Origin of the sequence: Streptomyces sp. NBC_01334 (genome assembly GCF_035983595.1) — a bacterium.
Lineage (GTDB): Bacteria > Actinomycetota > Actinomycetes > Streptomycetales > Streptomycetaceae > Streptomyces > Streptomyces coriariae.
The window spans coordinates 173,014-229,572 of record NZ_CP130719.1; the positions used below are offsets into that span (position 1 = coordinate 173,014).

A 56,559-nucleotide genomic window follows, 5' to 3' on the forward strand; every position below is an offset into this window, starting at 1 on the left:
CAACCAGCCTGGACCCAACACCCCACACTCGTCAGGAGATCCGAGAAACAGCGCCTAGGTCGAAGCCAGCCGCCAGGTACTGAGTGACCATGCCGTCCTTGGCGCAGCACGCAGCTGCGACCAAGCGAGGGTCGTCCGACTTGCTGCTCAGATCGACTTCACGAGGCGTGAATGCCGCGGGCCTAGAGGACGCGTCCGGCCAGCAGGTAGCGAGCGTGCCCGTGCGGGTCAGGGTTCTTGGGGTGGCGCGCAGGGGCTGTGAGCGTGCCGTGTTCAGGCCTGGCCGGTGGGGGAGTGGTCAGCAACTCGTCGAAGTAGCCGGGTCCTGGCCAGATGGTGCCCAGGACCAGAATGGGCGCGCGGGTTGTGTCTGCCAGGAGAGTGCGCAGCGCGGCGGCTAGCTGCTCACCGTGATCGGGGTGCAGCAGGTAGTGGTGGGCTTCGTTGAGCCAGACGACGGTCCTGGGTCCGACTCTGTCGCGTTCGGCGAGAGCCGCCCGGGGGCGCCCGGGATCGATGGGGTGCCACAGCCGCCAGTCGTCTGGCAGGGCATGCGCGGCTCCATAGCAGGCTCGAGTCTTGCCCAAGGATGAGGAGCCGACCGGCATCACCAGGTGGCTGGTGCCGCGGGCTGCCTCGGTTATGAGGCGCCACAGCTCGAGGTCGTGGTCACATTCGACGTAGCTGGGCCGCCCCCTGATGCTTCGCCAGGTGATCTCGTGGTGGACCTCGAGGTCATGGGGGTCGATCTCTTTGACAGGCCGTCCGAGGGGTTCGGCGGGCTGAACTTGCCGCCACAGGGCGGCGACTTCTTGTCCAGCCTCCTGGCCGTCGCCACCGGCCATGCGGGTCAGCACGGTCACCACTGAGACCGTGTCCGATTGTTTTGCGGGAACGGCGGTATCGCCGATTAGGTGACTCTCATCGGCAGCCGCCAAGGTTCGACCGAGTCGCGGAGAACGGGCGTGGCCCTGATCTTCGTTGGACAGGGCCATCTCGCCGCTGCGAGTGCCGAATAGATACCCCGAACTGCGCTGGCGAGATGAGCCTAGATCACCTGGCCGACACTGATCACAAACGAAGCTTGCGTAACAATCGGCACATAAGCGACTCGCAGAATGGGGCCTCCAGCGGCCGATCTCCGAGTAGGCAATACGATCGGACCTCGGACCTTACGATAGGCCGCCAGAAGCCCATACAGGCTCTTCAGGTCCGTTCACGGCGCCCTTAATTGCCACATCCGTTCCGGAAACAGCTCGGCCGGGGGCTCCAGCTCCGACGAACTTCCAGCCGTCCCACTGCGCGGCGGATCGCGCTGCACCTACGAGTCGGGGCTCCAGGGCTCCGGGTACCGCCGGGCGGCGAACTGCGCGGAACTGAACTACAACGGGTACTCCTCGGGGGAGTGGGTGACCAGGGCGTGGCCCGTGTCCGACTTCGAACTCGGCGGCCGGGCCGGAGAGCTGCAGGGGAGGCGTGGTCAGGATTCCGTGGGACCAGCGATTTGAGTCAGGAAGGGATCAGCGGCGAGGCGTTGACGCGCCTGGTAGAGGTGGACCCGGACTGTACTGGGGCTGATACGCATCTGCTGCGCAATGTGGGCTGTGGGGGTGCCGAGCGCCCACAGCCAGGTGACCTGCCGCATGCGGCAGGGAAGCCGGTTGATTGCGTCGGCCAGGCCACTGTTGCGGTGGCTCTCGATGGTGATGTCTTCGGAGCTTCGCTCGTTTTCGTTGCTGCCTAGAAACTCGCCGGTCGTCACCTCAAGTCTGAAGCGTGCTGAGGCGAAGTGGTCGGCCACAAGATTGCGGGCGATGGTGACCAGCCAGGCGCCGAAGTCCCGGCCTCGCCAAGTGAACGTATGCAAGCGCGCGAACGCACGAAGGAAGACTTCACTGCACAGGTCCTCGGCGGTCGCTCTACTTCCGACCCGGTAGTAGACGTACCGGTACACCGTGTCGCTGCAGGCAGAGTAGAGCTGCGCGAAGGCTGCGCTGTCGCCATCCTGGGCACCCTCCACGCACTGCACGATGCCCTGGATCCCGTACGCAGGTTCCCCGCCCAGAGGGCGGGGAACCTGCGATGCTGATGCTGGCATTACCCCTCAGCTGCCGGGGCGCCGGGGCGGTTCAGAGCAATCCACAAGGTGGCCGCAGCCTGGATGAGAGCTGCGGCGCTGGCCGTGACCGCCGGGGCCGGCGTGGCAAGGCACACTGGCACCGCCAACAAGATGATGACCACGAGCACAATCACTTGGACGCGACGTGGACGGGGCATGCGCCAGAGCGGCCGCCTGAACTGGCTGCCGGACGGATGCAGAGAGTGCTGCATGACGTGAACTCCTCTGCCTGAGAGGGCCTTTCACCGTGCTCCGGCCAAGGACTGCGGCGGAAAGCCCCGCGAGACTGACACCTTGTAGTGTGGGACTAGTCACATACTTCGTCCAAGGTCCCGGGACAGTGGACAAGTTCACACGTGCTGGACTAAACGCCGTCGGTGGGGCCATCGTTGAACACTTCGCCAGCACACCCACCGCGGGGCGCTGCGGTTCAGACGGGTGCGGAATACTTCCGCGCCTGAGAGAGGCCCGCCGTCTCGCTCCGGCCAAGAGACTAGGACGGCGGGCCTTCGCAACGAGGGCGTCGGCTCGCAAGGTGACGGCGGACGTGATTGCCACCCAGGGGCTGGAAGTTACTCAGGTGGTGATGAGCGAGGGGTTGCCCCTGGCCGAGGGGGCAAGCCTGAAGCGGCCGACCGCGTCGCCGCTCGAGGCCATCGCCAAAGGCCTGGCCACTCCGTCGATTCCTCAGCAGGAGAAGCGAACCTGCCGGGCAAGCACGGCACCACGAGCTATCTCACCCGGCTTACAGACAAGACCAAGATCACGCAGAACCAGAGCACGGCCTGCCCCACCAGCCTCCCGCGTCCACTGTTGGCATCCTGTGATGAGTACCCCTTCGCCTCAACGTGGCAGGGCGCCGACACGGGCGGCAGCTACAGCCAGCGCATGATCGATGCGAAGCAGAACACGGGCGGCGGCCGGGCTTTGAGCCTCTTCTACCTGTACAACCGCATCATCGAGAATGACCGGTTCCTGGTATGGATCAAATAGCCGTAACTCCGACTAAGGACTGCGGATGAGCGACGAGGTCGAACGGGGCAACGGACGTGTCCCAGTGCAGTACCACCAGTTCAACATCAGCGACGAGGAGGGACCCACCGCCCCAGATCTGGAGTACGAGCACAACGGGCTCGCTCAGGTCACCGACGGTGTCACCGTGGTCCACACCGGCATCCACACCGGCGACGTGGACGTCACCGTCACCTTCCACGAAACCGCCCCCGCACCCGGCAACGACGACTGGCAGGAGATCGTGGAGCTCTCCGCACACTCCGCATCCGGCGATCTCATGGTCCGCGGCCTGATGGACGACCTGGACGAAGAACTTCCCGTCCTGTCGTTCAACGGCCCTGGCGACTACCGGCTGCGCATTCACGCCCGCGGCCGAGACACCGCAGTCGACCTCGCCCCTGATGAGGTCACTGAGTGGTACCTCATCCAAGCGTACCGGCACCTACCGCACCCGTCACCGTGCTCCGCCACAGCGACAGCTACGGCGCCTCGGTACGCTCTCGCTGAGCACTTCACCCCTCTGCCCACCCACCGCCACCTGGGCGGACAGAGCCATCTGCACCGCAGGTAGGAAAGACCGCCGTGGCAAACAGCGCAGGTAGCTCCATACCTGGCAGGCCGTCCAGAAGCTGGTGAAGGTCCACGGGTCGCAGGGCGAGGTGCCCAGGAGGCTGGGCAAGACTCCGCCGTGGGAGTCGCAGCATCTGGCGCTCCTGGAGCTCACTCCCGAGCTCCAGGAGCAGGTGAAGGCCAGCGAATTGAAGGTGGAACCCGCCCGCCGTATCGGCCGGCTGCCCAAGGGGCAGCCAGCGGGTGAGGCGCAGAAGGCCATCGCCGCCGCCAAGACCCCGCGCCAATCGATCACGGTTCAGCGGCCGTCCCCGCGTAGCCCGGCGGTGCCGAACTCGCCCTTGTTACGGCTTGAGGGCGGTAGGTCCTGTGCCAGTGAACGCTCGATTCCTGGACAGTAGTTGAGGTACAGGAAATCCCGGTGAGATTGATCTGCACACCGGCGATCCGCGATGGTGAGCCGCCGGCATCGGTCTGGCCGCCTCCACGGCCGGCACCCGCACGGACAAGCCGCTGCTGACCTTCAAGCAGATCGCCGTGGTGGTCGCGTGGACCGTGGACGTATGGGTGACGCAGCCACGGCGCCGACTACGACGCTCCTCACAGGGCCAGTGCGGTTCGTGCCAGTCCGCGCAGCCAGGCGTGGGCGTGATCGGTGTCGTAGCGCTGATGCCATGACAGGTATATCGGTGCCGACGGCAGTTCGAGCGGGAGGGGGAGCACGACCAGGCCGAGGTCGGCGACCGCTGACCGCGTGGTGGCTTCGGGGACGCTGATCAGGATGTCGGAGCCGCGCGCGAACTCCAGAGCGGCCCCTTCCGTGGGCGCGGTCGCCACCACACGGCGGGTGAGGCCAAGCCGGGCGAGGGCGTCGTCGATGGCGTTGGTGAGGTTTCCACGTCGCGAGACGGTGACGTGTTCAGCGTCGGCGTACTGCTGTGCGGTAAGGGTCCTGACGCGGGTGAGGGGGTGCCCCTGCCTCGCGACGACGACGAGGCGGGTCTCGCCCACGTTCTCGGCACGGATGTCCGGTGCGCTCGGGCGGTTGGAGTTCGCCTCCAGGTCGACCTCGCCGCGCCGCAGTTCGGGGGTGTCGATGCTCGATTCCGCGACGAAGCGCAGCCGCACGCCCGGCGCCTGTCCGCGCACGGCCGCGAGCAGTGCGGGGCCGCTCAAGGCGACGAGGGAATCGTGCCAGCGGAGTGTGAACGTGCGCTCGAGCGTTGCCAGATCGAGTTCACGGCTCGGTGCCAGCACCCCCTGGACCTGGTGCAGCAGCTCGTGCACCTGTTCCCGGACGGCGATCGCATACGGCGTCGGGGTCATCGTGCGGCCGGTGCGCACGAGGATCTGATCCCCGGTCGTGCGCCGGATCCGGCCCAGACTCCGGCTCATCGCGGGGGCGGTGACATGCAGGCGCGCCGCCGCCCCGGCCACACTGCCCTCCTCCAGCAGCGCGTCGAGCGCGGCGAGCAGGTTCAAATCCAATTGCATATGAGTAATCCTAGCCGTGCCTGACATGCATTTGAAGTTAATCGCTGGGCTGCCTACCGTTGAGGCGAAAGCGCAAGAAGTAACGCGCAGTTCGGCCCTCGACCGGCCTCAGCACCCCTCCTCAGACGGGAATACCGCCATGTCCGAAACGCTCCAGACCACCCACGTCGCCGCCTCCGACGCCGACCTGCTCGCCCAGACCGCGATCGCCGTGCGCGAGGCGGGTTCGGCGCTGCGCGAGCGCTTCGGCGAGGTGGTCCGCTACCAGAGCCACGAAGAGCTGATGCGCGCGCTGGCCGTCAACGACGACGCGGCTCTCGACATCCTGCGCCCCCGTCTCACGAGCCTGCGCCCGCAGGCCGGCTGGGTGGAGGACGAACTGGACGGCGGGGCGCTGCCGGCCGGCGAGTGGTGGGTCGTGGATCCGGCCGAGGGCAACGTCAACCACCTGCACGCCCTGCCGGAGTGGGCGGTGACCGCCACCCTCGTGCGGGAGAACCAGCCGGTGCTCACCGCAGTGCACCTGCCGTTGACCGGCGAGACCTACACCGCGCTCACCGGCGCGGGCGCCCACCTCGACGGCCGGCCGCTGCACGTCTCCCAGACCGCCGACCTCGGCCTGAGCATCGTGGCCACCAGCCAGGCCCGGCCGGACGAGGACGAAAAGGTCGTGCGGCGGGTCGGCTCCTCGATCACCGCGATGCTCTTCGACGCGCTCGTCGTCCGCGTCGCCGTACCCGCGACCCTGCACCTGCTGAACGTAGCCGCCGGCCGGATCGACGCCTTCTGGCAGTTCGCCGGCGCCCGCGCGGACCTGCTTCCCGGAGCGCTGCTCGTCACCGAGGCCGGCGGCCGGATCTCCGACGCCGAGGGCCGCCCCTGGACCCCCCAGAGCCAGAGCTTTGTGGCCGCCGCGCCGGGCGTCCACGCCGAGGCCGTGTCCACGCTCTCGCGCTGACCGCGCACTACAACCCGCACGCCCACGGAAGGACCAGATCATCATGACCAAGATCGCAGTTCTCGGAAACGGCCGCGTCGGCGGCAACCTGGCCGCAGCCCTCGCCCGGGCAGGACACGAAGTGACAGTGGCGGACCGCACGCCGGGCGCCGCCGCCGACGCCGCCCGGACTGCCCGGATCGTCATCAACGCCACCCCGGGCGCCAGCTCGCTGGACCGGCTCGCCGCTCTGCGCGAAGAACTCCGGGACAAGATCCTCGTCGACGTCTCCAACGCCACCACCGACGGACCGGACGGACTGCCCGCCGATCTGATCTACCCCGGCTCGAGCCTGGCCGAACAGCTCCACAACGCGCTCCCCGAAACGCGCGTCGTCAAGACACTCAACACCATGCTCTTCCCGGTGATGACCTCGCCGGAAACGCTCACCCAGACACCGACCGTGTTCCTCTCCGGCGAGGACGCGCAGGCCAAGCAGAGCGTCCGCGAACTGCTCACCGACCTCGGCTGGCAAAAGGAATGGATCACCGACCTCGGCGGAATCCAGACCGCCCGCGCCACAGAGGCCGCGATCCTGTTCGTACCTCACGTCATCCGTTCCACCACCGGATTCACACCCTTCGCGATCTCAATCGCCCGCTGACTGTCGAGCTGCGCCGGCTGGAGGTAGCCGGAGCCGACGCGTGGCATGGATGGGTTCCCGGTGGGACACGATCGTGGGATGTACTGTCCGCCTTGCTGGCGGAGTCGACGTTGACCTAGGGGCGTCAGGCATAAACTCTCGCCTCGCCTCGTCAGTCATCCGTCAGAACTTGAACCCGGCGACGTCCTCTTCGTCGGCGTCGTGCCAAGCCCGGCCCGCCGCATCAAGGAACCCCAGCCAGACCGTTACCGCAAAGGCGTACTTCCTCCGCGTGGCCGGCTCGCGCTACGCATCCGCGCTGAGGCGAAGAACCCGTAAACCTCTGGCACCGACCAACCATCGGCCCGCAGCAGCACCGGCCGTCCCAACTGCGTGCCGTGCGCGTGCGCCCACTCCGCCAGCGTGGCCACTCACAGTCACTGAAATCCCAGCAACAGTTGGTTGTGGCTAGAGACCTTCAATCGCTGAGGTTACGGCGGTTGGAGGTCGAGGCCGGTCTTGGCGATGAGGCAGGGTCGGCACTGCCTCCGTCACCCAGGGCTTGCCGACAACCGAAGCCAACGCTCCGTCGCCAACGGTTCGTCGACATCCGACCCCGGTCCGGTACGGACCTGCGAATCCTGAGGTCCACTGTCGACGATGCTCAGTGGCGCATTACACGGTCACTCCGCGCTACTCCGGTCCTCGTACGGTTCCTGTCTTCTTCGAGATCACCGCGACGGGCACCAACCCGGACGGTTCACCCGGCCTGTCCTTCAGCCAGGCGGTTCCCACCTCGATCTACAGGCCCCAGCCGGGCTGGAAGAACCTGGGTACGGTCACGGACAGCCGCAATGGAAAGATCATGCCAACCGGTGCGACCCGTTGATTTCGATGAGAGGCAGAGACGCCATGAGTTGGATGGAGACTCTCAGGCAGCTCTTGCCCTGCCATCCGGGAGCAGGGGACGCCGTCGATTGGACTGCGGTGGAGCACAGTTGGGGGACAGGTTTCCCGCGCGACTACCAGGAATTCATCACGCTCTACGGATCGGGGGCCGTTGACGACTACCTCGGCTTCCTCCTCCCGGAGTCCCGGGCAGTGGAGGGCGCAGAACCCACCTACCAGGGGATGGAGGCGGAGACGCTCAACGCGCTGCATTTCTGGGAGTACAAGGCCCCCGAGGGAAGCGGGCAGAGCGGTTTGATCGCCTGGGGTGTCGACTCCAGTGCCGACATCCTGTGCTGGCGAGTGACCGACAGTGATCCGGACGGCTGGCCGGTCGTCGTGTGGAACCAAGATGACGGAGTCTGGCTGGAGTATCCGTGCGGTCTCGTCGAATTTCTGTGCCGGGTCTTCCGCGCAGAGTTCGACGAGTGCCCGCTCGGTTCTGTCAACCTCTGGGGCAACGCGTCGCCCCGATTCCTTCACCGCGACGAGGAGGCACGCCTGCGGAGTCAAGGTCTCGACCCGTGGACTGGGGAACCCGACCCGTTCGCCGGCATGTTCAGCGACTGAGACGACTCGCACAGTATGGGGCGATGACCGGCTTCGGTCCACTGGCGTCTAGGGATCTTCAATGGCTGGAATTACGGGCGATTGGAGGTCTAGGCCGGTCTTGGCGATGAGGCCCTCGATGAGGCCGGGTCGATACTGCATCCGTTTGAGGCGGGTCTTCACCAGCGTGGTGAGCTGGTCGAGGCCGTGTTTGGTGAGTCGGGCCAGGGACCGTTTCAGGTGCGACCAGACGCCCTCGACCGGATTGAACTCGGGAGCGTGCGGCGGCAGTTGGTAGACGGTCAGCCACGATCGGGCGTCGATCAGCTGCCGCATGGTGCGGCTGACGTGCGTGTTCAGATTGTCCCAGATCAGGACGATCGGGCCGCCGAGCTGCTGGTGTGCGGCGTCGAGGTAGGCGGGCGTAGTCGCCCACGGTGAAGCCCTTGTGGCGGCCTTTGGCGGGGCCACGGTCGAGGTGGATGCGGTAGATCAGTCTGGGCCGGTTGCCGAACCTGGGGCAGATCAGTGCCGCCATGGAGACGCGTTTGGTTCCTGCGGCGGTGACTCGCACGACGGGCGTGTGGCCGCGTCAGGCGCCCAGGTCCGCCGCCGTCTTTTTATGACGGGCCCCTGCTCGTCCTTCCAGGTGGCGATCTTCGCCTCGTCGCGCTCGGTGGCCTTGCGGGAGGGAACCTGCACGCTCCAGCCGATGCGGTGCAGCAGCAGGCCCATCCCGGCCAGGGTGTACTCGACGCCGAACCGGTGGCGCACGACCTCGGCGATCCCCGTCAGAGTCCAGCACTGGTCGGCCCAGCCACAGGTGGCTGGGCCAGCCTCCAATACCCTCTCCAGTAAACGTAGTTGACCTGCATCGAGCTTGCAGCGGGCACCACCAGGGCCCTTGGAAACCAGAGCTTGCCGACCACCCGAAGCCAACGCCCGTCGCCAGCAGTTCGCCGACTTCCGGGTCACCCGGAACCGTCGGGCCACCTCCCGGTCACTAGCCCCGGCCTTGATCAGATCGGCCGCCGCCAGCCGGGCCCCCTCACGCTGGGCCCGCTCCAGCCGTCAGACCGCCGCCATCGGGATACCTCACTCCTCCGGCATAGCGCTGCCCACGACAGCCGTCACGACCCCGTGTAACCCACACCTCTAAGGATCTCTAGAGACCCCCGGCGCAACCCGGTGCGATGCGTCGGGGGCCGGCCGGGAGGTCGGCGTAGTCCGCGAGGTTGGCGAGCAGTTCGCGGGCTCCGATGGTGTTCAGGACGACGCCCTGGACGCGGGGGTCGAAGCCGTCGAGGTCGAGGATGTCGCGAGCAGCGGCCGGGTCGCGGAGCCGGTCGCGGACGTCCTCGGTGCGGTCGGCGGCGGACGGGCTGGGGGAGCCGTCCGGGCCGGTGGACAGGTACAGGTAGCCGAACGAGATCAGGCGGATCGGGGTCGGGGGCAAGGTGGCTTCCTGCTGTGAAGGGCTAGGAACGTTCTCTCCACCCGCACCCGCGGCTGGGTATGCGGGTCCGCGGCCACCGTGCGGGCAGCGGCCGCGGTGCCATGGCCGCGCGGGGCGGTCAAGGGTCCAGGTCCTCCATGCCGGGGATGTCGATGTCCCCGAGCACGTCGTCGAGGGCACGGATGACCATGGCCCGGTCTTCGGGCCGCGTGGTGTCGAGCACGGCCCGGGTGAGGTCGACCAGGTCGAGGCCCTCGAACAGGTCGATGAGATCGGCGATCGTCTCTGTGTCCAGGCTGTCCGTGTCGCCGGCCGCCAGGGACAGCAGCGCCGCCCACAGGACTTCGAGCGTGGTGACGTCCAGCCAGATCGGCTCATCCGGTGTGCGGGGCAGGCAGAGGTAGCCGGTGATGCGCAGCTGGTCGCTGGGGGCCAGCTCGTGCAGCACGACAGCCGCGAGTACGGGGGTGGTGGCCGTGCAAACAACGACCATTTCGTCCACCACTTCGTCGGTGGGGGGGAGACGACAAGGCGAAAGCGGGCAGTGGCCTCACACCGATCGCCGCGCACGGCCTCCTCGTACAGGAAGCCGTCCAGAGTGACCGCTATGCCGCTGTGGTTCATGGTCATCCCGCCTTCCTGGCCGGTGCACTGGCAGCGGCCAGGAGCCGGTGCATGTTGCGCCGCTGGTCGTCCGGCGTGAGCTTCCGCGGCCGCCGTGGCAGGGGTCCGTTGACGTCGCGGTCCAGGCGGACGTGCGGGCTTCGCGGACGGTGAGCGGGGCGTAGCGGGCGGCCTGGCGCTGCTCGCGGCGCCGGTCTTCGCGGTCGGCGACGACGGTCACCCAGTCGGTGCCGAGCCGGTCGGCCAGGCGCTGGCGCAGGTGGGTGCGTTCGCGGGCGGTGGTGCCTGCCCACACACCGAGGCGTGCCTGAGTGGGGTGGGCCAGTGCCCATTTGAGGCAGCCTGCCGCGGATCGGGCAGCCGGAGCACAGCTGCTTGGCCTGCTCGATGTCGGTCTGTGCTGCCGGTGTGCCGTCCGGCGCATCCGGGCCCGGAAGTCCTCGTCGCCGACCAGTTCGGCGATTTCCACGCAGGCGGCGACCTGCTCGCCGGTCGGATCATCGGGGAGGTCGGGAGTGGCAGCGCGAACCATGGCCACCGCGCCCGGGTCGGCATCCACTGTGCCGACGGTGCCATCCATGAAACCGTCGATCAAATGTCGGCGTTCCTCGCCGGACAACTGCGCGAGCCTGTGCATGAGCTTGGTCTCCTCGGGACTGGACCCGCGTCTGGCCACGACTCGCAGAACGCTCCGACGCAATTGCAGCACCCGGATCTGGACGTCCATGGCGTCGGCGTACGCCGCGATTCCTTCCAGGTCTTGGTGCGCTGGAAGGTGACACCGCGGCGGGCGAGCAGACTACGTAACGCCTCCCGGCCGATACGGATCACGCGGCCATGGACCTTGCGCCGTGCACGATTGCGTTGTACCGCTCGCCCCGCAGCCGGGCCGCCACGGACCGGTCGGCGAACGCCTCCAGGAGTTCGGCCGCGGCCCGCAGCGTCCACTGGTCGTACTCGCGCACCACGCGGCTGGTGGACTTCTGCGAGTCGATGTACTCCTGATTCGCATGGGCAATGGCCAGCTCCAACGGCATGCCCGCCACGGCGTTCCCGGTGTTCCTGACGATGTGCGGGACGCTGTTCTGGACGTCGTTGAGCCCCTGATTGGTCAGGCTTTCCAGCAGCTTGATCGCCTGCTCACAAGTGGTACCGGGCTTCAACAGCATGCACGTGCTCCTCACGGTACGGACCGTCCGCAACATCCGAACGGAGCTGAGCTTAGGCTCCGTTCGATGGAGACGCTCTGGACCACCGCGATGGCCGTCGTGTGGGGGGCCGGCACGGGCCTGCTCATACCGCGCGCCGCGTACCGGCTCTCTGTAGCGCCCGATGAGCCGTGGCGGTCGGCGTGTCCTGCTGGACATCCCTTTGCCGGGATCGCTGGTGGTTGGTTGGGGCGGTCCCGTTGCACCGACGGCGCTTCATACGGTCCCAGCGCTTCCCTTGTTGCCGCCGCCTTAGCCGTGGCCTGCGCTGTTCTGGCGGCCACCACCGGGGCGCGCCCCGTGCTGCTCGTCTGGCTGCTGCTCGCCCCGGTCGGCGTGCTGCTCGCCATCGTCGACTCTGCGGTGCGCCGGCTGCCGGACGTGCTCACCCTGCCGCTCGCCGCGGGCGCGCTCGTCCTGCTCGGCGTTGCCGCACTGCTGCCCGAGGCGGGCGGCAGCTGGACGTCCGCGCTGCTCGGCTCCCTGATCCTGGGAGCCTGCTCTTTTGTGCTCTTCCTCATCAGCAAGGGCTTCGGGTTCGGCGATGTGAAGCTCGCCCTCGCCCTGGGCGCTGTCCTGGGCTGGTACGGCTGGGCGATCGTCGTGGTCGGGACGTTCGCCGGGTACCTGCTGGGCGCTCTGTACGGCATCGTCCTCATCGTCACGGGCCGGGGCAGTCGGAAAGCCAGGATCCCGTTCGGCCCGTTTCTTCTCGCCGGGGCGTTCGCCGGTGTGCTCCTGGGCTCCTGCACCCGTTGATCCCCATGAGACGAGGCGGGCGGGACCCGCCAGGGCCTCGCCCGGAGATGTCAGGGGCGGCGGGCGAGCAGTACGTCGAAGCGCGCGTGCTCGATCAGGACGCCCGCGTCGGCGTGTTCGGTCAGCAGGGCGAGAGCGCGCTCCTGGAACTCCTCCAGTTGGTTGCCGAACAGGGGACGGGCGGCGAAGGACGTCGAGTACAGGTAGCCGATGACGGTCTGCGGGGTCCAGGGCCGTTTGATGGGGATGGTGTGTTCCTCGACGTCGGCGAAGGCGGACTCGATCAGGATGTCCCGGTAGGGGCGGTCATGGGCCGCGTAGGTCTTGTCCTTGCCCGCCCGGCGTTCGCTGCCGGTGTATTCCTGGATCATGGACCGCAGGGCGTCCGTCCATGCCGAGCGGGCGGTCCAGAGGCTGCCGTCCCCCATGACGGCGATAGTGGCGTCCTTGACCGTGCAGCCCTCCAGCAGCGACAGCACGGCCGGCTGGTCCATCCAGTGGAAAGCGCGGCAGATGGTGACCATGTCGGCTGCCCAGTCGGCGTAGGGCGGGATGAAGTCCTCGGCCTGCCTGTTGTGCAGGCGAACCGTTGTGGCGGGCAGTCCTGCCAGCGCCTTGTCGGCTTCCCCGAGCATGCCGGGGTCTCGTTCGACGACGTCGATCTCGGCGAAGGCGGTGTGTAGGGCGGCGGGCACTTGCCCCGTTCCCGATCCGAGGTCGAGGAGGATCGGGTTCTGTTTGCCGGCGACGGCCTGGCTGAGCAGGTGGACGGAAGCCTCGGGGATGCCGGGCCGGTAGGCGGCGTAGTAGGGGGCGGTGCCAGCAAATTCGCTCATGGTGTTGTCCTTGTGAGGGTGGAGGCGAGGTGTTCAGCGCATGTTCCGGTTTGGGCCCCTGGCGCAGCACACGGAGTTCTTCTGTAGATGTTGGGGGCGCTACGCTGCGATGGGCCATGCAGCCAGGACAACGTCCAGGCCCATCGCGTCCCACTCCAGGTCGGCGCGCGCTCGCCGGCGAGTGACACGCGGCAGCCTCAGCGAATGAAGGACAGGTCAAGGTGAGCAGGGAAGAGCCCGCGGACAAGCGCAGGGTCGACGTCGTCGTGCTCACCATGAATGACCGGGATCGGGAATTTCGCACGGCGATGAGCTCAATCCTTGCCCAGCAGGGCGTGGACCTACGCATGGTGATCGTCGGGAACGGCGTGGAGCCGGACTACGTACCCGATGGTGTGCAAAGTGTCTCGCTTCCGACGAACACGGGTATCCCGGAGGGGCGCAATGTCGGGGCCATGGCGCTCGCCGCCGACGATGCCGAGTTTGTCCTGTTTTTCGACAATGATGCGGTCCTTCCTGATCCTCACACCCTCACCCGGCTGATCGCCGAGTTCGACCGGCACCCAGACGCCGCTTACGTGCAGCCCCGGATCGCCGACCCCGCCACCGGCGAGACGCTGGGCCGGTGGGTTCCCCGGCTGCGGTCCAGCGACGCCCGGCGTTCAGGGGTCGTCACCGTCATGGCCGAAGGGATCGTGCTCGTACGCCGGACGGATTTCGACGCCGTGGGCGGGTGGCCCGGGCATTTCTTCCTCTTCCACGAGGGAGTGGACCTCTCGTGGAGGCTGTGGGATCTCGGTTGGGTCGGCTGGTACGCCGGTGACATCGAGGTGCACCATCCGGCGACGAACCCGGCGCGGCACGGGCCGTTCTACCGGATGGTCGCCCGTAATCGGGTGTGGGTGGCGCGGCGGCGGCTGCCTGCTGTGCTGATCCCGGTGTATCTGGCCACCTGGGTCGTGATCAGCCTGTGGCGTTTCCGTTCCTCCGGGAACCTGGGCGTCTGGTTCAGGGGTTTCGCGGAGGGCCTGCGCGGGGGGCAGGGGGAGCGCCGTCCGATGTCGTGGCGAACGGTGTGGCGTCTGACGCGGGCCGGCCGCCCACCGATCGTCTGACGTTCCTGGGCAGGGAGCTACGTCAGCTGACGGCGGTGACTCTTTCGCTCAGGTCCCGCACGGCCGGCAGGGTCTGGTGCGAGGCCATGGTGCCGACGAGATCCTGGAGCGGCCCGACGGTCCGATGCGAGCTGATCTGGTCGGTGAGGTCCATGGCTCGGTGCGCCGTGACGTGGAGCTGGGCACGGACCAGGCCAGTGGGGGCCGCGGCCGCGCCGCGCTCGGCGTACGTGTACGCGGCGCTCCGGTTGCCGGTGTGGCGGGCCACCAGGCTCTGCGCCCCGTATGCCCACGCCGCCAGCGCCGTGTCACCGCACCGGTTGGCGTAGGAGACGGCGGTGCTCAGGTGGGTGCGTGCGCCGGCCGGGTCGTCGAGGTGGAAGGCCAGGTTGCCCAGCAGCTTGGAGAGCCGGCCGAGCTGGCGGTGCAGTTCGGTGCCGTCCGTGCTGGCGGGGAGCACTCCGGCGAGCAGGGTGCGGGGCGCACGGACTTTTCTGAACAGGACCGGGACGGGGTGCTTGCTGTAGTTGAGGTGGTAGTGGTCGGCGGCGAGTTCGGCCACCAGGGGACTGGCTTCGGGTTCCGCCAGGTGCGCGAGCTGGAGGGATTCTCTGACCGAGGGGAGCCCCGCATCGGTGGTCATCGGATCCGTCCCTCGCTGCTATGCGGCAGCGAGCTGGAGGAGTTCCGGAACGCCCTGGGCGTCCTGGTAGTGCTGGAAGCGGGGGAGAAGGTCGTTGACGAGCTGCACGCAGCGGGGTGCTCCGATGCGACGTGCCAGGAGCAGGGATTCGGTGGCGGTGGCCGCGGCGGGCTCGGGTTCCTTCAGATCGAGATAGCTCGCGGCACGGTAGGCGAGAAACACACCGCGGGTCTTGTCCCGGGCCGGGGGCAGCAGGCCTTCGCCTTCGGTAATCAGCCGGTGAGCGCGGCCGATGTCGCCGAGGTCCAGGAGGGCCTGGCCGGAGTCCACGGCGAGATCGGCTTCGGATACCCAGGCGCACCAGGCGGGCCGGTCGGCGCCGGCGGCGCCCAGGTGTTTCTCCGCCGCGGCAAGAGCACGCAGCACGGCGCGCCGTTCGCTCAGGTCGCCCTGTGCAGCGAGGGTGCGGGCGAGGCGTAACTGGAGCAGGCAGCGGGCGGCGGGGTTCTGGGCGCGGGTCAGGGCGTAGTTGAGGATGTTTGCCGCGGTGGTGTGGTCGCTGCGCCATGCGGCCTGGTAGGCGAGGTCGCCCAGGAGGCCGGCGCCCATGTCGTGGTCCCTGGCTGCGTGGGCGTTGTGCAGACCGGCGATCCAGTTCTGGCTGGCGTGGGTGTGGCGGCCCAGGTCGAAGCGGTGCCAGGCGACAGTCTGGGACAGGGAGGCGGCCAGGGTGTGCAGACGCAGCCCGAGGGCGGGTGCGTAGCGGCCGTGTTCGAGTAGTTGGGTCACCGTGGACAGGTGGGCATCCAACAGCGTGGCGGTGTGCTGTCGCTGCTCGGTGGCGTGACTGGCGAGTTGCTGGGTGGTGTTCTCCAGGAAGGCGACGAAGTCCTCGCCGATTGGTTTGCCGTCGCGGGCCTGGGCGAGCGCGCTCGTAGGGCCGGCGGCCCAGTCCGCGGCCAGCGCGGACAAGGTGGCGCCGGAGATCGTGAAGAAGGTGCGGCGGTCCATCGCTGTTCGCAAGGCCTCTCTCAGGGCGGGCACGGAACTGTGGGGTCCGAGCGGGACCACGCCGTCGGCGGTGAGCGGCAGCCAGTTCGGCCAGTCGTCGGCGCGGACGATGTCCGCGGGCCAGCCGAGCGCTTCGGCGATGTAGATCTGGGATTCTTCGTTGGGCTTGATGCCACGTTGCCATTTACGCACTCGCGCCTCGTCCGTGCCTGAGCGCAGACCGCGCCGGGCGGCCGCGGCACGAATTCCGGAGACGAGTTCCTCCATCGTCATGCCGAGCGCGAGGCGCGCCAGGGCCAGCGGGTGACGGGTGGTCTCTTCCACGCCTCCATCCAATCACTCAGCGCACATGGGCAGTGACTACTTCGTGGAGACGGGACCTCCGCGGGACCCCCTCCAACTAGTCGACTAAGTCGAACAGTTGAGCCCATTCTCGTCTTCTCACGCCGCGTCACGCGGCAGCGGGACCTCACTGGAGCGTGAGGGGAGAGGAGCACCGATGGCACAGACGGATACGCCGCTGGTTTCCGTGGTCGTCAGCGCCCGCGGAAACACTGCGAACGTACGGAGCCTGCTAAATGCGCTGGCAGCGCAGACGCTGCCCGGCGGACAGATGGAAGCAGTCGTCGTCGACAACGACCTGCCCGGTCCCGTCCGGCCGGTCGCGGAAGCGGTACGCGACGGTGACTGGCCGTTTCCCGTGCGGGTGCTGTACGAGCCGACGCCCGGGCTGAGCGCGGGCCGCAACCGCGGGATCTGCGCGGCCCGCGGCCGGTACATCGCCATCACCGACCCCGACATCACCCCCGAACCCGGCTGGCTGCGTGCCCTTGTTGACGCGATCGAAGAGGAGAACGTCTTCGCCGTCGGCGGCCGCACCACCGTGCAGTACCCGGGCGATCAGTCCGTGGCCCTGACGAAGGCGCTGCGCGAGTGCCACGGCGCGGTGGACTGGCCCGAAGGCCGGGAACTGGCCCTGTGGCCGTACTGGGTCACCGGCTGCAATCTGCTCTTCCACCGTCAGACCGCGCTGGACATCGGACTGTTCAGAACCGACCTCGGACGCCGGGGACGGTGGTTGGGCGACTGCGAGGACCTCGAGTTCATCGACCGGGCCCGCCAGGCCGGCCACCAGACCCTGATCGAGCCGACCGCGGTCGTCTCCCACCCGGTCTACCGCCCGGAGACGACCCTCAGGTACTTCGTCCGCCAGGGCGCCGGGCACGGCGTGTGCGTCGCCCGGATGCACCTGAGCGTGACGGTGGAGCCCGCCGCGATTCAGGCCGGCCGCCAAGCGGTGCACGCCGCGGTCATCAACCTGGCCGCCGGGTGGACCTTCCTGGACCGCTCCCGCGCCGTCGAGGCTGCCCGCGACCTGGCCCGGATCGGCGCCTACCACCTCGAACGCGGCCGCCTGCGCTTCCTGGGCCGCCGCCCCATCGCCCTCGCCCAGCACACCACGAAGAAGGAGACCCCCGCATGGACGTGATCACCACGACGGGCCTGTCCGCCGCCTCCGCTCTGACCGGCGTCGAGGTCGTCGAACGTAAGGGAGCCGGTCACCCCGACACCCTCGCCGACGGCGTCGCAGAGGCGATCTCCCGCGCCTACAGCCGCTACTGCCTCGAGGAGTTCGGGGCGATCCTGCACCACAACACCGACAAGACCAGCTTGCTTGGCGGGGCCGCCAACGTGCGCTTCGGCCACGGCGAGCTCACCGCGCCCATCCAGGTCCTGGTCAACGGACGCATCACCGCCGCTCTCGGTGACCACACCATCCCGGTCGCCGACATCGTCACCACCGCGGCGCGCGACTACTTCGCGAGCGCGCTGCCACTGCTCGACACCTCGCGGTGGGTGGAGGTGCGGCCGCGGCTGACCCAGGCCTCCAGCCCCGGCGCCGTCAGCGCCCCGGACTCCGCCGAGCGCGAGGCGTCCCGCCAGCGTTGGTTCGCCCCGCGCAGCCTGGACGACCTCGCCGAACGCCACCGCATGTTCAGCAACGACAGCAGCGCCGGCGTTGCCTACTGGCCCCTGGGCATCGGCGAACAGCTCGCCGTTGGCATCGAAGCGCACCTGACGGGCGAGGCGTTTCACACCGAGCACCCCTACTACGGCACGGACATCAAGGTCATGGTCGTCCGCCACGGCGCGCGTGTGCAGCTGACCGCGTGTGTGCCGCAGATCGCCGCCGAGACCCCGGACCTCGAGACCTACATCGCCCGCCGGGCCCGCGCCCGCGACCTGATTGCCAAACTCGCCCAGACGATCGCGCCCGAGCATCACGTGACGGTTTCCGTGAACACCCGCGACGTCGACACCCGGCCCGAGCTGTACCTGACCGCGACCGGCTCCTCCATCGAGTCCGGCGACGAGGGCGTAGTCGGACGCGGCAACCGGGCCAACGGCCTGATCAGCATGTTCCGGCCCTGGTCCGCGGAAGGGGTGTCCGGCAAGAACCCGGTCTACCACGTCGGCAAGCTGTACAACCTGGCAGCCGCAGAAGCCGCGCGCCGGCTGCACGAGGAGACCGGACTGGACTGCGCGGTCGCGCTGGTCTCCCAGTCCGGCCGGGACCTGACCGACCCCTGGCAGGCGATCGTGCAGACCTCCGGCCCCAACGCCATCCTCGCCTCCCGAGTGCGCCGGGTGCTCGCCGACGTCATGGAGGACCTGGGCACCCTGCGCGAGCAGCTGCTCGACGGAAAACTGGCCACGGCATGAGCGCAGCCCTCAGCAACGACTTCGCGCCCTGCCTCAACCCGGCCACTCTCTCCGGCCTCCCGCTGCGAGAGTTCCTCGCCGTCGCCGTGGGGGCCGGATTCCCCACGGTCGAAGTCTCCATCCAGCAGACCCAGGCCCATGGCATCGGCCCGTTACGCGACCTGCTCCAGGAGCTCGGGCTCACGGTCGCGGCCGCGAGCGGCATCCTGCCGGCCGGGCCCGTGCTGCCCGCGCCGCTGCTGGTCGACCCGGACACCTACCGCACCTGCCTCCACGGGCTGGACGGCCGGCTGCAGGCGATGGCCGCGCTGGGCTGCACCGTCGCCACGACCGTGCTCAACCCCCGCTCCCCACTCGACACCATCCAGGCCCGGGCCGTCGCCCGGGAGCGGATCGCCGAACTCGCCGACGCGGCCGCCGGGCACGGGGTCCGGCTCGCCGTCGAGGCCGTCAGCGTCCAAGGAGGCCTGCCCGCCGACCTGGACGGCCCGCACCCGGTCGCAGGCACCTTGCCTCAGCTGGCTGAGTTGCTGCACGACACGTGCGCGGAGGGCGTCGGCGTGCTGGTCGACTCCTTCCACTGGGCAGCCGCCGGCGCCGACCCGGCCCACATCACCGGCCTCGGCCCGGCCGCCATCACACACGTGCAGATCGCCGATGCCCCCGCCGACCGTGCCATCGGCAAACTCACCGACGCGCAACGGCTGTTACCCGGAGACGGCGCCCTGAATTGGACGGTGTTCGCCGACGCCCTCACCCAGGCCGGCTACGCCGGACCGGTGTCGGTGGAGCTGTTCAACCCCGACCTGCGGGCGCTGCCCGCAGGGGAGATCGCCCGCCTGTCCCACCACGCGGCCACCCGCTGCTGGACCCTCGCGGAGGCATCCCGATGACCCCCACCACCACCGTCCGTCCCTGGCGGCTCGCGGTCGCCGGATGCGGCGCCGCCGCCTTCGGACTCCACCTCCCGCTACTCAAGGCCTCCGCCGCGTTCGACGTGATCTCCGTCGCCGACCGCGACCCCCAACGGGCCCGCACCGCACAGCAGCACTTCGCTATTCCCCGCACCGCAACCCGGGTGGGCGACCTCCTGGCCGACGCCGACGTGCTGGTCGTCCTCACCGGCGTGCACGAGGACCTCATCGAGGAGGCCCTCGACGCCGGCGTCCACGTCGTCACCGAGAAACCCGTCTGCCTGGACGTCATCCGCACCCGCAAGCTCGCCGCCCGGGCCCGGGATACCAGGCTGCTGCTGGAAGTCGGCGCGATGCGCGCCCACGACCCGGCGCTGCACACGGCCCTCGCCCACGTGCCCGAGCCTGCCGGCGGATGGCTGGTGAAGGCCGACGGCGTCGACGAAGCCGCGCGCCGCCGCCTGCTCCCGCGCGGGTTCACGCCGTACACCTTCGCCGACGATCCGCCGCAGCCCGTCCCCGACCACCTCGATGAGCACCAGGTAACCGCCCTGCAGATTCTGCTGTGGCAGGGCTACCACCTGCTGACCGCACTCGTGCTTGCCGTCCCCGGCATCACCGCCACCACGTGCACCCTCGATCCGGCCGGGCAATCCGTCCACGCGCTCCTGCACGGACCCGCGGGGGAGCCGTTCACCCTGGTCATCGGTGCGACACCGGCCGGGGTCTTCCGCGAGCAGATCCACCTCGCCGACCAGGCGGCGGCCGCCACCATCGACTTCGCCCGCCCCTACGAGCCGGCCGCCACCACCCAGCTCACCACCGACGACGGCACCACCAGCGGCTTCGGTGACCCGTTCGCCGCCATGTGGGCGGCCGTCGACGCCCGCCTGTGCGGGCAGCACCCCGCCGACCTGCCGACCAGCGCCGACCTCGCGCTACGCGTCGAGGACCTCGCCCTCGCCCTGGCAGGCCTCGCCCGCCCCCACGCCCGCACACGGAAGGACGCCTGATCGTGGCCCACGACGCTCCCGTACTGGTTCTGGACGGCCCGCCCGGAGCGGGCAAGACATCCCTGCTCGCCCGCATGGTGTGCGCCCTCGGCGACGACGCGATGTGGATCACCGAGCCCAACGCCCGCCTCGCCACCGGACTTGCCGCGCCTGTGCACCCCAGCCCGGCCGGACACACCCTGTGGTTCCTGCGGCACGAACTCGACAAGGCCCGCGCCGAACGCCGCCTGGTCACCGACGAGGCAACCCGCCTGCTCATCGCCGACCGCAACCACCTCGGCGCCCTGGCCTACTGCTACGCCACCCACGCCGAGGACTCCCTGCCCTACACGGTCGCGCGTGACTTCTACGCCCGCCGCATCGCTCCCGAACTCCCCGAGACGGTCCTCACCGCGATCCTCCTGGTCAGCCCCGACCAGAGCCTGACCCGCCGCGGGAAGGTCGCCGAACTGCCGCGCTGGAAGCAGTGGTTCGACGAAGGCCTGCTGGAGCGGCTGCACACCTTCTACACCGAGATCGCCCCCACGCTGTGCCCGACCCCACCCGCGATCATCAACACCGACGGCGCCACGCCGGAAGCGGTCCTCGCCCAGGTCGTCGGCGTACTCACGGACGCAGGACTCGAGCAGACCGCGCAGCGCCTCACCTCCCAAACCGCCCCCGCCCCGCGGCCGCCGCTGGACGAGCAGTTCGCCCACGCCTACACCCAGCTCGGCGAACTGGAAGCCCTCGGCCACCCCTTCACCCCGGCGATCGACCACCGCGGCGGCACCGTCCAGCTCTGCCAGCTCGGCGCCCTGCACCGTGACCCGGCCGGACACACCCGGCTGTGGAACCCGCTCGCCGCCTCCGACAGGAGGGCCGCCTGATGAGCCGCGCCACCCCCTGCGTCGTCGGCATCAACCTCGGTCACGACGGCGGCACCGCCCTGATCACCGACACCGTGATGGTCGCGATCGGCGAGGAACGCCTCAACCGCACCCGATACAGCCCCGGCTTCGAGGCCTCGCTCCTGTACTGCCTGCGCGCGGCCGGTCTGACGCTCGCCGACGTCGACCTGGTCGCCGTCAGCGGCATCGGCCGCACCCCACCCACCCGGACCGAGACCGGCCTCGCGCACCTCGGCATCGACCGCGAGCGGATCCTCCCGGTCGACCACCACCTCAGCCACGCCTACACCGCCTACTGCCTCAGCCCGTACGAGACGGCGACCGTGCTGGTCGTCGACGGCGGCGGCAACAACAACGACACCGAGACCTACTACGCCGCCACCCCCGACGGGATCGAGCGTTTGGGCGGCAATCCGCCCACCAGACCCCGGGCGGCCGGGATGGGCGCGACATACGAGGCCTTCACCAACCACTTCGGCTGGCACGAGCAGGAAGCCGGCAAGACCATGGCGCTCGCCTCGTACGGCGACCCGGGCCTCTACCGCGCCCCACTGTTCGACGTCGTCGACACCCAGGTCCACGGACGGCTCACCCACACCCACGCTCCCGGAGTCGCCGACCTCGCGAGGCGGACCGGCTTCGACTTCGGTCCGTACGGCAGCCTCGGCCAAGGCGACCTCGCCGCCAACGCCGCCGCCTACCTGCAGGACCAGACCGAGCGCGCCCTATGCGCACTCGCCACGCAGACGATCGCCGCGACCGGCCTGCCCGACTTGTGCTTCGCCGGTGGGGTCGCCCTCAACTGCGTCGCCGCCGACAAGATCCGCCGCCTGCCTGGGGTCGGAGGGTATTTCGCCCCGCCCGCCGCATCCGACCGCGGCCAGGCCCTCGGCTGCGCGCTCTACGCCTGGCACCGCCTCACCGGCGACCTCCCCAAACGTCCCCTGAACAGCGACTACTTCGGCCGCGACTACACCAGCGAGGAGATCGAACAAGCCCTGCACCGCGACCCCCGCTCCGGTCTCGTCGAACGCCGCCGTACGCCCTTCACGTGGCGGCGCGAGAGCGACATCGCCCGTACGGCCGCCCAGATGATCGCTGAAGGGAAGATCATCGGCTGGTTCCAGGGCGGCAGCGAGCTCGGGCCCCGCGCGCTGGGCGCGCGCAGCATCCTCGCCGATCCCCGCCCCCGCGACAGCTCCGACGCCCTCAACGAGAGGATCAAGCACCGGGAGCCGTTTAGGCCATTCGCGCCGGCCGTCCTCGCCGACCACGCGAGCACATGGTTCGACCTGGACGTGCCCAGCCCGTTCATGCTGCTCGCCCCGCCTGTCCGCCCCGACCACGCCGACAAGATCGCCGGAGTCGTGCACATCGACGGCACCGCGCGCGTGCAGACCGTCGATCCTGCCGTCGCACCCGCGTACGGGGCGCTGATCGAGCACTTCTACCAGCTCACCGGAGTGCCCGTCGTCCTGAACACCAGCTACAACGACCGCGAGCCCATCGTCGAGACTCCCGCCCACGCGCTCGCCACATTCCAGGCCTGCGACCTGGACGCGGCGTGCATTGGCGAATACCTGGTCGAGCGGTCCTGAGCCCCCTTTGAGGGCTGCCACACTGGAGGGCATGACGACCTCCACTCCGCCGCTGAGGGAAGCCGCCCGCGCCATCGTCCTCGACGCTGACGACCGCGTCCTGCTGCTGCGCTACGACGAGAACGGCGGCTTCTGGGCCACGCCCGGCGGCTCCCTGGAAGACGGAGAGGACCACGCCACGGCAACGCTCCGTGAGCTGCGCGAAGAACTCGGTGTCGACGACAAGGCGGTCGAACTGGGGGCACAGCTCGCGGAGCGCAGCAAGGATCACCTGGTCGGCGGACGCGAGGTCCGGCAGGTGGAGAAGTATTTCCTTACCCGCATCTCTGCGGCCGACGTCGACCCGGCTGGCGCCACACAGCCCGACAACATCCGCGAGCACCGCTGGTGGTTCCTCGCCGAGCTGCGCGCTACGGCCGAGACGGTCTACCCGCTCGGTCTCGCCGACCTGGTCACCGGCGTCCTCGAAAACGGTGCACCCCTGCGCCCCGTCGTCCTGAGCGGATGAGCGTTCCCCGATCGGCGCGGCGGAGCAGACGGCGGGCATGACTGAGAACTGCCCGGCCGGCTCTCCCGTGCCGTACGCCGCCGTGCTCTGCGACGTCGACGGCGTACTGCGGCACTGGCCCGCTGACGACGAGATCGAGCAGGCCCACGGACTGCCCGCCGGTGCCCTCGCCGCCGCGGCCTTCGCTCCGGCCCGCGTCCACCCCGCCATCACCGGGGAAATCACTGATGAGCAATGGCGGTCCGTCGTGGCCGCCAACCTTGCCTCTGCCTGCGGGTCGCAGGAACGTGCCCGCGCCCTATGCGATGGTGTGGCTGCGCGGTCCGAACTCTGGGTGGGTACGGGCATGACGAGGCCCCAGGGCGGTCCCCCTGGTGCCTCGTTGCCGTCTCCGGGGGTCAGTAGCTGCCGCTGTCGCAGCTCGGCGAGCTGTGGTGGCTGCTGGTGTCGCAGTGCGATGCCGGGGAGCTGTGGCCGCCGTACGAGGGGCTCGTGTCGGTGTACGGGGTCGGGTCGAAGCTCGGCTGGCTCGTCGACGCCGGGGCGGCCGAGGTGGACGAGGTGCTGGTCTGTGTGGGCTTCCTGCGAAGCCGGTCACGGATGCTCATGCCCGCAGCATTCCGCGCAGCCTGGCCGTTTCCACCGGATTTGAGGTATATCAGCGGTTTCGCCGGATGCCTTGCTATCGCCCGGCGCATTGAGGAGGGGCGAGACGGCCTTCAAGGGGTCATCACCTGCGACCACCCGGCGACGCGGTACGTCCTCGAGGGAACCCGCCCGCACATCATCCGGGCGCGCTGGGGTAACGCGCTGCGGTTCGAGGTCGACGGCCAGATCGTGTTCGCGAGCATCGTGCGGCATCCGGGCACGCGGCCGAACAACTTCCTCGGCCGCGCATTGTGTCTGGGGCGTTGACGATCCGTGGTTTTACTTCCGGGTCATGACTCAATCGCTATTCAGGTCCAATGCGGCTTGGGCTGCTCTGAGGAAATCTTCAGTCCGGTGGTTTAGTTTTGTTTCGGCTTCATCGATCTGATCTTCTGAAACTCGCCGGGTGCATAGGCGCATGAGATGGGCGTAATCGAGTCCGATGCTATGGCTCAGATTCGATATCTCGCGCATGTCTTCAGAGGTGATGTCAGCGCGGTCTGCCGTGCGCAGGATTTCGACCACCTCCCGCTCGTGTGCGGTGCGGAGTTGGATGGCGTGTGCGTAAGCTTCCTGGTACAAGGCGTGACGCCTGCACACAAACTGCCAGCTCTTGGCGGAGTTGGCGACTGCTGCCGCTGCATCCGCTACTGGATGAGGGCCTTCCAGCTTCACGACGACTAGTTTCGCCATGACGTCGTCGTACAGGGGTGGCATTGCTGAAATGGCGGTCGAGGCATCGAGCGGATCATTGTTTCCTGTGTGTAGAACTTGAAAGCCCTGCTGCGTGTGGCGCGAGACAGAGAGGAGGAATGCCGAATAGGTGTCTCGTCGAACGCCCCGCCTCCATTGAAAATGTGCCGCTGCTGCCTGGTCTTTTACGGTGTCAACTGCTGCTTTGTATGTGGTTTCGGCCGTTTTCAACGTTGCCCGCATCTGCCAGCGTCCGACGAGAGTAGAGATTGGGATGCTGGCAGCCGCCACGGCTGCTGCGGCGATAGCTCCTGCGCCCTGCAAGTCCATGGCCCGATCTTGACGCACGGGATGTCCTCGCCGGGACCATTTCGGTCATACACCCGCGGGCAGGTGCCGCGACCCTGGCCCGGCACGCCACTGGTGTTAGGCCGGGCGTAGCGCGGGAGACAAGGGCACGCCCGTGGCAACAAAAGACTTCGCTGTCCGTACCGAACCCCACGTCGCCAACCTGGGCGCCCTGGGTGAACTGCACTTCATCCCGGAGGTCTTCGGGGACGAGTTCCTCGACGGGTACACCCAGGTTCAAGCGGCTCAGGCGGCGCTCAGCGGCGAGCAGGCCTGATCAAGATGGACCCGGAGGCGCTCCGCGAGGTCTACGGCTCCATGCGGGGTCCTTTAGGCCCGATACGGCTGGACGATCAGTTCGTGGGACTGACGATTGGACTGCTGGATGGCGACTCTGCGTTTTGTAGGTCTGGACGACATCGATGACATCTGGGGGCAGCAGCCCGCTGATCAGCCTTCAGCGGCACACGCTCACGGTTCGACGCCACTCCGCACCGGGCTAGGCCGTCTCTTTGGGATCACGTTGCTGGTCAAGGTCCGGGTGCCGGTCCGGGGGATGCGATGACCGGCTAGTCGGTCCAGTAGGTACTGTTCAGAGCGGCGGTCAGCCGTTCGTCTGTGAGCTTGACATCCACCCACCTGCCCTTCCAAATGGCTTCGGTGAAGTCGGCCGGTGGGGTGTGCTCCAGCAGGAGTACGAAGTGCAGGGCGAACGGCGGCCAGTCCCCGTGGGGAACGCCGTCACCGTCGAGCTGGAGGTTCGCCTTCCAAGCCGCCTGGCAGAGCACCGAGACGAACAACCCCAGGAAGTCAGCCCTGAGTAGTGCGTCGGCGTCGTCGATCAAGATCGCAACGTCGTTCTTTCCGTGCCCGGGACCGTGCCAGTCGTGCAGGCAGTCGACGAGGGCGTCCCAGTTGTAGCCGAAGTCCCCAGGAAACGAGAGCTCTCGCGCGAAGGTACGAAACAGCGAGGCCGGTTCGAGCAGGTCTCGGGCATTCAGCCGGAAGACGAGGCCGCCCCGTTCCAGGAGCGCAGCCGCTTCGGCGGATACCCACGGGTCCGTCTCGGCCGTGAAGACGACCCAGGGCGATGTCGGCTGCGAAAGGCTTGGGGTGGTCACGCCCGAGATCTTCGCACGCACTTCCGGTAACCGGATCGTGGATATTCCCTGCTCGTTGCTCTGCTGTGTCATTGACTGACGTGCAGTGGGCCAGGATCGAACCGCTCTTGCCGGACCGGACGCCGCGCAGAGGCGGCCGATGGCGTGATCACCGAGAAGTGATCAACGCAATCGCCTGGAAGTACCGCACAGGCTCGCCCTGGGAAGCCCTCCCCAGCGAGTTCGGCTCATGGAAGGGCGCATACAACCGTCTGCGGAAGTGGGCGATCGACGGCACTTGGGAGCGGGTGTTCACGGCTCTGCTGGCCCAGGCGGACGCCGAGAAGAACCTGGAATGGGTCGTTGCCGTCGACTCCACCATCGTTCGGGCACATCAGCACGCCGCCGGAGCCCGCAGCAATGGGGCGCAGCTCAGGGAGCCTGCTGACCATGCTATGGGGCGCTCACGTGGAGGACTCACCACCAAGGTTCACTTGGCTGCTGACGGCAACTGCCGACCGCTGGCCTTCGTACTCTCCGCCGGACAGGCGGGGGACGCACCAAGACCACGTGGCCGGCCTCGAGTTCGGCCCGCCGCGGTCTTGGCCGACAAGGCCTACTCTTCGCGTGCGATCCGCGAGCATCTGCGCAGAAGAGGGATCCGGGCCGTCATTCCGCAGCCTGCTGACCAAGTCGCCAACCGCAAACGTCGAGGTCGCTACGGCGGCCGCCCGCCTGTCTTCGATAAGGCGGCCTACAGGCAGCGCAACACCGTGGAATGCTGCATCAACAAGCTGAAGCAATGGCGCGGTCTTGCCACGCGATACGACAAAACCGTCACGATCTACCGCGCCGGACTCCACCTCGCGAGCATCCTCATCTGGGCCGCGAGGTGATCCGGAAGAGACGGCCTAGTGCAAGAGTGGCGGTATGTGTGGTCGATACGTATCGACTCGCAGCCCGCAGGAGCTGGCGCCGCTCTTCCAGGTCGCGAAGGAGACGCTCCCGCCGAACTGGAATGTCGCCCCGACCAACGACGTGTGGGCGGTCCTCGAACGCGCACCCCGCGACGACAGGGAAGACTTCCAGGCGGCGAAGCGGGAGCTGCGGCCTCTGCGCTGGGGGCTGGTCCCGTCGTGGGCGAAGGACGTCAAGATCGCTGGATGATCAACGCCCGGATCGAGACAGTGCACGAAAAGCCCGCGTTCCGCCGCGCATTCACCGCCGCCGCTGCCTGCTGCCCGCCGACGGCTTCTTCGAGTGGCAGCAGGCCAAGGACCCCGACACCGGCAAGGTCCGCAAGCAGCCCTACTTCATCAGCCCCGAGGACGACCAGGTGATGGCACTCGCCGGACTGTACGAATACTGGCGCGACCCATCCGTCAAACACGACGACGACCCGGACGCCTGGCTGATGACCTGCACCATCATCACCACCGAAGCCACCGACGCAGCCGGCCGCGTCCACCCCCGCATGCCGCTCGCCCTCACCCCCGACCACTACGCCACCTGGCTCGACCCCACCCACCAGGATCCCCACGATCTGCGCGCCCTCCTCGGCCAGCCCGCGGGCGGCCACCTCGACGCACGTCCCGTCTCCACCATGGTCAACAACGTCCGCAACAACAACCCGCACCTCGTCGACGAGGCCACCAGCTAGCTGGTGCTCTGACCGGGAAGGTTCGCCGGGTTACTGGGAGGGTGGATGACGTGCGACGACTCTCGACGACGGAGATCCGACCCTACTGATCGTTTCAGAATGCCGTCCGGAGTCGTCGGAGGCAGATGATGCTGCAGGCGAGTTCCAGCAGGCCCTGATGGAAGTCAGCGCGTCACTCGTAGCGAAGGCGGAGTCGTTTGAACTGTTGCAGCCAGGCGAATGCGCGCTCTACGACCCAACACACCTTCCCTAACCCGGAACCGCAGGCGACACCTCGTCGAGCGATCAGCGGTTTGATGCCGCTTTCACAGCAGGCGTCGGTATTTGTCGAAGTCGTAGCCTCGGTAAACGAGGCCCCCTGGCTGAGATTGCCGACGAGGAGCTGGGCCGCGGAGTTGCTGGAGGTGCCGCGTCCGCGGCCGAGGAATCCGCAGCAGGCTTTCGAGATGCCTCAGGTCGGCGGGGCTGTCCGCTCGGACGACGCAGGCCCGGGCCGGGGCGAGGTCACCCGAATGGGCCAACATCAGCCGCACGTGAGGGCGAGCGGACCCATCCTGAGCCCTGAACCCTGCGTACGGGAGGTGTGCCTGTGTGGTGGAGCGACGAGACCAACCAAGAGCTGGTCCTAACGGTGCAGCGGCTGCTCACGGAATACAGGCGCCATCTCGAATCCATCGAGCCCCCTGCCCAGCCGCTGGTCTGGGGAGTGGGAAGCGCTCCGGACGCGTTCGGGGGATGGACGCCCTCTCCGGCGGCGATGCACGGGAAATGGTCTCACCCTCCGGCGATGGCGCACGACAAGGCGAGCGAGAAGTCGGGCAGCCCTTCGCCGGGGCGGTATGAGCATTGGGTTCACCCCCTCGTCGTCGCGAATCACGACGAGGTGCGATCCGACGGCCTTGACCCTCTCCCAGGGCGCTATTCGCTGCCTTCTCTGCGGGACGCCTGGCGGGACACGCGGCTCCTCCACCTGCTGGAGTCCTGGGGGGTCCCGGACGACACCTTGATCGATCTGGCCGGCCGCCCAGTACCCGCCTGCCAGGTGAACCCGACCGACGAGGTGTCGGGCCGCCGCCCCGTGTCCAGCGCGACCGTCGGCGTTACCTGTCGAGCCGGCGGCAGCCCTGCCTTCATCACGGCAGGCCATCTCGTCGCCGCTACCGGCGAGCGGGTCGATGTCTGCGCCACAGGCCCCGGAGGCCCGAAGTGGGTGACCGGTACGGTCGTCGACTGGCAGGATCCGCTGGGCGCCGGAGCTACCGGAGGCTACGACTACGCCGTGGTCGTACTGGACGATCCGAACGACACCGTGGCGAGCGTCACCCACACAGGGCTCACCCCGACTCCGCGGCCGCCGTACGTGACGACGGAAGTAGCAGTCTTCGGCGGACCGTCGGGCAGACGGGACGGAACGGTGAACGGAGCGCTGAACCAACTCGGCGACGCGCAACGCCAGTGGCTGAACGTGTGGCAGTTCGGTCAATCAGGCCTGCTCCAACGGGGCGACTCCGGAAGCCTGGCGATGGTCACCGACGGTCCTCACCAGGGCTCGGTGCTCGGCCACTTCGTCGGCGGGGCGGGGACGACACCGCGGCGCTTCGACCACCAGTACATCCAGGATCTGCGCTCGTGTCTGGCCAACGGCAAGCTCCAGATTCAAGTGACTCTCTGGGGGGAGGCATAGCCATGAGCATCGGATCACTCGCCGTCACCGCTCACCGTCGGCGTTCCCCGGACCCCGCCGACACGTCGGGCAGAGCGAGGGCCTGGGCGGCAGGGACCGGGCCCTCGGATGCGGCGGCGGCCGCCGGTGCGGGCACCTCGGACGCCCTCGTCGCGGCGCTGCCCACCGAGGTGGTCGTGCTGTACACGTCCGTGCTCGGTGTGCTGACCGGCGTGCTGGAGGACAACGATGCGGCGTCCTATGTGCCTCTTCGCTGGGCGCTCTACGGCGGCTGCATCCTCGCGACCGCGCTGGCGCTCAACGTCACATACGTGTTCACCAGAGTTCAGCGCAACGGAGAGCCGGAGAACCGCGGCCCGAACGACAACCTGCCGCCAATCGCATCACCCGCCCCCGCCCCGCAGACCTCCCAGCCGTCCGAGCCCGCCGATGACAAGCGCGGCACGCAGGAGGAGGGAATGCCGGTGGCCGAGACAGTTATGGCCTGCGTCTCGTTCGCCGTCTGGGGGCTCGTGGTCCCCGGTTCGCCGCTGTACGTGATCCTGCAGCCCCCGACGCTCCCGGTCGTTGCCGCGGCCCTCAGCGCGGCGGGGACCTTTGTGGCCGCAGTGGTATTCGCGCCCTGGCTGAACCGGAAGGCCGGCCGGCCAAGCAGCGAGCGCTAAGGGCTTGCAGATCATTCGTCGTCTTGATCCTGTTGTTGGGCTCGTCGGTTTGGGCGAGGACCCGAGCCTGGAGGGTCGCGGGGGCGACGGGTGGCGTCGTCGCGGGTGGGATGACGATGCCGTGTGTTTCGTTTCGGAGCGGCTGGCAACGCCACTGGCGCGATGAAGGCCTGACTGGGGTGGCACCCAAAGGATCGCCTGGTCGGCCCAGAGCACTAGGCACCCTCGCTGGAACCCACCGCTGGCCGGAAGCGTGGACTGCAAGGGCCGCTGGATAGATCACGTTGTGTCCGTACCGGGCCCGGGCGCGGTCGGCGACGGCTTCGATTGCGAGGGGCTTGTCGTCCCGCTGGTCGAGGCTGAGCTGACGGGTGGCCTGGTCGTCAGGACGTAGGGCGTCGGCGCGCAGGGTGATGTTGCGGACCCGGGCGCGCTGGAGTCCGAGGGATTCATAGATCGCATACGCCGCTCGGGCCAGCAGGACGGTGTGGTGGGTGGCTTCGGTCAGGGTGCGGCCGCGGCGGGTGGAGCTGTGGTCGGCGTAGCGGACGGTGCAGGTCACCCCAGCGGCGATCTGGCCGGAGTCGCGCAGGCAGGCGCCGAGCTGGTCGGCGAGAGCGAGCAGGGCGCTCCGGTGCTGGGCGGGATCGAGTTCGTCGCAGGTGAAACGGTGCTCGGCACTGATGCTCACCTGCTCCGGGGTGGGATCGACGATCGTGGTGTCGCGGCCGAGGGCGCGCTCGTGCAGAGCACGCCCCGCCCGAGCGCCAAGAAGGCGCTGAAGAGTGAGCTGAGAGACGTCGGCGATGTCGCCGACGGTGTGCAGACCGTACTCGGTGAGGGTGGCCGCCGCTTTCGCGCCTACGCCGGGCAGTTCCCGGACGGGACGGGGACGCAGGAAGGCGCTGATCGCCTCGGGGGAGTCGTAAATGACGGTGCGCCGACCGGGCCCGGTGAGCGCGCAGGCCATCGCGGCGAGCATCCGGTTCGGCGCCACGCCCGCCGAACTGCGCAGGCCAAAGAAGGCGAGCGCACGCAACTGGACCAGCTCCGTCACGCTGCGGGCGTCACGCTTCCAGTAGAGGAGTGCGCCGGTCAGATCGAGGACGGCCATGTCGGGTTCGATCAGTTGCACGCGGGGCGTGAAGTCCTCCAGCAGACGGCGCAGCCGCTCGGGAAGTTCCGGGTCCGGGTCGGCCGGGAGGACGAAGCGCAGGTGGAGGATGCAGCGGCCGCTCATATCGGTCACCCTGCGCTTCCCTGGGAGCGGTGGCCGAGCCGCCGCAGGTCGGCGGAGCGGGTGCCTGCGGGCTGGAGGTCGGCGTAGGGGTGCAGCCGGGCCCCGGCGGTGCCGTCGGCGAGCGTGCGCTGCGGCTGGGCCGGGGTGGGGGCGGGGCCGGTCTGGCCGAGGAGGTCGAGGGCGGCCTGGGGGCCGTGGTCGCGGCGGGCGGCGGCGACCTCGTCCAGGTCCCAGGCCATCTCGCCGACGACGGTGCGGCGCGGGCCGCGGGCCTCGACCGTTCCGCGCACCAGCAGCAGGCCGGAGTGGAACACGGTGTGCGCGCAGGCCTCGTGGGAGTCTTCGAAGAAGGCGATGTCGACCAGGCCGGAGCCGTCCTCGAGCGTGGTGAAGATGACGCGCTTGCCGGACGGGATCGGCGGGGTCTGCGTGGAGGCCCGCACGCCTGCGACGAGAACCTTTTGCCCCGGCACCATGCGGCGCAGGTGGGCGGCGTCGGTCGCGCCGAGCTCGCGCAGCAGCCGGTGGTGGTGCTCCATCAGATGCCGGCTCACGTCGATGGAGAGGGTGTCGAGTTCGGCGCTGAGCTTGTCGCGGCTGGTCATGTCGGGCAGGCCGCTCGGAGTCGCGGTCATCAGTTCGCCGCCCAGCGGCAGCTGCCCGTCGGTGGTGGTGCGGTTGCGGGACTGCCGGTGCAGCTCGGTGGCCTGCAGCAGCAGGTCCCGCCGGGTCAGGCCGGGGGAGATGGCCTCGAGGGCGCCGATGCGGATCAGGCGCTGCGCGAGCGGCAGCGACGGGCGGGCGCGCAGCCACAGGTCCTGTAGGCCGGTGTAGGGCTGCCCGGCCATCAAGCGGGCGGTCTCGGCCGCGCTGATGCCTTTGATGCTGGAGAAGGCGAGCCGCACGGCCCAGCCCTGCTCGGTCTGCTCGACACTGTGCTGGGCGCGGGAGTGGTTGACGTCGACGGGCAGGACGGGCACGTTGTGGCGGCGGGCGTCGGCGACGATGACCCGGCGCGGCCACATCCCCGGATCGTGCTCCAGCAGCCCGGCGTACAGATACGCCGGGAAGTGCGCTTTCAGATAGGCGGACTGCAGGGCGGGGACGGCGAAGGCCACCGCGTGCGCGCGGCAGAACCCGTACGCGCCGAAGGAGGAGACGATCTCCCACACCTCGTCCAGCACGTCCTTGGTGTAGCCGCGTTCGCCGGCCGTGCGGCGGAACCAGGTCTCGACCTTCGGCAGGCGGTCGGGGTCGGCCAGGGCGCGGCGGGCGATGTCGCCGGCGGCGCGGTCGCAGCCGGTCATCCGGGAGAGGATCGCGATGATCTGCTCGTGCCAGATGACGACGCCGTAGGTGTCGTTGAGTACTGGTTCCAGGTCGGGGTGCGGGTAGTTGGGGGCGGCGCCGTGCCGGGCGGCGATGTAGAGCGCGGGCATGCCGCCCTGCACGGGCCCCGGACGGAACAGTGAGATGTCGGCGACGACGTCCTGCATGTGCCGGGGCTGCAGCCGGCCCACCAGGTCCTGCTGGCCGGGGCTCTCGAGCTGGAAGAGACCGATGGTGTCGGAGGCCCGGATCACCTCGAAGGCCCGCTGGTCGTTGAGGTCGACGTGGTCAGGATTGTCGAGGTCGAGCGCGCGGCCGGTGGTGCGGCGGATCTCTGTGACCGCGTACGCCATCGCCGACTGCATGCGTACCCCCAGCACGTCGAGTTTCAGCAGACCGAGGTCTTCGACGTCCTCCTTGTCGGCCTGCACCATCGCGTAGCCGGCCGGCGTCGGCTGCACCGGCAGCCGGTCCAGCAGCGCCGCGTTCGACAGGATCACCCCGCACGGATGCATGGCATAGCCGCGAGGCAGCGCGTCCAGGCCCTCGGCAAGCTCCCACAGCGGCCCGAACTTCTCCGCCCGCGACGCAAGCTGCCGCAGTTCGGGGAGCTCGGCCAGGGCGGAGCGGATGTCGCGGGCGCGGAGGTGCGGGAAGCTCTTGGCGACGTCCCCGATGACCTGCGGCGGGATGCCGAGGGCGAGCCCGGTGTCGCGCAAGGCGTGCCGGGCCCGGTAGGTCTCGGGCATGCCGGTGACCGCGGTCCGCTCCTTCCCGAACCGCTCAATGATCGCGTCGTACACCTCCAGGCGTCGCTCGGACTCGACGTCGAGGTCGATGTCCGGCAGCGACGTACGCCGCTCGCTGAGGAAGCGCTCGAAGAGGAGCCGGTGCTCGAGGGGGTTGGCGGTGGCGACGAACAACGAATGGTTGACCATGCTCCCGGCGCCGGAGCCGCGCGCGGCGACCCGGATCCCGAGCGCTCGGGTGTCCGCGACCACTTGGGCCACGGCCAGGAAGTAGCCCTCGAAGGCCAGGCGGCCGATGACGTCCAGCTCGTATTCGAGCTGCTGTCGCGAGCGCTCATCGCGGTCGAGGCCGCGGGCGACCATGCCGGCCTCGCATCGCTGTCGCAGCAGCCGCATCGCTGAACCGCGCTCGTCGGTGGCGCCGACGACGGACGGTTCGGGAAAGTGCGGCCGCCCCAGCCCCAGATCGGCCGGGGTGAGCGTGCACGACTGTCCGGTGGTCTCGGTCTCCGCCAGCAGCCGCTCGGCCCGGGTCCGGTCATCACCCACAGCCTGGGCAATCCGCTCGGCCACCGCCGTCATCGCGGCCGGGTCCTTCAGCCACCGCTCGCCACCGTCCAGCCGACGCCGGTCGACGGGCCGCAGCAGACGGGCTGCGTCCAGGACATCGGCCAGCCGGTGCTGTGCGGGATCGGCGTAGCGGACCGCGTTCGTCAGCACCGCCCGCACCCCGAGCTGATCGGCCAGACCCACGGTGCGCGCGGCCAGCCGCAGCGAACCCGCACCGGTGCCCTGACCGCCCAGATACACGCCCTCCAGCCGCAGCCGCTCCCCGGCCAGCTCCCGCCACGGCGCGAGCAGCCGCTCGGCGGCATCGGGGCGGCCCGCGGACAGCGCACGCACCGGCTCGGAGGCAGGGCCGAGTAGCACCACCAGGTCCTCGCCGACGTACTCGCGCATAGCAGGCCAGGACACGACGGTCAGCGCGCCGTCGGCTTCGGCATGCGCGGCGGACACCAGGCGGCACAGCCGCGCCCACCCCGCCGCGTTCTGCGCGAGCAGGGTGATCCGCAACGGCGGCTCAATCACGTGCGCGCCACCACGTGCGGGCGTACGCGGCCGTCCGGCAGACGGGTCCGGCGGGGTCAGCGGGGCGACAGCGACATCGACACCGAAGACGGGGCGGATGCCGGCGGCCGCAGCGGCCTTGGCGAAGCGGACGGTGCCCGCGATGGTGTCCCGGTCGGTTAGCGCGAGCGTCGTCATCCCACGCTCAGCGGCCCGCTGGACCACGGCCGCGGGAAGAGAAGCGCCGTAGCGGGCGGAGTAGCCGGACGCGACGTGCAGATGAGTAAATCCACGGCCCCACACCTCCAGCCTTTCGCTTGTCCCTCCCTGACCTGTGACCTCTCCAGGTATCCACCATAACTCTTAATCGCGCAACTGTTCGATTGCAGGGATCGATGCCATCCCTCCGCGAATGGGGCCGAGGGCTGGGGCCTCGCCGCGAGGACTAATCCCCGCCTGTGCCGCGCGTCACGCCAGTAGGCGGGGAAGGCAGTTCCCGGGGACGGACCCATCAGGTCCCACTGCTCGAGGAGGTCGGGGCTGGAGAGGCCACCCCCAACGTCACCAGCTGGTCGCGCGCGACAGCGAGGAGGATCATCGACAGACTGGTGTGAAATTGAGAGAAGGGCACGATGACGACTTCGTATCTCGTCCGGTTGAGGTTCGAAGCTGATGGGCCGGCCGTAGAAGGCGAGTGGGCGCTACCAGGCCCCACTGAGAGCCGGTACACGGAGTGGGTCGGGCTCTACACCAAGGACCCGAAGGTTGAGGTCCACCTATCGAGAAGACGGGCGCTCGGGAGCGGGTGCTTCGGACGTGGACGGCGCAGGGCGAGAACACGCCGTAGGACATGCGCGTCCGGCGAGGTGTCGGAACCCCCGGCACGACCGACATAGGATCCGTCGTCGTGGCACACAGCCGGGTCCTGGAACTGGGAGATACCTACGGCCGGCCCACGGCGACGCCCTGGACTGCGCAGCAGACCGAGACATACGAGACGGCCTGGCAGCACTGGCGGGATCTGGCCACGCAAGCCCAAGCCGCCGTCACCGCCCACGCCAAGGAGCAGGACAAGCCCCGCTTCGGCATCGAAGCTGCCGTACGGGCCAAAGCCTGGCATCCGGAGCAGGCCGCAGCCTAGAGCGGCAAATCCGCTCCGCGGGCAGCTCGTGCGGAGACGCGATCCGCCGGCACCGCCGGGTGGGCTCAACCGCCGACGACGAATACCGTGCTCGCCGAGGATGGAGCTGCGCGCCAGCAGTCCAACCCTGCAACGAAGCAGGGAAGACGAATTGCGCCGCTGAAGGCGCGCGCCGCAGCCCCTTACCCCGGTCGTACGGCACGCGTCTTTTGTGGCGAAGTCCGGCCAGGGCGTGCACGCCGCCGGGAGGAGGGTCCTGGCGCGACGCCTACGTCCCCTGACCGCCCCGCGCGCCGCTTGAGTTCCCTGCGTTAGCGCCGCGGTTCGGGGAGTTCCCCGGGCTTGACGGTCACGGTCTCCACGCCGGTGCAGCCGGCGGTCTCAAGCGCGGCCTTCTGCTGCTCGCTGGGGGCACTGACATCGCATACTTCCGGCCGCGATCTATCCCACTGGCTGGATTGTGGTGCATGGTGTGCCGGTGGGATCCCGCTTCACCCCCGGGTGGATCCCCCTTGCTGGGCCCTGCCGTCCCGTGGGCGGCGGGGCCCACCGCGCCTCCCGGCTCCCCACCGGGAGGCAGACGGCTTCCTGGTGGCCCAGGTGACCGAACGCTGGGGTACCCGCTACACGCGCGAGGGCAAGACCGTGTGGACCGAACAAGCAGTGACCGGCCCGCCCGCCTGACCGGCCGTGCCGGGGTTCCGGCGGGCACAGGGGCGTGGAGCGCGCTCTGCACGGGGATGAGAGCGGCCTCCCGTGCCCCCGCGTACGAGCGTGTCGCGTATACGACGGGCATGGGCACAGGCCGGTCCGCGGGGCGGGCGCGGCTCTGCCCGCCGTCGAGGTCATTCGGCTGCGGCGAGCAGCCGTGCCTCGCTCTCCTCGTACAGCCGCCGGTTCTCGTGGCTGTCGGCTGCGCGGTTGCGGTGGTCCAGACGGCTGCCGAGCCAGCCCGCCAGATAGCCGAACGGGATGGAGACCAGCCCGGTGGACTGCATGGGGAACAGATGGAAGTCCGCGTCGGGGAAGACCGCGGACGGCGTGCCCGAGACAGCCTTGGAGAAGATCATCAACAGCAGGGCGCAGGCCGCGCCGCCGTAGAGGGTGGCGAGCAGACCGGTGCGGGTGAATCCCCGCCAGAACAGGGAGAACGTGAGCGCGGGCGCCACGGCAGAGGCGCCTATGCAGATGGCCAGCGTGGTCAGCACGCCGACGTCCCAGTGCTGGACCAGGATGGAGAGCACGATCGCCACGGTTCCCACGACCACGCTCGTCCACGCCGCCACCGTCATCTCCGTGCGCGGTGGCGCATGTCCCCGCCGCGCCGCGTGGGCGAACAGGTCGTGGGCGAGCGACGAGGCCGCGGCCAGGGTCATCCCCGCGACCGACGACAGCAGGGTGATGAAGACCATGCCCGCCACGGCCGAATAGAGGATCGTCGTGGCTGCGGAGCCCGGGGCTCCGCCGAGCGCCTGCGACAGCATGAGCAGCGACGTTCTGCCGTGCGGGTCCGCCGCGGTGATGTACCGCGACCCCACCAGCGCCGCCGCACCCGTCCCCATGACGATCACGAGCAGGCAGAACGTGGTGACTGTGCCGACCGCCCACGACATGGAGCGGCGCACGGCCGGCACGTCCTGCGCGGAGTACAGACGCATCGTGATGTGGGGCAGACAGGCCACGCCGAGGACCACGGTGATCTGAAGACCGACGAAGTCGAGCCGGTCGACGGTCGAGGTGCCCAACTGGAGGCCCTGCTGGAGGAAGGCGGGGCCTGCGCCGCTGCCGTGCTGGGCGGCCCTGAGGACGTCGCCGGGGTTCCAGTCGAAGCGGTTCAGTACGAGAGCGGCGACGACGAGACTGGTGCCGAGGAGCAGGATGATTTTGACCATCTGGATGAGGGCGGTGCCTCTCATGCCGCCGATCGCCGCATAAATGATCATCAGGCTGCCGACGATGACGATGCACGCCGTCCTGGCGCCCGCCACGTGCGGGATGTCCAGGATGAAGGTGAGCAGCGACCCGGCCCCGGAGAGCTGGACGACCAGGAAGGGCAGGGTCGCCGAGAGCGTCACCACGCAGGCCGCGATCCGCACAGGTCGTCCCGGCATGTTGCGGGCCAGGACGTCGCCCATGGTGAACCTGCCCGCGTTGCGCAGGGGTTCGGCCAGCAGGAACATCAGCAGTACCAGCGACAGGGCGGTGCTGACCGCGAGGACATAGCCGTCGTATCCGGCAAGCGCGATGATGCCGGTGGTGCTCAGCACCGTGGCGGCCGAGATGTAGTCGCCCGCGATCGCCAGACCGTTCTTGAGCGGGGTGAGCGAGAGGTAGCCGGTGTAGAAGTTCGTCAGGTCGTCGCGGTCCGGCCCCGTCATGACGCACATCATGAGTGTGACGGTGACCAGCGTGGTGAACAGGACCAGGACGGTGGCCTGTGCTCCGGAGTCGTTCATCTCGTCACCCCCGCGTTCCGGCCGGTGGGGACCGCGCGCTCTCGGACGGCCCGGGCCAACGGATCCACCGAGCGTTGCGCGCTGCGTCCGTACCAGAAGACCGCCGCGAAGGTGACGACGAGCTGGAAGACCCCCAGGGCCATTCCCAGGCTCAGCTCTCCGGCGACCGTGGCCCCCATCAGCCCGGGCGCGAAGCAGGACAGCACGACGTACACCACGAAGGAACCGAGCGCGGCGAGCGTGGCGGTTCGACGCAGCCGACGGTAGGCCGAGCGCAGAACGGCGAGGTCGGCACCGGGCTGATGAGTCTCGTGCTGCCGGTACGACTCGTACGACCCGTCCCCGGGGACGTGCCCGTACGAGTCGTACCGGGGGACGTCGCGTCCGTATGTCCGGGGTTCGGAGTACGGCGGCGGCCATCCGGCCGGCGCTGACGGGGGATAGCGGTTCTCGTCGGCGTATGTCATCGCCTGGCCTTCCACTGCGGCTCGGATCCCTGGGGACGAACGGGTCGTCATGGCTCTGGCGGCGCACCATACCGACCGGTTGGCATGTGTGTCTGTCCGCTGGGGGTCACGTTTGGGGGGCGATGTGGTTCCCCCCGGCGGGGAAGGTCGAACGGATGCCCCCGTCGGACGATCAACGCGTGGGGTCGAGAAGGACCTTGCGGACGCCGGCGGCGCGGCTGTTGAACAGTTCGTACGCCGCGGGGCCCTGGGAGAGGGGGAAGCGGTGGGAGATGACGACCTCGGGGGTGATGCGGCCGGCCTGGGTGAGGGGTATCAGGGCGGGGAGCTCGTAGTGGATCGAGCACAGCCCGATGGCGAACTCCAGCTCCTTGACCTGGGCCAGTCCCATGTGGAAGGGGAAGGCCCTGTTCTGGTTGACGCCGACGACGCTGACGCGTCCCGCCTGCCGGACGGCCTTGAGGGCGAGCTCGATGGTGGCGTCCGAGCCCACGGCCTCCACCACGGCGTCCGGCCCGCGTCCGGCGGTCATCTCCCTCACGGCCGCCCGCGCGTCGTCGCCCTCGACCGGTTCGACGCCCAGGGTGGCGGCGAAGGCACGGCGCTCCGCGACCAGGTCCACGCCCAGTACACGGGCGGCGCCCATCACGAAGGCGGACTGCGCGGCCATGAGGCCCACCGGGCCCAGGCCGATGACCAGTACCGTCTCGCCGGGCTGGATGCGGGCCCGGCGGCATCCGTACCAGGCTGTGGGCGCGTTGTCCGTCAGGACGACGGCGGCCTCGTCGGAGATGCCGTCGGGCAGGTGCACCAGGTTGATGTCGGCATGGGGCACGGCCAGCGCCTGGGCCTGACTGCCCGGAAGCCGCGGGCTCACTCCGTAGCAGAGGTCGCTCGGGGCATGGGCTCGCTCGCACCTTGCGGTGAGTCCCCTCGCGCAGGTTGCGCACAGAGTGCAGCCGACCGAGGCGGGAACCATGACCCGGTCGCCGGGCTTGAAGCGGGTGACCCGGTCGCCGGTGTCGACGACGACGCCGACGCACTCGTGTCCCGGTGTGTAACCGGTGTCCGGGCTGAACCCGTTGCCGCCGTAGATGTGCAGGTCGCTGCCGCAGATACCGGCCGTGGTGACCTGGACGACGGCGTCGGTGGGGCTGGTGACGGCCGGGTCGGGTACGTCTGTGTACCGGATGTCCTGGGGGCCGTGGTAGGTCAGAGTCTTCAATGGATGCCTCCATCCCGGCGCAGGGCGGCGCCGTGCAGAACAGGGATTCCGGAGCGGTTGCCTGGCTCCCGCGGCGCATCAAGGCGCTTTAATCAAGGATTAATGCATGCGTATTAGTTCGGCGGGGCGACGCTAGCATGGGCATCCGTGACAGCACATGAGACGCAAGCCACGTCGCCTCGGAGCCGGAAGGCCGGTGACACCCGCGGCACGCTCATCCGGGCTGCGGAGCGGTTGTTCGCGGTGAAGGGCGTCGACGGTGCGTCGCTCAACGAGATCAAGCGGGCCGCCGGCCAGCGCAACGCGATGGCCCTGCAGTACCACTTCGGCGACCGGGCGGGTCTGCTGCGGGCCGTGCTCGACAAACACCTTCCCGCGGTGGACGCCCGCCGGGAGGTGCTGCTGCAGCAGTACGAGGACAGTGGCGACAGCGACAGCGACAGCGACAGTGGCAGCGGCGGCGACGCCGACCTTCGATCCCTGGCCGCCGCACTGGTGTTGCCTGCGGCCGCGAAACTCGCCGACCCCGACGGCGGCCGCGAGTTCCTGCAGATCGTGGCCGAACTGCTCAATCGCCCCGAACCCCTGGTCGAAGTCGTCGTGACGGAGGAGTCGAGCATCTATCCCTGGCGGCGCCTGCTGGAGCCGTTGCTGACGTCCGAGTCGACCGCGGTGTTCCATACCCGCTTCACCGCCATGCGCTTCTGCCACGCCGAACTCGCCGCCCGGGCCGCTGCCCGCCCTCGCGAAGACGACCGGTTGTTCACCAGCCGACTGGTCGACCTGGTCACCGCACTGCTGGCCGCGCCGGTGTCCGAGCAGACCGCACGACTGCTGCGCGAGCGGAACCGCACGAGTACTGCACGAGCGAGACCTTAGGAGCCGGAGCCGGAGCGGAGCCGGAGCCGGTTCGAGTGGCGGATCTCGACTCGCTGACCCGTCCGGCGCGGTGCGTGGCGGGCAGGGGCGCGCGCACCACATGTGGTGAACGTCATGCAGCTCGGCATACCTACTGGTCGGTACTCTGCGGCAAAGCCGCGAATGACAGGAGCCGCGATGTCTGCGACCAACCGCCAGATCCGTCTGGCAGCCCGCCCCGTGGGCGAGGTCGAATCCGATGACTGGGAGCACTGTTCAGGGACCGTCGACGACCCGGGGCCGGGTCGGTTCGCGGGCCGGACGCGCGTCATCTCGCTGGACCCGGCCATGCGGGGCTGGCTGGACGACCGTCCTTCCTACCTGCCGCCGGTAGGCATCGGCGAGGTGATGCGCGCCGGATCGGTCATCGAGGTCACCGCGTCCAACCACCCCGGGTTCCGACCGGGCGATCACGTGGTCGGCACGTTCGGCGTCCAGGAGTACGTGGTCTCCGACGGCAAGGGCGCCATGAAGATCGACACCTCCCTCGCCCCGCCCTCGACGTATCTCGGCGCGCTGGGCATGCCCGGCATGACCGCCTACTTCGGCCTGCTGGACGTCGGGGCACTGAAGGACGGCGAGACGGTCGTGGTGTCGGGAGCGGCCGGGGCGGTCGGCACCATCGCCGGTCAGATCGCGAAGGCCAAGGGCTGCCGGGTCGTGGGCATCGCCGGAGGGCCGCAGAAGTGCGCCATGCTCACCGACGAACTGGGATTCGACGCCGCGATCGACTACCGCACCGAGGACGTCAGGAAGGCGCTGCGGCGGCACGCCCCCGAGGGCATCGACGTCTACTTCGACAATGTCGGAGGAGACATCCTCGACGCCGCCCTGACGCGGCTGGCCATGCACGCGCGCGTCGTGATCTGCGGCGCGATCAGTCAGTACAACAACGACACGCCGGTCAAGGGCCCTTCCAACTATCTCTCGTTGCTGGTGCGCCGCGCCCGTATGGAGGGCTTCGTCGTCTTCGACTACGCCCAGCGCTACGCGCAGGCCGCGCAGGACATCTCCGCGTGGATCGGCGCCGGCCGGATCAAGGTCAAGGAACATGTGGTGAGGGGGACCGTGGACGACTTCCCCGAGACGCTGCAGATGCTCTTTCGCGGGGAGAACGTCGGAAAGCTCGTTCTGGAGCTGGCATGACCGCCGTCGAGCGCCAGACCGCCTTCCGGTCACGACCCATGGACGGTGCCGCGCTCGAGGGCGGAGGCGTCCACCGACAGGGTCGGTCAGGCCGAAGCCAGCCCGGGTTCAGCTGGTGCGGGCAGCGCGCGCCCCTCGTAGGCTCGAACTGCTCGGGGCCTGCTGCGGAGGTCTGCCATGCCCCGAACCATCTGGTCCGGCGCTATCTCGTTCGGATTGGTCACCGTTCCGATCCACGTCCAGTCCGCCACCGAGAACCACTCGATCCAGTTCCACCAGTACCACCTGGAGGACATGGGCCGGATCCGCACCCGCAAGATCTGCGAACTTGAGGACCGCGAGGTGTCGAACGCCGAGATCGGCAAGGGCTACGAGTACGCCAAGGACCAGGTCGTCGCCATCAGCGACGAGGAACTGCGCGACCTGCCGCTGCCGACAGCGAAGGCCATCGAGATCGACGCCTTCGTCGCCGCCGACGACATCGACCCGATCAGAATCGGCGAGGGCTACTACCTCTCCCCGGACGGGCAGGTCGCGGCCAAGCCCTACAAGCTGCTCCGCGAGGCCCTGGCGCGCTCGTCGAAGGTGGCCATCGCCAAGTACGCGTGGTCCGGGCGTGAGCGGCTCGGCATGCTCCGGGTCCGCGGCGACGCCATCGTCCTGCACGCCATGCACTGGCCCGACGAGATCCGCGACCCCTCGGAGCTCCTCCCGGAGCCCGTGGACGTCTCCGAGGAGGAGATCAAGGGCGCGCTCGCCCTGATGGATTCCATGTCCCGCGACGACCTCGAAGGCGACGACTTCAAGGACACCTACACCGAGGCCATGGAGAAGATCATCGAAGCCAAGCGGGAGGAGAAGCCACTCCCCGAGACACCCGAGCCGGAGAAGCCGGGCCGCGTCCTCGACCTGATGGCCGCGCTTGAGGAGTCCGTGTCCAAGGCGAAGGCCTCCCGCGGTGAGGACGCCGACGTGCACGAGCTTCCGAAGCCGAAGAAGAAGGCGGCCTCCAGTAAGACGGCTGCGAAGAAGCAGCCAGCCAAAAAGGCCGCGGCGAAGAAGACGGGCGCACGGCGGCCCCGGAGCGCCTGAGTTACCCGCCGGTGCCAAGTGTGGGCGCCTCGCAAGGGTCCTGGCCTGCTTCCGCGCAGGGGGCTCTTCGCGTTTTGGCCAACGGCCTTGCGTGCCTCTAGTCAGCCATCCATACGGATCCCCTTGAATCCGGGCCCCAGCCCCCGCCGCCGGGAACGCTGTGCCGAACGCCGCCGAGCCGGCACTTCCACCCTGGCCGCCGCCCCTTCGTCGTCGCCGAGTCCGAGCTGCCGGCGTGCATTGGCGGTGGCGGCCGCCACCGTCGCCAGGGCCGCCGCGACGTCCGGCCCGAGCGCGGACAGCGCCCCTGCGAGGGTGTCGATCGCATCCAGAGCGTCGTCCGCGGCCGCCGGGCTCCAGCTCTCCGGCCCGGTGAAATCGGCGAGGTGGCAGGCGCTCTCGGCAGCCGTCTCGGCATACTGCTCCACCCCGGGCATGGCTTTCGGCGACAGTTTCACCCCCGTCCAACGAATCTCAGACGGAAAAGATCACCAACTGCGCCCGGGTCGTCTGCTGAAGTCAGCGGGCTCGGACGACCTCGATGACCGTGTCCGGGCAGCCATCGAGGACTTCGCTGAGCACGGCCTGTTCGGCAGCGTCTGCGGCAAGCCCCCAGCGGATTTTCACGGCGATCCAGTCGGTGGCGTACGTGCAGCGGTAGCCCTCCGCAGGTGGCTGCCAGGTGGCCGGGTCCTGGTCGGCCTTCGACCGGTTGCTGGTGGCGGAGACGGCGATGAGGGCGCGGGGGTCGTCGAGGTCGTTGGCGTAGGCCTGCCGTTCGGCCGGCGTCCATGCGGAGGCGCCGGAGTCCCAGGATTCGGCGAGCGGGACGAGGTGGTCGATGTCGAGGGCGCGGGCCGGGGTGAAGGCGGTGTCGTCGTAGCGCGAGTACCAGGTGCCGCCGCTCAGCGTGCAGTTGACCCCCTGTTCGGGGGCGGTGAGGGCTTCCTCCAGGAGGACCTCGTTGCGGGTGCTGCAGCCGTCGCGGTCGGCGTCGATCCAGTGCCGGAACTTGGTGCGTTCGTATCCGGTGCGGTTCTCGTCCTGGACGGTGAGCCCGGCCAGGGCGTCGCGGACGGGGAGAGCGACGGTGTCGCCAGGGGCATGCCGGTGCGATGCAGGAGCGGGAGAGACAGCGTAGGCGGTGGGGGCGAGCAGGGCGGCGAGCGCGGACAGCGCGGCGGCCATCACGCCGGCGGTGTGGGGGTGGCGCACGGAGACGGGTCCTCTCGAAGATCACAAAGCGGTTGGTGATCTTCGTAGTGGCCGTGTCGGCGTCGTGACGGCTGTTCGGCTCAGGCTTCACCCGCGCGGTGGGCAAGTCACACGATCGCATGAGATCGGCAGCGAACACCTCGAGCACTTCGGACGGTGCGGCACGCTCGTGTCTGCCGTAAGGCCGGCCGTACGGCCGCTGTCGATGACGGTATGAGGTGGCGAGGTGCAGGGAGACAGGACGCTCGAGGCGCTCCGGGCGGTGTGGGCGTACCAAGAGAAGGCCGAACACGGCTGGGTGCTGGATGCTGCGGCGCCGTCGTTCCAGCGACGCGCACGCTCTCTGGCGGGGGAGGGGCTGGTGGACACCGCCGACCGGGAGACGCGTGCGGAGCTGTCGGCATGGGAGGGCCGTCCGGTGCGCTGGGCGGTCCGCTTGTCGGCGACCGGGCACGACCTGCTCGCCTACGCCGGGGTCCGGCCGGCTCCGATGTCCCTGGAGCCGGGGCCGGGGGAGCGGTTGGTGGAGCTGGCGCCCTCGCAGATGACAGCACTGCGGGTGTTCGTCGGCCTGATCGGCGAGCTGAAGTCACCGCCCGCGACAGGCCTTGCCGAGCAAGTCCGTACGGCCGTGTACGACCGGGGCGCGCGGCGTTGGCAACTGCATCTGACTCAGGAGCAGATGGAATCGGCGGCCTACGGATTCTGGCTGCACCGCCTGACCGGGTCCGCGGCGGAGGCCAACCGCTTCGGCCGTGATTACAAAGTCCAGTTCGCCCCGGGGCCGAAGAGCAACGGGTGGGCTGCCATCTCGTGACGGTGCAGGTGCCGTGACGGCGGAGAGGGTGTCGGAGGCGAGCGCTATGGTGCGTGGCCGTGGACGCTACTGATCTTGAATACCGGGTCCGGACGCGGTCCGGGTGCATCTCGCCGGAGCTGGTCTCGCGGCTGCTCGAACGGCGTCACGTCGACGTGGTGGAGCTGCATGCCGGACGCGGGGAGTGGTTCTGTGCGCTGGCGTGGGCGCGGTTGCTCGGGGAGCAGGGCCGGCAGGCCGACGCGTTGGAGGTGCTCGCCCCGTTTCTGGCGACCGGCTGGTGGACGGCTGTCGCAGCCGCGGCCGAGATGCTGGAGTGTTGGGGCCGCGTCGACGAGGCGATCGAGATGACCCGGGTCCGCATGGAGGCCGGACACCCGATGGCTTTGGAGTTCTACACGCGCCTGCTCGCGCGGCACGGCCGCGCCGAGGAGGCGTTCACCCTGCTGCGCCGGCACATCGGCGAACTGCCCCTCGGCATCTTGGTCGACGTCGCGGGCGCCGCCGGCCGCGACGAGGAAGCCGCCGCGCTGGTCGCCGCCCGGACCGAACACCAGTGCACCGACTTCCCGTGGTGCTGCCGAGGCATCGATCGCGACACGGCATTCGGGTACCTGGCCACGATCCGCGAGCGCCAGGGCCGTACCGACGAGGCGATCGCCCTGCTGCGCGCCAACAGCACCAGCCTGCTCAACAACCGTGAGCAACTGGCCGCGGTCCTGGGACGGCACGGCCGGCTCGACGAGCTTCGGGCAATGGCGGCAACTGACGACTCAGGGCGCGCAGTACAGCACCTCGCGCGGTTGCTGGAGGAGGCCGGCGACGTGGAAGGGGCGATCGCGGCCTACCGGCAGGCCGACCAAGCCGTGGCCGGCGACCCCAACTCGGCCTTCGAGCTCGCGCAGCTCCTGGCCCGGCACAGCCGGGGGAGCGAAGCGATCGACGTGATGCGGGCCCAGGCCGACGCCCGCAACGGGGACGACTGGATCCTCCACACTCTGTCCGAGCTGTGCCTCGACCAGGGACGCCCCGAGGAAGGCCTGGCACACCTCGACGCCCTCGCCGCCGCCCGCGGGGGCGAAGAAGAGTGGGACCTGTACCGGATACGGCTGCCGCTGATCGCCGCCCGCGACGGCGTCGACGAAGCGGTCGCACAGGCCCGTTCCCACCCCGAGGGCGCCACTTGGTACGCGGCGTCACACATCGCCGAGCTCCTCGCCGGCGCCGGACGTACCGAGGAGGCCGTCGCCGTCCTCGAACAGCACTCCTCCTCGAACCACCATGACCTGGCCGGCTATCTCATCGACCTCGGTCGCGTCGAGGACGCGTTGGCCATCCTCCTGCCGCCTGCCCCCAGCCCGCGCGAGTTGCCGGACGGCCCCTGGCACGACGATCCCCCGTTCTGAGATTCAGCCCGTTACCCGGGTTGGGCTGCGGCGCCATTTCGCAGGCGGTGCGGCTCTCATCCGGCCTGGGCGGGGTGTCCTCAGCGACCAGCTCCGCCTGGATTTCGCGCTGTCCGGCCTCCGCCTGACAGGGGCGCTGTGAGTCCTACCCCGCGCCATGGCGGCGCAGCGGACGATCGGTAGCCGTTGGCTGCGATCCGGTAAGCGGTTGTCAGTGGTCTGGGCTACGGTCGCAGAGGTCCTGGTGGACCGCTCCGCTCCCGCCCGGCCTCCTACAGCGGCCGGGCGGGAGCGGGTGACGCTCGCTCCCCAGTTCTCGGCACGGGAGCGGGCCCTTCCGGATGGAAGGCCGACACCCGAAGGCGTCCTGTTCCATTGACGCGGGTACGCCGTGCAATTTCAAGGTGAACCGGGAACTTCCACCCTCCTGCATGCCGTACCTGGCGTTCTTTGCGCCGGAGCGGTCATCCGTGCGCGCCCGGCGCCGCCCTGTGACAGTCATTGTTCCGTGAATCAGTGATCACGTGGCGTAGCAACTTCCTCTGTGGCCATGCTGGTTGCTCTTCCCGGTCGGCGGCTTCGGCACCCGTCCTCCGGGGAGCCCTGCGGCCTCCGGATGGGCCGTACGGGATATGGCCGACACCAGAGGAGTTTGGATGCAACGGAAGCAGACGGTGATCATCATGGCGACGGCCACGGTGTTCGTCTGGAGTGTGGTGATGGTGGCGATCGGCCAGACGGCAGCGGTCGCCACGCTCGCCCCGGCCCTCGGGCTGACCGTGCAGCAGATCGTCCACGCTGCCCGCACGCAGGCCGCGCCGGCCTCGGGACACCGCGTGGCGGCGGTGCCGGACAAGGAGGACGACGCCCCGTGACGACGCCCTGCGAACCCCCGGTACCGCCGGCCAGTCCGGCCCCCGTGCGCCCCGGGCGCAAGCTGGGGCCGATCGCGGAGAACGTGGGCAGCGCCCACCGCGCCTGGCTGGAGCCGATGCGGGAGACGTACCTGCGCAGCGGTCTGACACTGAGCGAGCTCAGCCTGCGGGTTCTGCTCGCCAAGTCGAAGATCTCCGAGCTGCTGCGCGGAACCGGACTGTATCCGCGCTGGGAGATCGTCCTCAGCCTGTCCGCAGAGCTTGAGATGCCCGGCTGGCCCCTGTACCGGCTGTGGCGCCAGGCGGCGTTCGAGGCCCACAAGAGCCGGGAGTGGGTGGAACGCTCCGGCCAGAAGGGCGCGCTGACGACCTCTCACACGGCGCCGCCGCTGGACCACCGCGCGTTCCGCGAGCTGGTGGAGTACGACTACGGCCTCTACGCCCAGGTTTTCCTCGACGACGACCAGCGCGACACCGCCGTCTCCGACACCTTCGACATCCTCTGGCTGTGCTGGAACGACGCACTCGCCAGCCCGGACACCCGCAGCTTCGCCTGGAACGTCCTGCGCGCCACCGTCATGACCCGGACCCTGCACCTGGACGGCCGGCCCGAACTGGGCGGCGCCGCCTTCGACACCGTCGCCCTCCAGTCCCTGACCACCGAAGCCGACCGCCTCGACCAGATCGCCGAAAGCCTCCAGCTGTTCAAGGCGATGAGCCGGCTGCCCGACCACCAGCTCGACGTCATGGTGCTGCGCCGCCTGTGCGGGATCCCCGCCGAGCACGCCTCCGCCCTCCTCGGGGTCCCGCTGGCCACCGTGCGCTCCGACGAGCGCCACGCCGTCCACTTCCTGCAGAGCGTCATCTGCCCGCCGCCCGAGACCGAAGGGAACGCCGAATGACCTGCATCGAAGAGATCCTTTCCAGGGCCCTGCTGGTCCGTGACCGCACCATGCCCAGCGACATCGTGGCGGCGTCCGCATCGCCGACGAGCACCGATGCCCGCCCGCCCGGCGGCGCGAGCACCTCCACCGCAGCAGCCGAGGACCTGCGGGCACTGTGCGAAACCCTCGTCACCCACACCCCGCCCACCGCCGTCGCCAACTTCGTCACCGACCAGGTCCCCGAACCCCGCAGCGCCCTGATCCTCGCCTGCGTCCTGCAGCTGACCGACACCAGCGACGGCGCACGCTTTTGGTGGCAGTACGCCGCCGGAGCCGGCCAGGCCGCCGCCGCGTACTGCCTCTACCTCCACCACCTGGCCCTGGGCGAGAGCGACGCGGCCGACTGGTGGCACCGCCAGACCGACGACGTCCAGCCCGCGCCAGGCCTCCCCGTCAAGGAACACCAACCGAACCCGGAACCCCCGGGGCCGTGGCGGGCGGCCGAGCACCGGGTCACCAGCACCTCCACCACCACGATCCTGCGAGTCCTTCGCCACCTCGCGAAGTACACCGCCCGGCCCCGCCCCGCCTCCGTCACCGCACTCATGACCTACGTCCCCAGCGCCGTCGCAATCGGCTACCTTCGTCAGCCCGAGACGGAACTGCCGATGCCCGGCCCCGACTTCGCACGCCGGATCAGCACCCTGCTCGCATCGGCCGCCAACCGGCCCGACGTCTACACCACCCTCCCCGCACGGCCAGGACCCCGCGCACGCCCCCGGCCCGACTCAGGCCAGCCCGCACCCCGCCCCTCCGTCGGCAAGCCCACTCAAGAGGTGAACCCGCAGCTGGGAGAAGCTGCAACAAGGTCACGGTGACATCACCTCACGGCGCCCGGGGCCTGAGCCGGACCATGAGGCAGATCCCGGGCGCCGTGCCCCGGTCTATCCATGTGGCTGCGACACTCGCCCGCACCCGCATGGCGCGGGCGCCCGACGGCCCATCGGGCTGCTCGCTGTGGTCTTCCCGACGGACCGCATGCCTGAGCCAAGCTGCGCAGGCACCCAGTATGCGCCCCCACTGCTTGGCGAGCTCGCGTGATCAGCGACTCACGGCAGGTAACCAGCGCCAGGGCGGCGAGCCCAGCAGGGGGCGGACCAAGCGTCTTCGGCCTTGGCGCGCAGGGCACAGACCGGATACACCCTGGCCGAGGTCTCGGTGCCGAGATCCAAACCTGCACATGGACGCGAGCGTGGTGGGCGTGGTGGGCACGGCGATCGGCGCGCTCGGAGCCGTGGCCGGCGGCTGGGTCTCCGTTGATCGGTCAAGGGCGTCAGCAGCGCCAGCAGTTGCACGCCGACCGCGAGCAGCGCCGCGAAGCCGTACGCCGGGGAGGCGTAGAGCGCGCATTGCGAGCACGAAGCTGCTGTCGTCGGCGTGGTGGCGGTTCTCCGACCTGGTCTGGGACGAGCAGTCCGCCCCCGAGCAGTGGCGGGCCGGATTCGCCGAGGCGCACAAGGCCTGGACACCAGCACGGCCGTCGCGGACGTCGTCGTCGGCCCGGTGGCAGCCGCGGACGCGGCCGAGGCACTGCAGGTGGCCATGTACGACTGGGAGATGGTCGGGATGGACGGGTCGCGGCGGCCCTGCTCGAGGGTTACGGCCGGCTCGATGTGTTCGACGAGCGCTTCAAGTAGGCGGCCAAAGCGAAACACGCTCCGGACCGTGCCTTTCAGCATGCCGCGCGGGCAGCCCTGGGAACGCAACACCCGTAAAAGGATCACACTCACGACGACGAGGCCTCCTGGTATCGCTGTCGCCGTCGTTAGCGTCCCAAATCCAGCGGTGCCAGAGGAGACCGCAGACGTTGGCCGCGTTGAGGGGCCGCCGGGCCATCCCGAGACCCCTGCGACTCCCGTCGAGGAGGACCCGGCGTCGCCGGTCGAGGAGACTCCGCCGGTAGCGGAGGAGCCTTCCCTGCCCGGCGAGGAGGCGCCTCCGCCTGTGCAGGAGACTCCGGCTCCGGAGGGATCCGCGGCACCTGCCGAGGAGCCTCCTGCGCCCGTGGAGACCGTCCCACCGGCGCGGGCCGACGACCAGGAGGAGGGCAACCTCCTCATCCTGGACTCGGCCCGGACGGTCGCGTCGGCAGCCTGAGCAAGTCGAAGGGCCCCGGACATCGCCCGGGTCCCTTTCCGTTCGATTAGCTCGGCGGCTCGTCCTGCGCTGGCTCTGACTGCCCACCTTGACGCGGCGGTTCAGGGCGGGCTGGAGGCGTCTCGCCCCTGGTCGTTCGGTTCCGAAAGCGCTCGATCCCTATACCGATACATGCGACGAGTGCCGCGGCCATGACGTTGCCACCCACGTCACGCAAGAGGAAGACCCACACGTCAGTCATCACGCACCCTTGATTCACTGGCCCTTAGCCAGTCCATTGGCGGTTTTTTTGACCCGCCGGGAGGGGGTAATGAACATGACATCCACGGCGGATTTTTTTTCCACCGATGGACAGGTGCGATCCGATGCGTGTGCCGCATCAACTTCAACGTAGCGCGGCGCGCGAGGGGTGGGAAGGGCACGCCCTCAAAACGGCGGCTCCTGGGTCGCCCACGGGTCGTCGGCAGCCGGACCGTGCGCGGCGGCCGCGGCACTTCTCTCAACGTCTGACACTGCGCCTAAGCTTGTCGTTTAACGTTCGGCTGCTTCGGCATCGGAGGCCATCGATGTCCGGAGGATGCGTAGCCATCGTTGGCAGACTTTATGGGTGACGGGTTCGAACAGCTCGGGGGTCGAGATTTCGACGAGGAACTGGGTCAGGAGGTCCTGGTGTCCTTCATCAACGTGCACCTGGTCCTCGAAGTGCACGGCCTGTGCCCAGTCGACGAGCTGGCCGGGGCTGGCGAGCCCAGTGGGGACCCTTTCCGCAGCAGCAATGGCGTGGCCACGACCGAACGTGACAGCCGATGCCGGTTCGCCGTGCCGGGCATTTCCTATGAGTCCAGAGAGCTCACCGTTCCACTGCACGAGGTCTTCAAGGGGCCGGCTTCCGTTCGCGTCCATGTTGCCCATCCTGCTTGACCGCATGGTCATCGGGCAGGGTCGGTCGCCGGTCAGCTCGGAACGGGCGTGACACGTCGGGGTTTGGTGCCGACCTTGTGGTGGGCGGGTCGGCTGAACGCTTCGCCGGTGGCGAGGACTCTGCCCACGTCGTGACGGATGGCGGGGTGGCGGTTCTTCGAGCCCGGTGGCCGGCCGGGCCCGGGCTGGAACGGTTTCGGTGCACCGGCTGGTGAGCCGGTCTTCGCGTGCAGGTTTCTGAACCCCCTGCGGACGTGGGCTGGTGTGAGTTTGTTCGGCTCGGCTGGTTTCTCCCACGGCCTTCGGAGTCGGTGGCCAGTGGACGGGCGAGCCGGAGCTGGGCATAGGCGGCGATCACGAGCCAGGTCCACCGGTCGGCCGCTTCCGAGCTGCGAAGTCGGGGCCTGGTCCAGCCGAGTGTCTGCTTGAACAGGCGAAACGTGTGCTCCAGGTCGAAGCGTCGGAGGCAGGACTGCCAGCAGCGGCCGACGTCCGCCTCGGTTGCTCCGGTGCCCGACCACCACAGCCAGACCGGCTTGTTGACCCCGCCGCTGGGCAGCTCCTCCACGATCAGCCGGATGACGGTGCCCTCGATGATGGGCAGTGGGCCGTCGTGGTCGAGCCATGCGGCCCGGCGGGTGAGCCGCGGGTGTAGCCGGTCCCACCCCTGCGCGGTCGCCTTCCCATAGAGCCGGGTGTCCGTGGTCGTCACGGCCTGTTCGGTGCCCCAGTGCTGGGGTCTCCGAAGACGAACTCGCCGCCGTGCTTGGGCGGTCGGCCGCCTTGGGGGTCGTAGAAGCGCGGCGGCGCTGGCCGGCGCATCACGCGATCGAAGCGTAGCCGACCGAGGATCTCGATGGGCAGGCCGTTCAGCAGGTGAGCGATGCGCGTGGCGTCGTATCCGGCGTCCAGCACGACCAGGACCTCCGGGTCGCCCGGCGTCCACTGGCCGGCGGCGACGAGCCGCTCGACGACCTCACGAATCTGGACGACGGTGACCGCGGCGACGTCGGCGCCGGGCCCCAGGCGGACCGCGTCCAGCACCGCCGTCCAGGACGTGCGGCCGGTCTCCAGGGCCACCACCACCGAGTACGGCCAGCCGGGCACCATCTGGTGTTTCCCCTCGCCACGGCCGAACGTGTGACAAAAGGCCCGGTCAGCACAGGAATTGGCGTCTAACCGCAGCCACGGCGAGACATCCCACGATGATCGGTGCGCGGGTTGTACAGCGCCCACCGGCCCTTACGGTGCGTGCGGTGCCTGCCTCCGCCGCCTATATGGCCCGGCGGGCCAGGCGGAACAGGACCCGGGCGTACACAAGAGTCGCCGCCGCAACGATCGTCGGGATGACCGAGAGCGCGAGTATGCCTACCAAGGGCCGGCTGTCTTCAGCGCGTGCGAAGAGTCCCCGGTCTTCGTGCATCAGGAACCGGTAGCCGAACCACGCCCACATCGCCAGCGACAGCAGCAACCACCCGAGCGACCACTTCTCGACCCGGTGCCCATCCTGACGCAACTGGTCTGCGTCTGCTGTCATTTCTCCCCCTCTATCACTGGCGATCAGTGGCCAGTTCATCACGGCACGTGCGGGCGGACTGCACGGGGCCCCTCGGCGCTATAGCCCGTCTCCGGGGCTGGCGTCCAGGGACAGGAAGGCCCGTGCCGCGTCCACACACCGGCATCAGGATCTTGGCGGCGGAGTGCCGGACCGGCGTGTGCTTGCGCGGGCTCCCGGGACCCTTCAGGTCTAGAGCCAGCTGGCCCCGTCGCCGCTCTGAGCGGACGGGCCGTCCCGGCCAGACTGCCTCTCTCCGCAGCCGCACCTGAACAGTCCCCCAGTTCAGTCGCTTCGGTCGCTGCGGGGGAGCCGGACCCATTCAATGTCGCCCTGGAGCGGCAACTGGTGGGATCGGGTACCGAGGCGGTTGGAGGTACAGCGGTGGTGCAATTCCTCGAGCAGCAGATCCGTTCTGCTGGCTTCATGTGGAGAAGGACTTGCTCTGTTCTGCGGATGCGCCGTTTCCGGAGTCTGGGGCTCGGTCGCTTCAGTCGCTTGGGTCGCTGCGTTCAGGGGGAGCGACTGAACAACCAGCGACCGAGCGGTTCTTCAGTCGCTGGCTGGCCGAGTCAGCAGAACTGCCAGGTCAGCGCGTTCTCCTTGGAGTGCAAGCGACTCAAGCGACCGGACAGTGCATATACGGGCTCCAGAGTGTGTGTGCGTGTGCGTTATATACAGAGAGCTTCAGTCGCTTCAGTCGCTGTTCGGGCTTTCTGCCCCGCCTGAGCTGGTCTTTTGCTGTTGCCGTCACGCAGCGACCGAACTGTGCTGGGTCGCTGTGCTGTTCGCTCGGTCGCTGTACGAGTGCTAGCCGGTCGCATCATCGACACAGGAGCACCGTTGTTCTGCATGTGCTCCACGACCCCGCCGTCCCCGTTCGCTAGGCTGTGTCTGTCATTGAGTCGCTTCGGTCGCTAGTGGGGGGTGCAGATGCCTGCTGAGCTGCAGTTTTCCCGCAGCGACTCTAGCGACCCAGTCATTCCCGCTTCTTCAGTCGCTCCGGCCCTTGGCACTGCACAGGCCTGCGCCAGCCGTGGCTGGCCCGTGCATCCCCTCGCCCCAGGCCGCAAGACGCCAGCCGCGAACTGCAGCGACTGCCGTGCCAACGCCCACACACCGACCGGTTGCCCCTGCCTCCGCGCAGGTCTCTGGTGTCACAGTTTTCACGCGGCCACCCTCAACCAGGACCGCATCCAGCAGTGGTGGGGACAGCACCCGGAGTCCGGCATCGGCGTCTCCTGCGGCCCGGCAGGCCTGGTCGTCATCGACATCGACGCTCACGGCACCCAGCCCCCTGCGCGTGACCGGATCCTGCCCGGCATCCCCATCGGCGACCAGGTCGACCTCGCCGGCCTCGCCAACGGCTTCCACACCCTCGCCGTCCTCGCAGCCCTCCGCGGCCAGCAGAGCCCCGCCGACGACACCACCACCCTGCGCGTGCGCACGCCCTCCGGGGGCCTCCACGTCTGGTACCGGGCAACCGGCAACCGCCAATGGAAATCCTCCGCCGGCTCCAGCCCCGGCCGCGCCCTGGCCTGGCAGGTAGACATCCGCGCCCACGGCAGCTACATCATCGCCCCCGGCACCACGACCATCCACGGTAGCTACGTCCCCCTCGGTGAGGCCCGCGAGCCTGCGGCCCTCCCTTTGTGGCTTGCTCAAGAACTCGACCGCACCGGACACTCGCCCGCGCCCGCCATTCCCGCCCCCAGGCCCGTCCCGCCCCGCGCCCAGCAAGCTGTCCTTGCCGCCGGCGGCCGCCGCGGCCATACCGAGCACACCCTCGCCGCGGTCCTGGCGCCGGTCGAAGCCTGCGGCCAAGTCGCTCAGGGCGCAGGCTTCTCCGACACCCTCAATCGGGCCGCCTACACCCTCGGCGGCCTCATCGCCGCTGGCCGCCTTCCCCAGCAGGAAGCCGAACAGGCACTCAAAGACACCGCCGCCACAGCACGCCCGGGCCAGGAACTTCGCATCGAGCAGATCATTTGCAGCGGCCTCTCAGCAGGCCTGAAGAAGCCCCTCCACGCCACAGGGAGGCGCCCATGACCTCCCCCGGCATCGAGCCGCTCTTCGAGTTCGACCCCGAAGCCGTCGCTGCCCAGATCCGCGCACAGAACTCTGCCGCGCCGGTGCCCGCCCAAGCCACCTCAGAGCGGCCGAGCGGCGAAGCGACCGCCAACGGGCTCCTCCCGGACACGCTGACCGACCGCGGCAACGCAAAGCTGTTCGTCAAGCTCTACGCCAACGACTACCGGCACGTCCCCAACATCGGCTGGTACCGATGGGACACCACCCGCTGGCAGATCGACGAAGACGAAACCGTCCTCTGGGCTGCCGGCGACCTCGCCGAGACCATCGCCAACCACGACCCCCGCGGCCTGTTCACCACTACCGCCCTGCACAAGCACCGCACCCGTGCCATGTCGACCTCCGGCATGAACGCCATGCTCGTCCAGGCCCGCTCAGCGCCCGGCATGGTCCTCAAAGCGGACCGCCTCGACGCCGACCCTTACGCCCTGTGCACGCCCCAGGGAGTCGTCGACCTGCGCACCGGGCTGCTCAGGGCCCCCGACCCGAACAAGGACTTCCACTCCCGCTCCACCACCGTCGGCCCGCAACAGACACCCATCCCGCGCTGGCTGCGCTTCCTGACCGACACCTTCGGCGACGACGCCGAAGGCCTGCAAATGATCGACTACCTGCAACTGCTGCTCGGATACTCGATCACCGGCGACGTCGGAGCCCAGATCCTCCCCTTCCTCTGGGGAACGGGAAAAAACGGCAAGTCCGTCCTCCTGGACGTCATGATGAAGCTGCTCGGTGACTACGCCGACGCGGCCCCTCCCGGCTTCCTGATGGCCAAGCCATTCGAAGGCCACCCCACCGACCTCGCCGAACTCCACGGCCGGCGGGTCTACGTCTGCTCGGAAATCAAACCCGGCGACAAGTTCGACGAAGCCCGGGTCAAACACCTCACCGGCGGCGACCGCATCAAAGCCCGCCGCATGCGCCAGGACCCCTTCAGCTTCGAACCCACCCACAAACTCTGGCTGCTGGGCAACCACCGTCCCGAAGTCGGCACCGGAGGCTTCGCCTTCTGGCGCCGCATGCGTCTGATCCCCTTCGAACGCGTCGTCCCCGACGACCGCAAGATCGACAACCTGGCCGACCTCCTCGTCATGGAGGAAGGCCCCGGCATCCTCGGCTGGCTCATCGACGGCGCCCGCCGCTACCTCGGCGGCGACCGCGACCTCACCGGCCCCGAACGCGTCCGGATCGCCACGACCGCCTACGCCGAAACCGAGGACCACACCGGCCGCTTCTACGAGGAAAGCTGCCGACTCGGCCCCGACCTGCGAGCCGAGCAGACGACGCTCTACGCCGCCTACACCACCTGGTGCAACAATGAAGGCGCACTGGTCATGTCCTCGCGCGCCTTCGCCTCCCGCACCAGAGAACTGGTCGGGCTGGCCTCACCCAAGGGCATGATCCTGTCCAACCAGCGCAAGTACTACCCGGGCATC

The 56,559-nt window shown here is 69.1% G+C and carries 53 protein-coding genes and 5 pseudogenes (1 of these 58 only partly in view); 33 read left to right on the top strand and 25 right to left on the bottom strand.

Annotated elements, in window-relative coordinates; translation table 11 throughout:
* Positions 1-182: 182 nt before the first annotated feature.
* Positions 183-863 (bottom strand): hypothetical protein, encoded by a 681-nt coding sequence (locus tag OG736_RS45285; protein ID WP_327188026.1) that lies wholly within the window; start codon positions 861-863, stop codon positions 183-185.
* 617 nt (positions 864-1,480) lie between these two features.
* On the bottom strand, positions 1,481-2,020 hold the full coding sequence (locus OG736_RS45290) for a sigma-70 family RNA polymerase sigma factor (protein WP_442817222.1): 540 nt from the start codon (positions 2,018-2,020) through the stop codon (positions 1,481-1,483).
* Between the two features lie 537 nt (positions 2,021-2,557).
* Here OG736_RS45290 and OG736_RS45295 point away from each other — a divergent pair.
* The 3 genes from OG736_RS45295 to OG736_RS47430 are packed head-to-tail and all read left to right on the top strand — an operon-like array spanning position 2,558 to position 4,104.
* A complete protein-coding gene (locus tag OG736_RS45295) occupies positions 2,558-3,112 on the top strand; it encodes a NucA/NucB deoxyribonuclease domain-containing protein (RefSeq protein ID WP_327188027.1) in 555 nt (184 codons plus the stop codon).
* A gap of 25 nt (positions 3,113-3,137) precedes the next feature.
* Positions 3,138-3,704 carry a hypothetical protein gene (locus tag OG736_RS45300; RefSeq protein WP_327188028.1) on the top strand — a complete coding sequence of 189 codons (567 nt, stop codon included), beginning with the start codon at positions 3,138-3,140 and terminating at the stop codon, positions 3,702-3,704.
* A 58-nt stretch (positions 3,705-3,762) separates the two neighbouring features.
* Positions 3,763-4,104 carry a ParB-like helix-turn-helix domain-containing protein gene (locus OG736_RS47430; protein WP_442817231.1) on the top strand — a complete coding sequence of 114 codons (342 nt, stop codon included), beginning with the start codon at positions 3,763-3,765 and terminating at the stop codon, positions 4,102-4,104.
* A 199-nt stretch (positions 4,105-4,303) separates the two neighbouring features.
* Here the strand turns inward: OG736_RS47430 and OG736_RS45305 are convergent, their stop codons facing one another.
* Positions 4,304-5,197 (bottom strand): LysR family transcriptional regulator, encoded by an 894-nt coding sequence (locus OG736_RS45305; protein WP_053747144.1) that lies wholly within the window; start codon positions 5,195-5,197, stop codon positions 4,304-4,306.
* 139 nt (positions 5,198-5,336) lie between these two features.
* Between OG736_RS45305 and OG736_RS45310 the strand changes: the two genes are divergently transcribed.
* From OG736_RS45310 to OG736_RS45325, 4 genes are all read left to right on the top strand, one after another.
* Positions 5,337-6,155, top strand: a complete 819-nt coding sequence (locus OG736_RS45310; protein ID WP_327188029.1) for a 3'(2'),5'-bisphosphate nucleotidase CysQ — start codon at positions 5,337-5,339, stop codon at positions 6,153-6,155.
* 43 nt (positions 6,156-6,198) lie between these two features.
* A complete protein-coding gene (locus OG736_RS45315; protein ID WP_327188030.1) occupies positions 6,199-6,798 on the top strand; it encodes an NADPH-dependent F420 reductase in 600 nt (199 codons plus the stop codon).
* A gap of 646 nt (positions 6,799-7,444) precedes the next feature.
* Positions 7,445-7,666, top strand: a complete 222-nt coding sequence (locus OG736_RS45320) for a hypothetical protein (protein WP_327188031.1) — start codon at positions 7,445-7,447, stop codon at positions 7,664-7,666.
* Between the two features lie 23 nt (positions 7,667-7,689).
* The gene (locus tag OG736_RS45325; protein ID WP_327188032.1) at positions 7,690-8,295 is read left to right on the top strand and encodes an SMI1/KNR4 family protein; all 606 of its coding nucleotides are present in this window, start codon (positions 7,690-7,692) and stop codon (positions 8,293-8,295) included.
* A 48-nt stretch (positions 8,296-8,343) separates the two neighbouring features.
* Here the strand turns inward: OG736_RS45325 and OG736_RS47435 are convergent.
* The 6 genes and pseudogenes from OG736_RS47435 to OG736_RS47450 all read right to left on the bottom strand — a co-directional run bounded on the left by OG736_RS47435 (position 8,344) and on the right by OG736_RS47450 (position 11,523).
* Positions 8,344-9,373 (bottom strand): annotated as a pseudogene (locus OG736_RS47435) (winged helix-turn-helix domain-containing protein).
* Between the two features lie 66 nt (positions 9,374-9,439).
* On the bottom strand, positions 9,440-9,730 hold the full coding sequence (locus OG736_RS45340; RefSeq protein ID WP_327188033.1) for a RapZ C-terminal domain-containing protein: 291 nt from the start codon (positions 9,728-9,730) through the stop codon (positions 9,440-9,442).
* A 118-nt stretch (positions 9,731-9,848) separates the two neighbouring features.
* Complete coding sequence (locus tag OG736_RS45345) at positions 9,849-10,223, bottom strand: hypothetical protein (protein WP_327188034.1); 375 nt, start codon at positions 10,221-10,223, stop codon at positions 9,849-9,851.
* Positions 10,224-10,280: 57 nt separating this feature from the next.
* Positions 10,281-11,081 carry a hypothetical protein gene (locus OG736_RS47440; RefSeq protein ID WP_442817235.1) on the bottom strand — a complete coding sequence of 267 codons (801 nt, stop codon included), beginning with the start codon at positions 11,079-11,081 and terminating at the stop codon, positions 10,281-10,283.
* A gap of 17 nt (positions 11,082-11,098) precedes the next feature.
* Positions 11,099-11,209, bottom strand: a pseudogene (locus OG736_RS47445) (transposase); the annotation flags it as partial.
* The gene (locus OG736_RS47450; protein WP_442817223.1) at positions 11,182-11,523 is read right to left on the bottom strand and encodes a hypothetical protein; all 342 of its coding nucleotides are present in this window, start codon (positions 11,521-11,523) and stop codon (positions 11,182-11,184) included. The pseudogene OG736_RS47445 and the gene OG736_RS47450, both read right to left, overlap by 28 nt.
* Before the next feature lie 66 nt (positions 11,524-11,589).
* On the opposite strand from OG736_RS47450, the gene OG736_RS45360 reads away from it, so the two are divergent.
* Entirely contained in the window at positions 11,590-12,321 is a 732-nt protein-coding gene (locus OG736_RS45360) for a prepilin peptidase (RefSeq protein WP_327188035.1), read from the top strand.
* 50 nt (positions 12,322-12,371) lie between these two features.
* Here the strand turns inward: OG736_RS45360 and OG736_RS45365 are convergent, their stop codons facing one another.
* Positions 12,372-13,157, bottom strand: coding sequence for a class I SAM-dependent methyltransferase (locus OG736_RS45365; protein WP_327188036.1), 786 nt, complete (start codon positions 13,155-13,157; stop codon positions 12,372-12,374).
* Between the two features lie 221 nt (positions 13,158-13,378).
* On the opposite strand from OG736_RS45365, the gene OG736_RS45370 reads away from it, so the two are divergent.
* Positions 13,379-14,272 (top strand): glycosyltransferase family 2 protein, encoded by an 894-nt coding sequence (locus OG736_RS45370; RefSeq protein ID WP_327188037.1) that lies wholly within the window; start codon positions 13,379-13,381, stop codon positions 14,270-14,272.
* 22 nt (positions 14,273-14,294) lie between these two features.
* Here the strand turns inward: OG736_RS45370 and OG736_RS45375 are convergent, their stop codons facing one another.
* Both OG736_RS45375 and OG736_RS45380 read right to left on the bottom strand, forming a co-directional pair.
* Positions 14,295-14,915, bottom strand: coding sequence for a hypothetical protein (locus OG736_RS45375; RefSeq protein ID WP_327188038.1), 621 nt, complete (start codon positions 14,913-14,915; stop codon positions 14,295-14,297).
* An 18-nt stretch (positions 14,916-14,933) separates the two neighbouring features.
* On the bottom strand, positions 14,934-16,250 hold the full coding sequence (locus OG736_RS45380) for an NsdA family TPR-like regulatory protein (protein ID WP_327188039.1): 1,317 nt from the start codon (positions 16,248-16,250) through the stop codon (positions 14,934-14,936).
* Between the two features lie 175 nt (positions 16,251-16,425).
* Here OG736_RS45380 and OG736_RS45385 point away from each other — a divergent pair, with 175 nt between their 5' ends.
* The 8 genes from OG736_RS45385 to OG736_RS45420 all read left to right on the top strand — a co-directional run bounded on the left by OG736_RS45385 (position 16,426) and on the right by OG736_RS45420 (position 24,488).
* Positions 16,426-17,415, top strand: a complete 990-nt coding sequence (locus tag OG736_RS45385) for a glycosyltransferase family 2 protein (protein ID WP_327188040.1) — start codon at positions 16,426-16,428, stop codon at positions 17,413-17,415.
* Positions 17,406-18,650, top strand: a complete 1,245-nt coding sequence (locus OG736_RS45390; protein WP_327188041.1) for a methionine adenosyltransferase — start codon at positions 17,406-17,408, stop codon at positions 18,648-18,650. The genes OG736_RS45385 and OG736_RS45390 overlap by 10 nt, the downstream gene beginning before the upstream one ends.
* A complete protein-coding gene (locus OG736_RS45395; protein WP_327188042.1) occupies positions 18,647-19,543 on the top strand; it encodes a sugar phosphate isomerase/epimerase family protein in 897 nt (298 codons plus the stop codon). Before OG736_RS45390 ends, OG736_RS45395 begins: the two co-directional genes overlap by 4 nt.
* A complete protein-coding gene (locus OG736_RS45400) occupies positions 19,540-20,577 on the top strand; it encodes a Gfo/Idh/MocA family protein (RefSeq protein WP_327188043.1) in 1,038 nt (345 codons plus the stop codon). The genes OG736_RS45395 and OG736_RS45400 overlap by 4 nt, the downstream gene beginning before the upstream one ends.
* Before the next feature lie 2 nt (positions 20,578-20,579).
* Positions 20,580-21,446, top strand: coding sequence for an AAA family ATPase (locus OG736_RS45405; RefSeq protein ID WP_327188044.1), 867 nt, complete (start codon positions 20,580-20,582; stop codon positions 21,444-21,446).
* The gene (locus tag OG736_RS45410; protein ID WP_327188045.1) at positions 21,446-23,065 is read left to right on the top strand and encodes a carbamoyltransferase family protein; all 1,620 of its coding nucleotides are present in this window, start codon (positions 21,446-21,448) and stop codon (positions 23,063-23,065) included. Before OG736_RS45405 ends, OG736_RS45410 begins: the two co-directional genes overlap by 1 nt.
* A gap of 31 nt (positions 23,066-23,096) precedes the next feature.
* Entirely contained in the window at positions 23,097-23,573 is a 477-nt protein-coding gene (locus tag OG736_RS45415; RefSeq protein WP_327188046.1) for an NUDIX hydrolase, read from the top strand.
* A 444-nt stretch (positions 23,574-24,017) separates the two neighbouring features.
* The gene (locus OG736_RS45420) at positions 24,018-24,488 is read left to right on the top strand and encodes a hypothetical protein (RefSeq protein ID WP_327188047.1); all 471 of its coding nucleotides are present in this window, start codon (positions 24,018-24,020) and stop codon (positions 24,486-24,488) included.
* A gap of 30 nt (positions 24,489-24,518) precedes the next feature.
* On the opposite strand, the gene OG736_RS45425 is transcribed toward OG736_RS45420, so the two are convergent.
* Positions 24,519-25,244, bottom strand: coding sequence for a hypothetical protein (locus tag OG736_RS45425; RefSeq protein WP_327188048.1), 726 nt, complete (start codon positions 25,242-25,244; stop codon positions 24,519-24,521).
* Between the two features lie 133 nt (positions 25,245-25,377).
* Between OG736_RS45425 and OG736_RS45430 the strand changes: the two genes are divergently transcribed.
* On the top strand, positions 25,378-25,539 hold the full coding sequence (locus OG736_RS45430) for a hypothetical protein (RefSeq protein WP_327188049.1): 162 nt from the start codon (positions 25,378-25,380) through the stop codon (positions 25,537-25,539).
* Between the two features lie 292 nt (positions 25,540-25,831).
* Here the strand turns inward: OG736_RS45430 and OG736_RS45435 are convergent, their stop codons facing one another.
* Positions 25,832-26,455, bottom strand: coding sequence for a barstar family protein (locus OG736_RS45435; RefSeq protein WP_327188050.1), 624 nt, complete (start codon positions 26,453-26,455; stop codon positions 25,832-25,834).
* Between OG736_RS45435 and OG736_RS45440 the strand changes: the two genes are divergently transcribed.
* Together OG736_RS45440 and OG736_RS45445 are read left to right on the top strand one after the other, a co-directional pair.
* Positions 26,449-27,258 (top strand): IS5 family transposase, encoded by an 810-nt coding sequence (locus tag OG736_RS45440; RefSeq protein WP_327188051.1) that lies wholly within the window; start codon positions 26,449-26,451, stop codon positions 27,256-27,258. The genes OG736_RS45435 and OG736_RS45440 overlap by 7 nt on opposite strands.
* Before the next feature lie 34 nt (positions 27,259-27,292).
* Positions 27,293-28,022, top strand: a pseudogene (locus OG736_RS45445) (SOS response-associated peptidase).
* A 94-nt stretch (positions 28,023-28,116) separates the two neighbouring features.
* Here the strand turns inward: OG736_RS45445 and OG736_RS45450 are convergent.
* Positions 28,117-28,372: pseudogene (locus OG736_RS45450) on the bottom strand (transposase); the annotation flags it as partial.
* A 239-nt stretch (positions 28,373-28,611) separates the two neighbouring features.
* Between OG736_RS45450 and OG736_RS45455 the strand changes: the two are divergent.
* Both OG736_RS45455 and OG736_RS45460 read left to right on the top strand, forming a co-directional pair.
* The gene (locus OG736_RS45455) at positions 28,612-29,706 is read left to right on the top strand and encodes a chymotrypsin family serine protease (protein ID WP_327188052.1); all 1,095 of its coding nucleotides are present in this window, start codon (positions 28,612-28,614) and stop codon (positions 29,704-29,706) included.
* Between the two features lie 2 nt (positions 29,707-29,708).
* On the top strand, positions 29,709-30,371 hold the full coding sequence (locus tag OG736_RS45460; RefSeq protein WP_327188053.1) for a hypothetical protein: 663 nt from the start codon (positions 29,709-29,711) through the stop codon (positions 30,369-30,371).
* On the opposite strand, the gene OG736_RS45465 is transcribed toward OG736_RS45460, so the two are convergent.
* Positions 30,286-31,611, bottom strand: a complete 1,326-nt coding sequence (locus OG736_RS45465; RefSeq protein WP_327188322.1) for a DNA polymerase Y family protein — start codon at positions 31,609-31,611, stop codon at positions 30,286-30,288. The two genes, OG736_RS45460 and OG736_RS45465, sit on opposite strands and share 86 nt — an antisense overlap.
* Positions 31,612-31,616: 5 nt before the next feature.
* The gene (locus OG736_RS45470) at positions 31,617-35,060 is read right to left on the bottom strand and encodes a DNA polymerase III subunit alpha (RefSeq protein WP_327188054.1); all 3,444 of its coding nucleotides are present in this window, start codon (positions 35,058-35,060) and stop codon (positions 31,617-31,619) included.
* Positions 35,061-35,664: 604 nt separating this feature from the next.
* On the opposite strand from OG736_RS45470, the gene OG736_RS45475 reads away from it, so the two are divergent.
* On the top strand, positions 35,665-35,898 hold the full coding sequence (locus tag OG736_RS45475; protein WP_327188055.1) for a hypothetical protein: 234 nt from the start codon (positions 35,665-35,667) through the stop codon (positions 35,896-35,898).
* An 845-nt stretch (positions 35,899-36,743) separates the two neighbouring features.
* On the opposite strand, the gene OG736_RS45480 is transcribed toward OG736_RS45475, so the two are convergent.
* The 3 genes from OG736_RS45480 to OG736_RS45490 all read right to left on the bottom strand — a co-directional run bounded on the left by OG736_RS45480 (position 36,744) and on the right by OG736_RS45490 (position 40,046).
* Positions 36,744-38,354, bottom strand: a complete 1,611-nt coding sequence (locus OG736_RS45480; RefSeq protein WP_327188056.1) for a sodium/solute symporter — start codon at positions 38,352-38,354, stop codon at positions 36,744-36,746.
* On the bottom strand, positions 38,351-38,821 hold the full coding sequence (locus tag OG736_RS45485; RefSeq protein ID WP_054244995.1) for a DUF485 domain-containing protein: 471 nt from the start codon (positions 38,819-38,821) through the stop codon (positions 38,351-38,353). Before OG736_RS45485 ends, OG736_RS45480 begins: the two co-directional genes overlap by 4 nt.
* Before the next feature lie 172 nt (positions 38,822-38,993).
* Positions 38,994-40,046, bottom strand: a complete 1,053-nt coding sequence (locus OG736_RS45490; protein WP_327188057.1) for an alcohol dehydrogenase catalytic domain-containing protein — start codon at positions 40,044-40,046, stop codon at positions 38,994-38,996.
* A 147-nt stretch (positions 40,047-40,193) separates the two neighbouring features.
* Here OG736_RS45490 and OG736_RS45495 point away from each other — a divergent pair, with 147 nt between their 5' ends.
* From OG736_RS45495 to ku, 3 genes are all read left to right on the top strand, one after another.
* Complete coding sequence (locus tag OG736_RS45495; protein ID WP_327188058.1) at positions 40,194-40,925, top strand: TetR/AcrR family transcriptional regulator; 732 nt, start codon at positions 40,194-40,196, stop codon at positions 40,923-40,925.
* A 177-nt stretch (positions 40,926-41,102) separates the two neighbouring features.
* Positions 41,103-42,110 (top strand): NADP-dependent oxidoreductase, encoded by a 1,008-nt coding sequence (locus OG736_RS45500; protein WP_327188059.1) that lies wholly within the window; start codon positions 41,103-41,105, stop codon positions 42,108-42,110.
* 177 nt (positions 42,111-42,287) lie between these two features.
* A complete protein-coding gene (ku, locus tag OG736_RS45505; RefSeq protein ID WP_327188060.1) occupies positions 42,288-43,202 on the top strand; it encodes a non-homologous end joining protein Ku in 915 nt (304 codons plus the stop codon).
* Positions 43,203-43,303: 101 nt separating this feature from the next.
* Here ku and OG736_RS45510 read toward each other — a convergent pair whose 3' ends face one another.
* A complete protein-coding gene (locus OG736_RS45510; protein ID WP_327188061.1) occupies positions 43,304-43,660 on the bottom strand; it encodes a hypothetical protein in 357 nt (118 codons plus the stop codon).
* Positions 43,661-43,721: 61 nt separating this feature from the next.
* Positions 43,722-44,390: an HNH endonuclease family protein gene (locus tag OG736_RS45515; RefSeq protein WP_327188323.1), complete on the bottom strand. Its 669-nt coding sequence runs from the start codon at positions 44,388-44,390 to the stop codon at positions 43,722-43,724.
* A 253-nt stretch (positions 44,391-44,643) separates the two neighbouring features.
* On the opposite strand from OG736_RS45515, the gene OG736_RS45520 reads away from it, so the two are divergent.
* The 5 genes from OG736_RS45520 to OG736_RS45540 all read left to right on the top strand — a co-directional run bounded on the left by OG736_RS45520 (position 44,644) and on the right by OG736_RS45540 (position 49,277).
* On the top strand, positions 44,644-45,234 hold the full coding sequence (locus tag OG736_RS45520; protein WP_327188062.1) for a DUF6417 family protein: 591 nt from the start codon (positions 44,644-44,646) through the stop codon (positions 45,232-45,234).
* 59 nt (positions 45,235-45,293) lie between these two features.
* The gene (locus OG736_RS45525; protein ID WP_327188063.1) at positions 45,294-46,640 is read left to right on the top strand and encodes a tetratricopeptide repeat protein; all 1,347 of its coding nucleotides are present in this window, start codon (positions 45,294-45,296) and stop codon (positions 46,638-46,640) included.
* Positions 46,641-47,296: 656 nt separating this feature from the next.
* Positions 47,297-47,515 carry a hypothetical protein gene (locus tag OG736_RS45530; protein WP_327188064.1) on the top strand — a complete coding sequence of 73 codons (219 nt, stop codon included), beginning with the start codon at positions 47,297-47,299 and terminating at the stop codon, positions 47,513-47,515.
* The gene (locus OG736_RS45535) at positions 47,512-48,417 is read left to right on the top strand and encodes a sigma-70 family RNA polymerase sigma factor (RefSeq protein ID WP_327188065.1); all 906 of its coding nucleotides are present in this window, start codon (positions 47,512-47,514) and stop codon (positions 48,415-48,417) included. Before OG736_RS45530 ends, OG736_RS45535 begins: the two co-directional genes overlap by 4 nt.
* Positions 48,414-49,277, top strand: a complete 864-nt coding sequence (locus OG736_RS45540) for a hypothetical protein (protein WP_327188066.1) — start codon at positions 48,414-48,416, stop codon at positions 49,275-49,277. Before OG736_RS45535 ends, OG736_RS45540 begins: the two co-directional genes overlap by 4 nt.
* Before the next feature lie 1,810 nt (positions 49,278-51,087).
* Here OG736_RS45540 and OG736_RS45545 read toward each other — a convergent pair.
* The 3 genes and pseudogenes from OG736_RS45545 to OG736_RS45555 all read right to left on the bottom strand — a co-directional run bounded on the left by OG736_RS45545 (position 51,088) and on the right by OG736_RS45555 (position 53,014).
* Positions 51,088-51,459, bottom strand: coding sequence for a hypothetical protein (locus tag OG736_RS45545; protein WP_327188067.1), 372 nt, complete (start codon positions 51,457-51,459; stop codon positions 51,088-51,090).
* Positions 51,460-51,509: 50 nt separating this feature from the next.
* Positions 51,510-52,677, bottom strand: a pseudogene (locus OG736_RS45550) (NF041680 family putative transposase); the annotation flags it as partial.
* A gap of 73 nt (positions 52,678-52,750) precedes the next feature.
* Positions 52,751-53,014 (bottom strand): hypothetical protein, encoded by a 264-nt coding sequence (locus tag OG736_RS45555; RefSeq protein ID WP_327188068.1) that lies wholly within the window; start codon positions 53,012-53,014, stop codon positions 52,751-52,753.
* A 951-nt stretch (positions 53,015-53,965) separates the two neighbouring features.
* On the opposite strand from OG736_RS45555, the gene OG736_RS45560 reads away from it, so the two are divergent.
* Both OG736_RS45560 and OG736_RS45565 read left to right on the top strand, forming a co-directional pair.
* On the top strand, positions 53,966-55,081 hold the full coding sequence (locus OG736_RS45560; RefSeq protein ID WP_327188069.1) for a bifunctional DNA primase/polymerase: 1,116 nt from the start codon (positions 53,966-53,968) through the stop codon (positions 55,079-55,081).
* A protein-coding gene (locus OG736_RS45565) for a DNA primase family protein (RefSeq protein WP_327188070.1) crosses the window boundary here: on the top strand, positions 55,078-56,559 show its 5' portion. It continues 39 nt past the right edge of the window; only the first 1,482 of its 1,521 coding nucleotides appear in the window; the start codon lies at positions 55,078-55,080; its stop codon lies beyond the right edge, outside the window. Before OG736_RS45560 ends, OG736_RS45565 begins: the two co-directional genes overlap by 4 nt.

Excerpts from the sequence above, each read along its gene's own strand:
- OG736_RS45395 (WP_327188042.1), top strand. The coding sequence starts at position 18,647 with ATGAGCGCAGCCCTCAGCAACGACTTCGCGCCCTGCCTCAACCCGGCC.
- OG736_RS45465 (WP_327188322.1), bottom strand. The coding sequence starts at position 31,611 with ATGAGCGGCCGCTGCATCCTCCACCTGCGCTTCGTCCTCCCGGCCGAC.
- OG736_RS45415 (WP_327188046.1), top strand. The coding sequence starts at position 23,097 with ATGACGACCTCCACTCCGCCGCTGAGGGAAGCCGCCCGCGCCATCGTC.
- OG736_RS45425 (WP_327188048.1), bottom strand. The coding sequence starts at position 25,244 with ATGGACTTGCAGGGCGCAGGAGCTATCGCCGCAGCAGCCGTGGCGGCT.
- ku (WP_327188060.1), top strand. The coding sequence starts at position 42,288 with ATGCCCCGAACCATCTGGTCCGGCGCTATCTCGTTCGGATTGGTCACC.
- OG736_RS45485 (WP_054244995.1), bottom strand. The coding sequence starts at position 38,821 with ATGACATACGCCGACGAGAACCGCTATCCCCCGTCAGCGCCGGCCGGA.
- OG736_RS45315 (WP_327188030.1), top strand. The coding sequence starts at position 6,199 with ATGACCAAGATCGCAGTTCTCGGAAACGGCCGCGTCGGCGGCAACCTG.
- OG736_RS45300 (WP_327188028.1), top strand. The coding sequence starts at position 3,138 with ATGAGCGACGAGGTCGAACGGGGCAACGGACGTGTCCCAGTGCAGTAC.
- OG736_RS45375 (WP_327188038.1), bottom strand. The coding sequence starts at position 14,915 with ATGACCACCGATGCGGGGCTCCCCTCGGTCAGAGAATCCCTCCAGCTC.
- OG736_RS45305 (WP_053747144.1), bottom strand. The coding sequence starts at position 5,197 with ATGCAATTGGATTTGAACCTGCTCGCCGCGCTCGACGCGCTGCTGGAG.
- OG736_RS45310 (WP_327188029.1), top strand. The coding sequence starts at position 5,337 with ATGTCCGAAACGCTCCAGACCACCCACGTCGCCGCCTCCGACGCCGAC.
- OG736_RS45555 (WP_327188068.1), bottom strand. The coding sequence starts at position 53,014 with ATGACAGCAGACGCAGACCAGTTGCGTCAGGATGGGCACCGGGTCGAG.
- OG736_RS45530 (WP_327188064.1), top strand. The coding sequence starts at position 47,297 with ATGCAACGGAAGCAGACGGTGATCATCATGGCGACGGCCACGGTGTTC.
- OG736_RS45460 (WP_327188053.1), top strand. The coding sequence starts at position 29,709 with ATGAGCATCGGATCACTCGCCGTCACCGCTCACCGTCGGCGTTCCCCG.
- OG736_RS45325 (WP_327188032.1), top strand. The coding sequence starts at position 7,690 with ATGAGTTGGATGGAGACTCTCAGGCAGCTCTTGCCCTGCCATCCGGGA.
- OG736_RS45360 (WP_327188035.1), top strand. The coding sequence starts at position 11,590 with ATGGAGACGCTCTGGACCACCGCGATGGCCGTCGTGTGGGGGGCCGGC.
- OG736_RS45345 (WP_327188034.1), bottom strand. The coding sequence starts at position 10,223 with ATGGTCGTTGTTTGCACGGCCACCACCCCCGTACTCGCGGCTGTCGTG.
- OG736_RS45545 (WP_327188067.1), bottom strand. The coding sequence starts at position 51,459 with ATGGACGCGAACGGAAGCCGGCCCCTTGAAGACCTCGTGCAGTGGAAC.
- OG736_RS45480 (WP_327188056.1), bottom strand. The coding sequence starts at position 38,354 with ATGAACGACTCCGGAGCACAGGCCACCGTCCTGGTCCTGTTCACCACG.
- OG736_RS45515 (WP_327188323.1), bottom strand. The coding sequence starts at position 44,390 with ATGGCCGCCGCGCTGTCCGCGCTCGCCGCCCTGCTCGCCCCCACCGCC.
- OG736_RS45410 (WP_327188045.1), top strand. The coding sequence starts at position 21,446 with ATGAGCCGCGCCACCCCCTGCGTCGTCGGCATCAACCTCGGTCACGAC.
- OG736_RS45365 (WP_327188036.1), bottom strand. The coding sequence starts at position 13,157 with ATGAGCGAATTTGCTGGCACCGCCCCCTACTACGCCGCCTACCGGCCC.
- OG736_RS45560 (WP_327188069.1), top strand. The coding sequence starts at position 53,966 with ATGCCTGCTGAGCTGCAGTTTTCCCGCAGCGACTCTAGCGACCCAGTC.
- OG736_RS47440 (WP_442817235.1), bottom strand. The coding sequence starts at position 11,081 with ATGGACGTCCAGATCCGGGTGCTGCAATTGCGTCGGAGCGTTCTGCGA.
- OG736_RS45540 (WP_327188066.1), top strand. The coding sequence starts at position 48,414 with ATGACCTGCATCGAAGAGATCCTTTCCAGGGCCCTGCTGGTCCGTGAC.
- OG736_RS47450 (WP_442817223.1), bottom strand. The coding sequence starts at position 11,523 with ATGCTGTTGAAGCCCGGTACCACTTGTGAGCAGGCGATCAAGCTGCTG.
- OG736_RS45435 (WP_327188050.1), bottom strand. The coding sequence starts at position 26,455 with ATGACACAGCAGAGCAACGAGCAGGGAATATCCACGATCCGGTTACCG.
- OG736_RS45390 (WP_327188041.1), top strand. The coding sequence starts at position 17,406 with ATGGACGTGATCACCACGACGGGCCTGTCCGCCGCCTCCGCTCTGACC.
- OG736_RS45500 (WP_327188059.1), top strand. The coding sequence starts at position 41,103 with ATGTCTGCGACCAACCGCCAGATCCGTCTGGCAGCCCGCCCCGTGGGC.
- OG736_RS45400 (WP_327188043.1), top strand. The coding sequence starts at position 19,540 with ATGACCCCCACCACCACCGTCCGTCCCTGGCGGCTCGCGGTCGCCGGA.
- OG736_RS45385 (WP_327188040.1), top strand. The coding sequence starts at position 16,426 with ATGGCACAGACGGATACGCCGCTGGTTTCCGTGGTCGTCAGCGCCCGC.